This is a genomic window from Crocosphaera sp. XPORK-15E, from assembly GCF_034931425.1.
In the GTDB taxonomy this organism is placed as follows: domain Bacteria; phylum Cyanobacteriota; class Cyanobacteriia; order Cyanobacteriales; family Microcystaceae; genus UHCC-0190.
The window spans coordinates 113,899-171,569 of sequence record NZ_JAYGHQ010000003.1 but is presented as its reverse complement, the minus strand read 5'-3'; the positions used below and the strand labels follow the sequence as shown (position 1 = coordinate 171,569).

The following is a 57,671-nucleotide window of genomic DNA, read 5'->3' as shown; positions in this document are numbered from 1 at the left end:
CAAATGCGAATTAAAGATGACTGTGGTGCCTGGAAAATTTCTGACAAAGAACCCCGTTTAATGGTAAAGCGAGAACCACAGGAATTTGATGGTACTTATTATACAATTTTACCTGAAGGTTCTATCCTTAATTATGATGGTTATGAAGTTAAATTAGCACCTACCTTGGAAGGGATGGATTTTAATCGCAATTATCCCTATCTTTGGTCCCCAGAAGGAGAACAACAAGGGGCGGGAGATTTTCCCTTTTCTGAACCAGAAACCCGCGCAGAAGCAGAGTTTTGGCAGCAAAATCGTAACATTAATGGCTTTATTAGTTATCATACTTATTCTGCGGTAATATTACGCCCTTATAGTACCCATGGGGATGAACATTTTCCCGTTGCTGACTTAGATATTTATAAACTTTTAGGGGAAAAAGGAAAGGCGATCACTGGATATGAATGTGTCTCGGTTTATCATGACTTCCGTTATCATCCTAAAGATGTTACTTATGGGGTGATGGATGATTATGCTTATGATCATTTTGGTTGGTTTGGGTTTACTATTGAGTTGTGGGATGCCCCTAGAGAAGCAGGAGTAAAAAAAGAAAGTTATACAGACTGGTGGGGTAAACATCCGGTTGAAGATGACTTGAAATTGTTTAAATGGAATGATGAAGAATTAGAAGTAAAAGGGTTTATTGATTGGCAATCTTTTAATCATCCCCAGTTAGGAGAAGTAGAAATTGGGGGATGGAATTTCAAACAAATGTGGCAAAATGCCCCCATTCAATATTTACCAGAAATCTGTGAAAAACAATGTCAATTTGCTTTAATGAATGCCTTACTTTGCCCCTTATTAGCTATTTCCAAGACTAAAATAAATCATCAAGGGGCGGATATTTATCATCTGGTGGTTGAATTAGAAAACCAGGGATTTTTTCCCACTTATACCAGTAAAAAAGCCTTGGAACGTAAAGCGGTTCGTCCCATAGAAGTAATTTTATCCCTACCGGAAGGTGTGAGGTTAATTAGTGGACAATTAGAACAAGAAATTGACCATTTAGAAGGTCGTTCTAATAAAGCTTATAATACCTTTGCTAAAGGTACTGATTATCGTCGTCATGTTGAATGGGTAATTCAGGGGCCAGTGAATAGTATAATTGAGGTTAAAGCCTATTCAGAACGGGCAGGAACGGTTAAATGTTCTTTAAAATTAATCTCTTAAAGTGACTTTTAAAGCATAAGAGGAGAATCGTAAAAATGGTTACATTAGCAACTAAACTATATTCATTTGAAGAATATCTAAATTATGATGATGGAACAGATAACAAGTATGAATTAGTCAATGGAGAGTTAAAAGTTATGCCGACTGCTAGTGGTTTTCATGCTTTGATTTTGGTTTTAATCTATGATATTTTAAAAGCGGAAATTGAGCGAATTAAACAGCAATGGAAAGTGATGCCAGGCACAGTAGGGGTAAGAACAGCGAAGACTAAATCAAGGATTCCTGATTTAGTCATTTTATCGGAAAGTCAATGTCAAGAAATTAGGGAAATGACGACTGCTGTATTAGAATCTCCGCCGCTTCTAGCAGTAGAAATTGTTAGTCCTGGGAATGCTGATGATGACTACCGTTATAAGCGTTCTGAATATGCCGTTAGAGAAATTCCTGAATATTGGATTATTGATCCAGATACTAAAAAGGTGTCTATTTTATTGTTAGTTTCTGGGTTTTATGAAGCGACTGAATTCACAGAAGAACAGGAAATTAAGTCTGATCTTTTTCCAGATTTAAAGTTAACTGTTAAACAAATTTTTGAGGTTTAATTTTAATAATCATTGATCATACACCGTGTCACGGTATAAGGCTTCATCGGGTAAATTAGCACTTTCTTTAGAAAGTCTAGCTATCACTTTACGTAATTTTTCAGCTTTTTCTTTTGGAGTAAGATTAGAATGAGGAGAAGGGAGTGAATTAGTTTTTGTTAAATATTCACTACAGATTGTGACACGATCAAACAAAAAACTACCTACATTGGATACTCCAAGATCTGACATAAAGTAAGTATCAATGTTTCCTAAAACTCGCCCACAATAAGGTAAATGTCCCAGAGGTGTACTATCGAGTAATTTATAGGTTATATTTGTTTTATTTACAATTGTTTTCGTCCAACCGACGCGATCGCAAAATTGCTGCCATATTTCCTCGTTATGTTCTTTTGTTCCACCAAGATCATCAACATAGATTTTTTTCTGGACGCTAAAACCAAATTTACCCTGACTGTAATGTACCCAAAGCTGATCGACGGTGCTTAAGTCTTCACAAGGGAAGTTATCGATATCTTCTATTCTTAACCATCTCTCAGAGACACGGTTAGCTGCTTGAAGCATAACATTTGCTGTTTCTTGATTAGCTTCTCTCCATTTCCCTTCTGCGAGGAAATCACGAAGTTTAGTATAGTCAATTCCTTTTTCGCTTTTCAGTTCTATTTCTTCAATTTTAGGGTTTTTTTTGGGAATTTGCTGTTGTAGTTGAGTAATGATATTATCCTTTTCTTGAATCTGCTTTTGATACTCTAATTTGTTATTATTCAGTTCTTTTTTTAACGCTTCTATTTGATTAAGATAACCCTCTTCAACTTTATTTCCCCTAACCCATCCAATAATATTATCCCGTTTTTCAAATTCTTTTAACGTTAAAATAATCGATCTTTCTATGTCTGAATGATTTTCCCAAAACGTGACCATTTTAGACGTTACTAACTTTTTAAATTCATTGTATTTATCAGTATTGTTTCGTTCTAAATATGTCTGAATATCTCCTTTTTCCATTGCTCTTTTATCAGCATTTCTAATCACACAAGAAAAAACAGGGATTGACTTTTCTAGAGCATATTCATATTCAAGGTGAATGTAACTTTTACCTGTTGTGGGTTCAATACTGCCATATCTTCCCCCTAAAATCAGTAAATAAACATCAGATTGATCAATCCATTGTTTAATGACTTCCCATTGAGATCGATCCCCGGCCGTGAATAATTCCATCCCCGCAGGAATATGTCCAGCAGCCAAAATTCCTTGTACAGCGATTTGTCGTTCTTCAATCAAATCAAGATAGGTAGAAGAAACGAAAACTTGTAATCTTTTTCCGTTAACCATTCTTAATATTTGGTCATATTTTTTTATTATCTATATTAAAAAATTATATAACAGATTTTTACGAATTGCCAGTTAAATAAACATTGGTGATACAGACTGAAGTCTGATTCTAAATAAACGAAGCCTCCCTTCGGAGGCTAAATAAAAAACCCGCGTAGGCGGGTTTTGTTTGTCTAGCTAAACCCTTAAGAGTTTAACTTCACAAAATCTCTCTAAATCTCTTCAGGATCAACAGGAAAATAAAACTCAATTTTTTGATCAATTAAATGTTGATTATTAGCTAAGATTTCTTTTTTAAAGTTCCAGGCTAATACATAATAGATGTCAGGGAGTTCTATTAATTCTTTTTCGATCACAATAGGAATGTGCATTCCTGGGGAATAAAGTCCCCGTCTGAGTTCATTTTTCTCTACTAAATAATCAAGATATTGAGTTCCTACCCCAAAGTAGTTTAACATAGTATTTCCCTTCACTGGTGCGCCAAATCCCCAGATGATTTTTCCTTCTTGTTTAGCCTTATCTAAGTAGGCTAAATTATCAATTTTCATCTGTTCAATGCGTTTACCAAAGTCTAAATAAGTAGATAATTCGTTACTCTTTTCATCTACTTCCGCTTGACGCATTTTTACCAGGCGATCGCTTGGTTCTTTTTGGCCTTTATGGGTAACAAATCCAATAATTGAACCACCATGAATGGGAGATAAATAAGCATCAAACATGGATAAACCATGACGATTAAGTAACACTTCAATGGTGTTTAAATTATAATACAATAAGTGTTCATGATAAATCTGATCAAAAGCCAAATTATCAACAATTCGCTTCATATAAAGAAATTGTACGACAAAAACCCCATCATTTTCTAAAGCTTCCCGAATGCCTTCGGTGACAGAATGTAATTCTTCTAAATGGAAAAATACTCCGGCTGCATTAATGGCATGAAACTTACGATCAAGCTGTTTTACTACGTCTAAATTAAAGAAATCATTGACCGTAGGAACACCAGCATCAGTGGCAATTTTTGCCGTTGTTTTTGAAGATTCTACCCCTAAAACATCATAACCTAAAGCTTGAAAATGTTTGAGTTGTGTACCATCATTAGAACCAATATCTAAGACAGATTTATTAGGGGTATTTTTAAAGAAGCGATCATCGATTTCCTGGGCAACATTTTTAAAGTGTTCACTGAGGGATTTTGTCACTCCAGATAGATAGGTATGATCCCCAAACATGATTTCTTTTTTAACAGTATAATCTAACTGCACTGTGCCACAATTATGACAGTAAAGAACCCGCAAGGGATAAAAAGGTTCTTTCCCTACTTCTTCGGGTTTTAGGAAATGATTACACCAGGGTTGGTGTCCTAAATCAATAGCTAATTCTAAATTAGTGGAATCACAAACACGACAATTCATAGACGTTCAAAAATTCTAATTATGTTTACATTGGGAGCAGATCAATTATAACCTTTGTTAAGAGCATTAATTTTTAAGATTCTGCTTCTTGAAAGTCTTGATGAGTAAACCAAAATGAACCGCCTCCAAGCCAAACACTTTTATCTTCTGTCCAATCTTCTAAAATAGCAGAAAAAGCTGATTCTAATTCAGGACGAAAAGACATATACATTGCTGGCATTAATACTTCAATACGATGGGCTGCTGCTAATAGATAAACTCCTAACATATATTGTTCGTTCCAATACCAACTTTTGAATGTATCAGGATAATCATAGGGCAAGAAAATATCATGAATTCCAATAATGATACCTGGTTTTAGTATCGGTAAAACATCCATCATAAATACTGTTACATCAGAATTCATAAATGAGCGATGACTACCATCTAGAAACACAATATCTCCCGCTTCTAACTGAGAAAAAATACTCAAATCACAGGTTTCTAAGCCAGCACGAATAACTCGATTACACAATGCGTCAACTTCAGCGCGAGGCTCAGGATCAATCGATATAATTGATGTTTCTAAATTGTTATCTTTAATGGCTCTCGCTGCAAATAAGGTACTAGGCCCAGACCCTATTTCTAAGTATATTTTAGGCTTTTTATCAGCAACAAAGTAATAAATCAAGGCAGCATCAAAGGCATTTATTGCCGTTTTAAACCAACCAGGTTCGCCTAGATTTTCATGATCAAAATAGGTATTAATTTTCTCAAAAAATGGTTTGAAAGATGCTAATTTTTGGAGGGTTTCACAATGTTTATCAAAATTTTTCTGGCAAATTTCGCTTAATCCTGGATGAATAGGTTTTGTATAACCCCACCGAGCTTGATAATCTCTAGAAGGAGGATATTCTAGGGCAATATAATATTTCCCTGTGTAAGCATTGAGTTGAGGGATGAGTTTTTCAGGAGAGGATAAAACATTAACAGATTTTTCAATATCAATGATAGATTTTCTGTTCTGTTCAACGTAGTCTTGTAATTGTTGTACTGAAAATTTTAATTGACTATTTAACTCTTGAACAGTGCCAATTAAATCATTGGTATCAGCCAGAGATTGATTAATCATATTCTCAATTTCTAGAAACCCTAGGATTCGTCTTCTTAAACTTTTTAACCAATTTATGAATTTGTTCATAGCATCGCTGATAAAAAATAACTACTTTTGGGAAGATAAGTGAGTATTACCTAAATGTTTCTGAAGAAATTTCTCCCATAGCAACAGTTTGTTTAGGCCGATTTGGCCGCCGATTATAATACTGTTCTCCAAACCCTAATTTTTCACGAACTAAATATAGGGGACGGCGTTTATCTTCCCGATAAATACGACCAATATATTCACCAATTACCCCTAAAAAGACTAATTGAATACCTCCAATAAAAAGGATAGCAATGAAAGATAACGTCCATCCAGGAACCCAACTTAAGGTAAATAGTCGTACAAATAAGGCATAAATAATGCCAATGAGAGAGAGTGCAAATGCCAGCAAACCAGCCCAAATTGCTAGTCTTAAAGGAACCAAAGAAAAAGATAAAATACCATCAATGGCAAAGCGAATCATTTTGAACAGTGGGTATTTGCTAACACCTGCTAAACGGGGACTCCGTTGATAGGGAACAGCAATTTGACTAAAGCCTACCCAGCTTACCATTCCTCTCAAAAAGCGATCGCGTTCTGGCATAATTTTTAAGGCTTCAACAACGCGCCGATCCATTAAGCGAAAATCCCCTGTATCTAAGGGAATCGGCACATCAGAGAGACGATTCATCAGACGATAAAAAAGTTTAGCACTCCAAAGTTTAAAGGGCGTTTCTCCTTGTCTATCGGTACGAACACCATAGGCTACATCATAGCCTTGATACCATTTATCAATCATTTCTTCAATGACTTCTGGGGGGTCTTGTAAATCGGCATCAATTAACACCACAGCATCCCCACAGACATGATCCAGACCCGCAGTAACTGCCATCTGATGACCAAAATTTCGGGATAAGAGAACTGCTTTTACTCGTTGATCGTTGTGTTGTAATTGCCGTAGCAGTTCAGCCGTTTTATCTTGACTACCATCATCAATATAAATTAATTCAAATTGAGGGGTTAACTGTTCTAAAACAGCCACAAGACGGCGATGAGTTTCGTTAATGACTTCTTCTTCGTTGTAGCAGGGGATCACAATTGAAATAAACACAAGGTTATTTCCTCAATTAATGGGTGACTGGTGGACAAGGTATTGCCCTAAAATATAACACTATTAACTATTCTTAGGTTTGCAGAGTAAAGTATGTTCGGTCATCTCCATAAGATAGCCTAAAGATTTTAAGAAAGGTTCTACTTCTAATAAGGCTGATTTGCCTGTTTTAACATCAGCATGAATATCAATACAAAGATAGGGAGAATATTTTTCTAAGGTAGATTTTGCACCATATAGCGCATAAAGTTCAAATCCTTCGATATCAATTTTAATCGCTTTCGGTTGTAGGTTATTGGCTTCTACATAATCATCAATAGTGGTCACAGGAACTAAATAACTGATATGCTCACGACTACGATTTACATCCGGTGCGTTTAAGGTTGAAAAATCTGAGGCCCAAGATACATCTTGATCCGATGTATATTCAATAAATTCTGCTTCTCCAGGGCGATCGCTAATAGCAGCTTGTACAACTGTAATGTTTTCAATGTTGTTTAATACTAACATTTCTTGTAGTAATTTTTGGGTTTTTTTCGCGGGTTCAAAGGCATATATTCGCCCTTTTCTTCCCACTGCTTTAGCTAAAGGTAAGGTGATAACGCCATAGGCCGCCCCAATATCTAAAACCACATCTCCATAGTCAATTTTTGAACATAACCAGTTAACACAATGAGTCTCAATTAAGAAATAAAATTTTTCTTCTTTTCCCAATACAAGACAATGTTGATACATTTTTAGGGGTTCAATTGGGGCTAAAACATCGACTTCATTAAGACGACATTTAATCCATCCACCTGAATAAATTTGGTTAAGAAATTGTTGAGTTAAATCTCGTTTTTGGGCGTGCAAAACCCGATCAATGTCAGTTAATACGTCAATAATACCAATTACTCCCCGCAGTTTCGTAATGAGATAATCTTTAATGTCCATACTTAGCAAAATTTTCGATAAATGGCCTAGCAACACTCATTTTAAGTTAAATAGACTCCTGAGTGCCTTCATAAAGTTCCTGAGAGACAGATGTTAAATTAATGTGCTATCATAACCCAGGTTTGTTAAAATGTCCATCCTTTAACTATCTTTCTGTTTTTTAATCCTCTCTACTTAAAAAATTGATGACCTTGCCAACTCGAAAATTCAGCCAAAATTATAGCGTATATTTTTATCTATTGCTAATCATAATATATTTTGTATTTGGGATATATTTAATCACGCAAACCTCAATTACCTCTGATGAATCTGCTTATATTGGGGCAGCTTATTCTTATACTCAAGGAATTGGACTTAATCAAGAGCATCCTCTATTTATTAAGTTAGTAAATTCGGCAATTATTAACCTGTTTTTTGCTGATTATACTGTAGCTATTCCCACTCTTAATTTTGTTCCTGGAGAAGAAAATATTGAAGCACGTCTGGCGGCTTTTAATGTGGGCTATCAATTTTTAATGATGCGCCCTGAAAACTTTCATAAAATTCTTTTCTCTTTACGAATTTGTTACTTATTATTTAATAGTTTATTTTTGATATTTTTATATATCTATACATTTATTGTAAAATTAATAGAGCCTAAAGCATCTTTTTGTTTGGGGATTTTATTTGTTTTCTCGCCTAGTTTTTATGGTCACAATTTTTTGATTGCTTTTGATGTTTTAGTGAGTGTTTATGCTTTATTGACAATTATCTCGTTGATGGGAATTATTAAAACTTTATTTTTGCCCCAACCCAAACATTTATTAAGTCAATTTGTCTTATTTACTTTTATTTGTTTTGTTGCTATCAATGCTAAATTTAGTAATTTAATTTTGGTTCCTATTATTTTAATTACTGTATTATGTACATTGTTTTGTCTAATGAAAATAGGCAAAAAAACATTAGCTATTAACTTGATTGGTCTATTTATTTTAAGTAGTTTAGTTCAACTCATTTTGATAATTTTAATGTATTATTGGTCATTTAGAAATCTACCAAATCAATCAATTATTGAGAATTTTAATCGCTATATTCAAGGAATTCAGATGAATTTAAGTACAGCAGGAGGAATTCGTGAACCCTTTTGGAATGGGCAATTTATCCCGATGACTTCCCTTGAGTATTTAAGTAAAATATTTTGGTTTAAAGAAAATCCAGGCTTATTTATTTTAGGAAGTTTCCTCATTATTCTTATGCTGCATAAAATTGTTACTCAACGTCAACAATTACTAGAATTTTTCAGCAACTGGAAACAACCACAAAACCTAGGAAAATTAGGACTAATTCTCTTAGGAATTTCCTATCCTGCTCTTTATTTTATTTTAACCCATAAAAGTCGCTTTATTATCGGTTATCGTTATTTTTATCCCTTAATTATCTTCCTTTATTTCGGAATTGCCCTCTTAACAACTTTCATTAAACAGAAATGGCAACAATATGTAGTGATTAGTAGTCTTAGTTTATATGTCTGTTTAGGATGGCTTGGGGTTTCACAATCTCTTAGTTATGTTAATCCCTTATGGACACAAGAAAAATGGCAACTAACGGATGATTCAACCATTAATTGGGGACAAGAAACCCAACATGGGGTACAATATCTGCTAACTCATCGTCTTCTACCGGAAAAAAACACCGATGTTATTACCCATCAAACCTTTGGCGTTAATATCAATTTTATCCAATATTTAGACATTCTTAGCCGACAACAAAACTATCCTCTTGATATTCAATCCTATTATGCTCATGCTCCTTTTAATGCAACTCAATCAGACATTAATCAGTTACCCGAAAAATATCTCCTAATTGATAGTACAGTTAAACAACAAATTGCTGCAAATGCTCAAAAAAATCCCATTGCGTCTAAAAATTTAGACTTTCTCAAAACCCATCAACCCCTTTACTCCCATAACGATATTATTTTTATTTATCAACTTCATTAATCTGGAACATTGATATGGAATTTAAAAGCCTTTTAAAATCTGTAAAATTATGGATTATCAATCATAAAATAACCCTAGGAATTGTCATTCTCTACGGTTTTATTGCCCTTTCTTTAATGGCACCGATGGCTTCATCACAAGTCATTGCTCCCTATCCTGATACTTCCTCTCATGTAGGCTATATTGTCCAAGGACGTATGGCTTTAGAAGAAGGTCAATTTCCCCTACGGGTTGCCCCTGTAGAAGATAATGGTTGGCGTTATCCTGGCTTTCAATTTTATAGTCAATTTCCCTATTTTTTTGGGGCATTAATTTATAAATTTCTCTTGCCTTATAATCCTTATGATGCCTATAAGTTAGTAGTTTGGACAGCTTTGTTAGTAGGTGCATTTTATATTTATCGCTTGAGTTTCAAATTAACTGAATACCAAATTCCTGCAATTTTAGCCGGAATTTCTTATATGTCTGCTCCTTATTTTCTTAATAATATTCATGCCCGTGGAGCTTTTACAGAAGCCATTGCTCAAGGGATTTTACCCATTGCCCTTTACTATGTTATCCAATGCTACAACACAGGTAAAAAACGAGACATTATACTCAGTAGCTTAAGTTGGTTTTTATTAGCCACAACTCATATTATTACCTTTGTTTATGGAACTCTTTTTATTGGACTTTTAGGATTAATTGTTATCTTACAAACTCGAACCACTGATTTTAAATTGTCTCGACTAATTCCCGTCGGTAAAGCTTATGGTTTAGCTTGGTTATTAGGGATCTACTTTCTTGCTCCTGTGGCCTTAGTTTCTCGTAATCTTTCAATCAACAAACAAATCAAAGCGATTAATCCCTTTGATACCAGATGGTACACTCCCCTGAGTAATCTTCTTTCCCCAACTTCTTTACCTCCTGCTCCTACAGAAACAGGTTTGGCTCCTACCTATGGCTTACATCCAGCGATTGGTTGGATTTTTTTGGCCGCTTGGGGTGTGGTTATTTATTATTATTATTTCTCCCGTTCTATTCCTGCTAAACTAGAACCAACGCGCCCCTATTTAATCGGATTACTTTGGGTTTTTATAGTCGCTTTATTTGTCACTTGGAGTCCTATTAATTTTTGGATAATCTTACCTCGTCAATTTTGGGTTGCTCAATTTACTTTTAGGTTTTTAACTCATATAATGTGGGCGGGTGCGTTACTAACTGCTTATGCAAGCATCTTAATTTTTCGCCGACGTTTTGATCGTCGTCACCTCATTCTTGGCATTCTAATTATTGTTTTAGCAAGTCGTCCCTGGTTGCCAATTCCTCGGAGTACAGCAACGGTTGAAGACTTATTAAAAGAACCATTATTTCGCTATTCTGGTGCGTTAGATTATCTTTATCGTACCCCAGTTAAAAAGTTATATGGCAAGACAGATTTATTATTATCTCATCCTGACTGGATTCCTGGGTATAGTACCTGGGATACATTTGTTAATCATCCCTTAATTTTAGAAGCAGAATTATATTATCCTGTATGGCAGAAAAATGAGAAACCAGTGCTACATCTTCAAGGAGAAATACCGTTAGACAATATTGCGGATAAAGCATCTTTAGAAGTTCAAGTTAATGGTCAAAGAGTTGATATCATTGACCTTGTTGATCGTCAATTAGATTGGCAAGTTCCTTTTGATAAAGTTGCGGTTAATGATGAGAATTTTGGTCTAAAATTTCTAGTTAATGGTGCAACTAAAGATGGTCAATTTTTCAGAATTAGGGTTAACAAACTCTGGTTAGAAGGATTATCCCCTGAACATACCACAATTCCCGTCAGTGAAACCCAAGAAAAATGCTCACAACAAGGAGTTAAAACGGTTTGTGAGATAACAGTTAAGCAAGATGCTCAAATCGTTCAATTGCCTGTTTTATACTATAAAGGAATGCAAAAAATTTGGGTAGATGGGGAACGAGTAGACTATTTTCCTGTGTATTACCGAGATTATAATTTAGTGGGGTTAGATCTCAAACCAGGAACCTATAAAATTGAAGTAACCTTTCATGGTTTAGCTTGGGCAAATTGGATTAGTGGGTTAGCTTGGTTAGGATTAATTGGTGTAATTTTTAGCCCAATTATTCAACGAAAATTAAATAAATAGTTAAGTAGGGTGGGCATTGCTCACCCTAGGATTTAATCTTAACTAACTGATAAATTTCTTCTCCATTAATATCCTTAAAATGCTCAAGGGGTTGCGGTTTATATCCTTTACCGATGATGGTTTCTAATTGTTGGGTTGTAGTAATATAAACACACTGTTTATTTAAAGAACTGATTTCATTCAAATTCTCAACTTTCCAGCTTCCCATATCTAACCGATGAATTGCCACATCAACCCCTAACTTTTGATAATAACTAGGCTCTAATTTTGTATAAAAAGGAACCAGAATATAGATATGCTCCCCATAAATATTTGTATCAAGCACAATACACTGAGAAGATGTTTTATCAGCATAAGTAATAACTTCTCCCATAGTTGATAACCATGCAGTAGAAAGCCAGCGAGGATAGTCGATAAAATAGCGATGACTATAAAATACAAAAGAAATTGAAACAATTAATAACACAATAAAATTAATAATAGATTTTTTATAAGGTAGCCTTAAATCAAATAATTTAGTCAGGCCATAACCTGAAATTATTGCAAATAAAGGTGCGCCAATAATTGCCCTCAGAGAATGAATTTCTGAGGTTAAAGCGGCTGGCAAAGGATATAATATTAACCAAATCAAAAAAATAGTATTTTCTTTGCGCTTTTCTTTGATTAGATAAAATAGTCCCAAAGGAATTGTAATCATCTCAAAGTAGTAAAGTTCTCCTCTATGTTGAGGTAAATGACGAGGATTAGGATCACCTTTAAAAAATAAAAATTCAGGACTAAAATGAGAAAAATAAACTTTAATTATTGTTAACCAATTACTGGATAAAATAACATCATTTGCTCTGGTCATTCCTTGAGGAGAGACATAGAAAATAATTTGAGGAATAAAGAATAATAAGAAAACAAGGCTTGCTAACAATGTATAAAATTTATGTTGCCAGAGAAATTGATGAAAAATGAAAATTAATCCTATTAAAAAAAGGGGTACGAATACCCTAGCTGACTGATAAGTAAAAATACTAAAAGAAAATAATAAACCCGATAAGGGTAAAAATTTAGGATTTTTAAAACTCTTGAAAAAGAACAGTAAACTTAAACAAAATAAACAGGGAAATAAAATCGCCCTAAAAGTAATACGGCTAAATTGAATATGCCAAGGAGAAACCGCTAACAATAAGGCAGAGAATAGGGCAACGCGCTGATTAAAAACCTCTTTAGCTAGATAATATACAATTAAAACAGTTAGAGTTCCAATAACACCTGAAGTCATTCTAGCCGCAAACTCATTTAAGCCAAAAATTTTAATAAAAGGAATCATTAAATAAATATATAACCCTTCCCGATAATCATTGGCTGATTTAAACACTAATGGTAAAAAATCACCATATTGATCTCGCCCTGTATGGAGAATAGAATAAGCATCATAAGCATTAGACGCTTCATCAGGAAAAAAACCATTCGGAATTTTATCTAAAAAAACTATCCGTATTAAAGCAGCAATTATAATAATAATACTAAGCTTTAAAACTTGCATATTTTTGCCCTTATTTTTGATAAGTTTCACCCCAAAGTAAAGTTCAATTTAATTCTAGCTTTGTTTTTTAAGTTCAACTAATCTATATTGTTCAACACCATTAAGATCTTTAGGCGAATAAATTAATTTTTCTTGATATTTTTCATACAAAATACCACCATCTTTTCCCTTAAATATTGTATTATTTTCAGGATTAGGGCCATTATAGAGAAGGTAAAGACAATTTGTATTGAGGTCATCAATTTTCTTTTCTAAATTTTCGACCTTCCATCTTCCCATATCTAATTTATTCTCAACAATATCAATGCCAAGTTTATGATAATTGGCTGGAGGCATTTTAGTAAAAAAGGGAATCATTATATAAGCGTATTCACTATAGGCATTACTACTATAAATAATACACTTATAGGAAGTTTTATCTGCATAATTAATGGTTTCTCCTAAAGTCGATAACCAAACATCGGAATGCCACCGAGGATATTCAACAAAATACCGCTTAGAATAAATCGCTAAATTAGCAAAGATAACTGAGATCATAATAAAAGTTACAATCATTTTGATTTTACCTTTGCAGAAGTCGATTAATTGGATCGTTCCATAACCGGATAAAATAGCAAATAAAGGGGTTGCGGCTAAAGTTCTGACTGCACTATACGGAGAAATAAAAGCAGCAGGAATAGGATATAAAAACAGCCACAGAAATAATATCCATTTGCTAGAATTTTTATTTCTAATTAACTCAATAATTCCAATAATTAATAAAGGAATTTGAAAAGAATATAGTTCTCCCATCTTATTAATAGTGTGACGGGGAATGGGATCGCCTTTAAAAAATAGGAAATCAGGACTAAAATAGGATAAATAATCACTAATAATTTTATTGATATCTGTTTGAATCCCGACAGCATCTGCTCTGGCCATGCCTTCAGGAGAGAGTTGATAAATAAGTTGAGGGATAAATATAATGAGAAAAGCAATTAATCCTAAGATAGTATGGTTTCTATTTTTCCAGAGATGTTCCCAATAAATGGCACCTAATCCTAGCATAAATAGAGGAATAAAAACTCTAGCTGAATTATAGGTATAGATACTAATGCCAAACAGTAAACTAGAGAAAACTAGCCATTTAGGTTGTTTAAAACTTTTAACAAAAAATAGTAAGCTCAAACAAAATAAACAAGGCAGTAAAATCGCTCTAAAGGTGGTGCGACTAAAATGAATGTGCCAGGGTAATATTGCTAAAAATAAAGCAGATAATAAGCCAATTTTTTGATTGAAAATTTCTTTAGCAAGATGATAAACCACAAAAACAGTTAGAGTTCCAATCACTGCTGAGGTTATTCTCGCCCCAAAAGGATTTAGTCCAAATATTTTAATGAAAGGAACCATCAGGTACATATATAACCCTTCACGGTAATCATTTGCTGACTTAAAATACCTGGGCAAAAATTCCCCATATTGATCCCGTAAGGTATGAAGAATAGAATAGGCATCATAAGCATTTGATGCTTCATCGGTAAAAAAACCGTTAGGAATTGTGCCTAAAAACATTACCCTTAATAAAAAGGCAAGGATTAAGATAATAGGAAGATAGGGAATGTTGATTTTTTTAAACTTCAGCATTAGTTAAAGTCGCCTTGTAATAATTGATAAAAATAAACTATTGCAATATTTTTCTTCCTTGACATTTAGCTTCAATGTATTCTGGACTCATCTCAAATTCTGACTGAAGTGAATAGTTACGGTCAGGATGAAAATATGAGCTATAAAAAAAGCTATGGGGGGCTTTACCTACCAAACAAATTTTATCGCCATCTTTGATCTTGTTGAAAGTTTCTTCTTGAACATTAACCTCAATGTACTTAGATAGAGACTCATAGGCGGGATAAGTAAAGAAACCGTTAGTTTTGTGGACGAAAATTAGGATAAATGATGTCGCAACTAACGCGAAATTTTTCGGATTAATAAATTTTTGAGAAGATTGTTCAACCAGACGACATAGTAGATAACAATTTAAAGACACAAAAATCATCATCCAGTACATATAATATCTTAATTCATAGGCTTGAGGTAAAAGGGGAGTTATGCCAGTCATAAGAAGCATAATAATGATGGCAATTTTTGATTCCTTATTACGATGTTTCCAGCACAAATATATAAATAAAATCAAATTAAAGATAACATATCCTCCAAAATAGCCACCCAAACCAAACTTTTCTTCATCCCAAGAAATAAAGTCCATTGCTAATGTCCAAGGCCAAGGTCTTCTTTTGTCGAACACATCAATTTCTAGAACGGATCTCCCCCAACGGAAATGAGGGGGAAGTTCTCTAATATTTTTGTGCATGAAGTCAGGGGGTGCTTCATTATGGTTAAGAACAACTCCTGCAATTGTGACCTTAACGGGATAGAAAGGATTAGCATAAAGCACCGTATTTTTGATGGGAGTAATAAAAATAATAACACTTGCTAATAAACAAAGTAACAAGGTTCTTGAGGCCCGAATTAAGTTGTCTTTAGTATTACCCTTGAGTTGCCAATATTTACTAACAATTTTCGGTAAAAGCAATAATAGGGCTAAAAAAACAACGGGAATTAACTGAAATTTGGTATTCGCTGCACTAGCTGATGATAGAAAAATTACTAGGTAAGTTTTATTGTTAAATTCAAGTTTATTGATATATAAAAGATAGGTAGTTAAAATAAGAATAGAAACACCAACATTGCCAGGTAAATCAATGTAACTTCTAGCGGCGTGCATCTGAACCATTGGCACTGCTAAAAGAGTAAGAGAAGCAAGATAAAAAGGTATTTTGAGATAAAAACGCAAATAAGCAATAAATATTAACAAGCTAGAATAAGCAAGTAGGTTCGTGGCTTCTGGTCTTTTAACAATAACCCAGAATAAACCTTGTAACCAATTAGCTAAAAGAGGAAATCCAAGAAAACGATTTTCGATATTATATTCAAAAGTATACTGTTCTGGGGTAATAATTCCCCAAAGTCTGGCAGCAAAGGGAAGATGATACATATAAGCATCTCCTCCGTAATTACCATCAAAAAAGCTAATTAAGAAAATTGAAAAGAGAATTGATATTGAAAAGATAGTCAAAACAGTCTTGGCATTGATAAACTTGAGGACAGGCGCAAGTTTTTTCTCTAGTTTACTTAATTCCTTCGATTCTAAATCAATTTTTGTCAACCAATTAAAATTGATGAGAAGAATACCAGCCACACCCAAAACAAGTCTGACGCTTCTTAGTAATGAAGCATCAGCATAACCGATATAACCAATAATTCCTAAAGCTAAGGTCAAGGAAATTAAACTTGTTCCCAAAACAAAAAATCGATTACCTTTTAGCTTATAAATACTAGGAATACTTTTAAAAGAAGGATGGCCTATGTACGTCAAAAAGGACAACCCTAATAATACTATCCCCAGGCTCAAACTAATTAATGGAATTAACATGATTTTAATCGCAAATCTCCCTAAGTCGGTAAGTTAGATATAAAGATTCGTGGGCAAATCTTGAAAATCAGAAATTTGAGTAATTTTGGCCCCTTGAACCGATAATGTTTCATCACGAGTTCCATGAAGAAAATCAAAATATAAATCAACCTTTGAGGTTTCAGAAAGATGAATAACCCAGTCACGATAACTAGAGGCTAACAAGTTGCTATAGGCATGATAACGGAAGATCGGTTTATTGCCAACCTTAACACCACAAGTTAGGTCATTATCGGTTCCTTGAGCCTTAAAAGCAACATCAATTAAGTAGCGTCCCCTATCAAGAATTAAAGGGGTTTTTAACCCAATTGAGCCATCAGGTTTAGACTGAAAATCAGCAGCCTCTAAAGTAGCAAAATCTTTGAAATTAAAAGGAGGATTATAAGCTACTTCAGACAAGCGATCTTGATGAATATAAAGATTGTTACGAATGCCTACCCCTTCAGGATAATCTGCCGAACTTTCAACCACTTGATAGGTGTTTAAATCTATGGCAATATAACCTTCTGCTCTTAAAAAATCGAGGCAATTCGTATCATCAGGCTGAGTTTCTAAAATTAAATGAGGTTTGGCTGATTTAATCGTATTTGCCATTCCTTTGATGGCATCAAATTCCGCTCCTTCAATGTCCATTTTGGCCAAATTAGGCACTAAACCTGTATGTTTAACAAAATCATCTAAACAGATAGTTGAAACTTCATAAGCTGCCGTTTCATTCGGTTGATTATTGTAGATACTGTCATTAAGATGGCTCCCTAAATAGATAGGGACTTTGGCATAGGATTTATAATAAACAGCGGCATGAAATAATTGCACATTACTGCAACCACTTAACACTAAATTTCGTTGACATTTATCCACAATTCGAGGGCTTGCTTCAAAGGAACAAACAACACCTTTTGGGCCTACCATACGAGACATAATAGTAGTTAAACCGCCAAAATTTGCCCCCACATCAAAGACTACATCCCCAGGGCGACAAAGATCCCGTAATGCTAATTGAACAGGGGGTTCCCAGAAGTTTTCTTGATACCAGGGAGCGATACCATAGAGTCGAACATCTTCCAGTTTGCGCTCAACTCCTAAAAGTTGATCAATTTCAGGAGCTAAGGCTCTTGCTAAACGAATTTTTAGCCAATTTTTCAAGTTATTAATCATTAGCTTTTTCTACCTCAGTTAACCAAAGAAATGCGTGTTGTTCATGACGGTTATCGTTAAAAATACGATAATTAGGGGCGAGTTCCAAACTCATGTTAGGATTCCAAGAAGCCTGATGTTCTTGTTGAATTTGATTGGCAATTTTCCGAGTTTGTAAAACTTGGCTTAAGGGAGAAAAGCGCGACAATTTCGGAATCCAATCTAGGGAACGATAGGCTTTTAATAAAGTCTCAATTCCTTTAAAATATTGTAAGGCTTTTGATTCAGGATGCACCTCTTTTAAATATAAACTTAAGTTGTAAGCGTACTCTAAGTCTGTACTGGTGTGAGTGCAGTAAGATTTACGATAACCTAATGTTGAGTAAATTAATTTTTCGAGATCCTCGACATTTCTATTAGCAAAAGCATAGCGCACTCCGGCTAAAGTTCGATGTAAATACCAAGCCCGCATATCTTCAATTTCTGCGGCGGGACTTTGGGTGGTTCTTTCATCAGGATAGTTCCAAAAGACCCCTAAAGTTTGGTCAACAACTTTACTCTTAATAAAGGGTAACATCCGGCTCTTAAATTCTGTATCCCCTGCCCCTCGGAAACTGCCATCATAGTAACCGAAACGATCATGAATAGATCGGCGATATAATGCCCCCACCCAAGATAAATAACAGGTTTCTAAGTACACTAAATCCTGATGATAATTACTACGATTGTATGGCATAACATCATTAACCCAACTGCCATTTTTATCAACACTGGTGACTAAACTATGACCAATTACCCAATCAAGTTCGGGATCTTTATCTAATTCGGCGGCGAGGATTTCTAAACAACCAGGTAAAATAGTTTCATCTACTCCTAAAAAGGATAAAAAACTTCCTCTTGATAGGTCAATTCCTCGATTCCAAGCTGTCTGAATGGTTTCTCTTTGTTGAGATCTTGCGTAAACAATGGGCAGATTTAATTCGGGAGCCAATTGTTGGAAAATCTGGTATTCATCCCCTGGGGAACCACTATCCATTAATATAATTTCGGCTTCTCCCCGTTGCATTAGGGTTTGATGTTGTAAGGTTCTCAGAAATAGGGGAAGTTTGTCAGCCGCATTATATAAAGAGACAATTACACTAACACGATAAGCAGATTTATCACGGCGATCATCAATAAATTCATAGTCCCGTTGTGGGTTTAATAAATTATCTGAGACAGTCTGTTTAATTAATTCATAACACTTTGTCTCTCGTTCACCAGTTTTGCCATACATAGCATCAATAACTTGAGCTTCACGACGAAACCCTTGATTATTTAAAGCCCGCATGATATATGAAAGATCCCCAAATAAATCTTTATCTAATAGGCGTATTCCTCTGAGTTTATAGGTAGCTGAAACCAGTTCATTACCCCGTATTTCTTCAATTCTGGCAATTTCTCTCCATAAACGAACCCGATCTATGCGGTAGCCATTACCTAAGCGATCTTGTAAATTCTGATTTTCTCCCCCAAAGGCTGAGCCTAATTTCCAGCATTCTTTGACTTTATTCCCTAGGTCTTTTTGGGTTAATTCTGACGCATTGAAGGTAAATTTATAGCGTTTAACTAATTTGGGAGCTTTTAAAGTTTGAGCATTGCGAGGTTCTTCTAAAGGCTTTCTTAGTTGCTCTTTGGTTTCTCCAATAGTGGCTTTAATTTGTTTATAAAGAGGTTTAATCTGGGACTTGATTTGGGATTTAATCCCTTTAATTGCAGGTAATTTTGAGAGACTAAATCCGACTTGTCCCGATTCCCAATAATTAATTAATTGAGCATACCATTGGGCTAATTCTTCATTAATTTCTGTATCAGAAATTAAAGGCTGATTGTAAATTTCCTCTAAAATGGGGTCGGATGTTTCTAAATTAGAAGAAAGGAGTGTATCGACTAAATGTTCCCTATATTCTTGATAATTATCGAGAATATTTTGAATCTTAGGCAACGCAGTATAGATATCATTGATATCAATTTTGATAAAAGGAACAGCAGGGAAACTTTCTTCTAAAAAGCGACAAACCCCTGCACCATTGCCAATGGCTGTGGGACAACCTGAAAATAGAGATTCTAAGGCAACTAAATTTAAGGTATCGTATCGTGAAGGCAGAAAAGTAATAGATTTACTAGCAAATAATTCCACTAATTCTGAGCGAGTCATGGGGGGAAGCATCTTCAGATCTTTCTGTCGATGATTAATCATCTCCGCTAGATACTTTTGAGATGATTTAGTATTATTGTAATTGTAACTATGGGGGCCAATAATACTTGCTTGACTATAGCTTTCTCTAGGAATCCACCAGACTAAATCAATAAAAATATCTGGGCCTTTTCTCTTTTCTGTCCGTCCAATAAAATTGAGACTGGGAGGAGCTTCTGAGGGTAAACCTCTGGTGGGTTTAGGTAAGTCAATAAAATAGAGGGGATTATAATAATGGGAGTCGAAATCGGAAAATTCTCGCCATTCATCTAAATAGCTTTTACTAATGCCATAACGCAGATCTACCGTCTTATATTGCATTTTTTCTTGGAGATCTAGCGGAATATTATCCAAGCCAAAATCAAACCAATCTAAACTAAGGGTCTTAGAAATTTTTCCGTGCATTGACAAAGCAATGCGATTAAAGGTAACACCATAATGTTTGAGGGCAGGCCGCAAAAATATGCCCCATTGTTCATAGTCAGGGACATCAATGACATCAAACTGTTGATTTGTAGCAGAAGCGGCGATATTACTGGCCATAACAAAGGCCCGTTCTACCCATTTGGGCGGTGTCACCTCGAAGAAATTTTTAAAGTCAGTTAAGAGAAACTGTTCTTGATAGGGAAGGGCGTGAGCGTTACTAGGCCGAGGAGTCTCTCGTGGTTCTTTTTCAGCAATATAATAAAAGTCGATTTGGGGATTTTTTTTGATAATACTGCGATAAAAGGTTTGGCCACCGCCAACCTTACTAAATAAATCGAAATCAGCAATAAGGACTTTCATCTTGTTATATTTTGGACCTTGGTTCGCACGCTTAATCAATTTTTTTATCTAAATCTAGGAGTGGCATTCGTCAAATCTTATTCACAATAGTACAGTAAGTCAACTCATCAATGGTCAGTAATTTTAATGTTTTACCTCATTTTAGTTTACAATAACTAATCATGGTTTTTGCAACCTGACTTAGAAAAGAAGCCCATAATAACATATTGATGATGGTTCTGACGTTTATATTTGCAGATAAGTTCCCTAACTCACCCTATTTTTTTCCTTCAATCAGATCTTTATATTGACTGTATAAGTTACGATAATCATACTTTTGGCTAAATTGTTGAGCATTGTCTCCAATTTCTTGCCTTTGTTCAGGATTATTCAAAAGTTTAACAATGAGAGAGGGATATTCTTCTAATTTATCGCAAATAATTCCTTCTTTTCCTGACACCATAGGATAACCTCGAAAGGCGACAGTTGTTCCGAGAATGACTTTTCCATAGGCCATTGCTTCGACGGTTTTTAAGGATGTTCCTGTTCCTGAAAGAAGGGGTAAAATAATTAAGGCTGCTTGATTATATAACATTGAAAGTATTTGATCTTCTACTTTCCCTAATGCGATAAAGTTATCTTTTTCTTCGGGTTCCCAACAACTACCGACAATAACAAACTGACAATCAACTTCAGGATGAATTTGAGAAAAATCTTCAGCCATTTGACGAATAATTTTGACCGCTTCTATATTTGGTTGATGCTGACTTCCCACAAACAAACAAAAAGGTTGATTGAGTTGTTTTAAATGGCTTTCTGATAGCAATATTTCGGTTGATTTATAATATTGATCTTGCTCTAGATCAACTGGGTTAGGAATAACAATTGAAGATAGTTTATACTGCTGTAAAAAAGCCTGATCATTCGGAGAAACACAAATCAAATGATCTCCTTGTTTTAATGCCTTAATTTCTTCTGTTAGGGCAATTTTTCCTATTAACGTAGATGAGTCAAGTTGTTGCGCTAAAATATCATGAGCCGTTACAATTAATTGAGTATCAGATTGATGACAAATATCTGCTACTGTTAAACCCCAAAAAGGATATTCTAAAATGATAGTATCTGCCCATTCTGCTAAGGTTTTCACCCAGTTAATAAACCCTGAATCAAAGCGATATTGATAATATATCCAAGGCAACCAATGATTAAATTCTTGTGAAGTTTCTAGGAATTGATTCTGTTCATCTAAGTCAAAATTTAGGGCATCAAACCAAGATTTATAGGCATCAGCATAAATATCTTTTACTAAACAATAATCTTGATAGGACTGTTGATAATAGGTATAATGTACATCATCCTCTCGGAAATCTTTTGCTTCTCCTGTGGTGAATAACCAAACTTGATAGGATTGTGATTTTAAATAATCAATTAGTAGTCCCACCCTTTTACTTGCGCCACTTTTTCGCTCTAAAATATCTCCCCAAGGGTATAAAATGGCGACCTTTTTGCCTGTTTCTTTTAAGGATAAAGCCCGTTCATTAAGCGTTGAGGTAAAGACAGAATACATCATCTTAAAATACTCAATTTTAGATGAATCTTGAGCAACTGGAATAATATATTTTTCAGGATTTTTTACTGTTTCTTCTAGTTTTTCAAGTTCATTATCATAATGAAGAATTAACACATTACATTGATTCAATAACTGGCATTCTAATTGATACTCACTCAAATCAATCTCTCGATGATTATTGAGAGCATATTGATAGGATTTAATGGTAGAAACTTCACAAATAATTGAAGACTGAGTTACATTAAATTTATCAATAATACTGTAACTAACAATTGAATTCATAATAATAACATCAAATTGATTTGTTTGTAATAATTGAGTTAAATCCGAGGGTATAATTAAATTATATCTATCAACTAAATCTCTTTTTAAGCTCGTTTCTTGATTCAAAAACTCTTGAATATAGTCTTTGGGATTAATGTTATAAGGCATTAGATCAGGCGATTCATAATTAACTATCCATCGTTGTTTTAAGGGAAATTCCTGAAAAATTTCATCAAGCACTGGATATAATTGATGATAAAAAGGCTCATAATTATCACCTTTCCATTGCTCATTGTTGGCAAAAAATAGTCCATAAATATCATAACCACAAAGTCCTAAATATTCAATCTGATTAATAAAAGATGGCGCAATCAGATTTTTATCTAAGAATAAATCACTTTCTAAAATCAAAAGAACCTTCGGAACTAATAAAGGAACAGGTTGAGATACTGTCTCATTATTGACTTCAAATATTACTTGTTCTTCTACAGTATTAATATTAGTTAAATGATTAGTCTTAGAAAGTAAAACATCGACTAAACTATCTGGTGAATTTTGTTCACACCAACCCTTAGAGAATGCTTTCGCTGCTCCCGAAAATTGGGGTAAATTTTCGATAATTCTAATCACCTCTTGAGCAATTTTCTCTGGTTTTTCATAAATACTTGCTCTTGACAAATCGACTTGCTTTGCTAACCAACTATTACTAGGAACAACAACAGGTTTTCCTGCTGCTAATGCTTCTGTTAACACCCCTGAAGTTCTAACATGATAACTATGAGGATCATAAGGTAAAATTAAAAGATCAGCTTCCCCTAAAAGTTGATAATAATCATCAGCAGACATTGCTTCTTTAATTAGGGTTACTTTCTGCTGTGGATATCTTTCTAATTCTAGACGTGCTTGGGGAATTAAACCTTCCCCCCCTTCAATACTAAAATTCGATTGAATCGTCAATTTTATTTGGCCAGGTTGAATATAATCTTTCCATAAATATTGAACAATATCAGGTAAATAATGATAACCTTTTTCGGGCCTTGCATCTCCTAAATAAACAACATTAATAGGTCTATTTAGACTTAATTTTTCTGTTGATTCCTTTAACTTCTCCTGTCGAAATGGAATAGGAATTTGACTAAAAATAACTTTACTTAGGGTATTATGTCGTTGAACTAGATCAATAGTATCTGTATAAAACTGTATAATATTGGGCCATAATTGAGACTCATAGCATTGATCGAGAATTGTTTTTAACCCCATTCCTTTTGCATAAATAACCAAAGGATCTTCAATATCTCGACGCAAAAGAATATGAAAGCGAGGCAGTTGAGAGCGATCACTTGAGGCTAACAAATGATAAACTTCTTCAACTTGTTCAATACCAATAGTATGAATAAAAACTTCATCTTCTGTGGTAACTTTAATCTCTTTTAAAACCTGAGATAAACTATCTTTAAAACTTCTATATTTTGATGTTAATAATTTAATTAATGCTTGATTTATCTTTCTAGAAATAACAGTAATAACATATCTTAATACTCCCCAAATAATTTTAAATATTCCCCACAAAGTATTAGATAATGGAATAGAACGAAGCAACTCAATATCTTGTTTAATCCAATGACCTAATCTTGAGGTACTTCCTTGAACTTTTTCTAAAAAAAGCTTAAGTTTCGGTTGAGTTAATTCCCAATACATGAAGTAAAATGTTAGTTTAGCACTAATTTTATCGGATAATTTTTCTAAAGGATTATCACTTAAAACCTCAAGGATTTTTTTAAAGTTATCTTTCCAGTTGCCCAAACTTTTAGAAGAAACAGGGTTATTAAACCAATCGACTTCAAAAGCTGAAATGATCTGAATATTATCAGGATATAATGATTTTGGAAAGGTATGATTAGCAACGATTATAGGGTAATAACCTTGCCTAGCAGCAGCTTCAGCAACAGATATACTACACTCATAATGATGTCCTTGGAGATTACTGAGTGAGTGATCGATAATAACGAATTTTTTCATAAGTGATGAGTAAATTGAGATTTTTATAATTATTAGTTAAGTGTATTGGTATCGTTTAAGAATATCTCCAAACAAATTATTTAAAGTCTCAATTGTTGAGCTTTTTAGCTTGTCCTTGTGATCTCCAGGTGTCACTTTTCTGATATGATTATCTGGGTTTTCTTCCGTTGGACGGATATCATATTTACTCGCTATTTGTTTAATAGTTTCTTGAGGAATGTTGAAGTTAAGGAACTCAAGCATATCAATAATCCATTTTTCCTTATTAAAGATAACATCTTCATAACGAAAAATTTGCAAATCTTGATTAAAATCCAAGTAATTATGGTAATCATTCCAATTTTTTAGAAAGAATGATGCTTCCTTAACCACATATTCATCAATCGTCATTTCTAAAGCTTTTTGACGAGCAGATAACATCATACTTTGTCTTAATCCTTTTTCGGGAATAGTATGACTATAAGCGATTGAAAAAAAGCGACTCACAACAAGATCTCTGGGATCTCTAACCAATAGAATTTTCTTGCTACGTTTTAAAATTAAATTATCTTTCATAAAAGGAGGAATCACTCTGAAACCTGAATAACAATAACCATCTTGAATAATTTTAGATAGTTCATTGTCATTAACCCACTGCTCCAAGGTAATTCCTTCTGAAAAAGCACTACCAGCTATATCAACCCTTGGAATACCCAGATAATTAGTAATATCAATAATAATTTGATTCAATAATACACTTCCCGCTTTATGTAAAGAAAAAATAAAAAAGGCCGGGTAGGGACTAGGTGATAACAAGTCTAAGGTTAGAATTTGTTGGGATTCTAAAGAAATTTCTACTTTCATAAGTTAAATATTTTTAATGTGACCAATAAAAATGAAAGTAGTCGGCCAGACTTGATAAATGCTCAAGTATTTGGCCATCGTACTTATCAAACTAAAGTTTACCATTCAATCAATGTTAAAGCAAGAAGATGTCAAGAGCTCGGTGATAACGGTTTGTAAGAATGCCGAGAAATTCATAGATAAGGCAATACAGAGTTTTGTTAATCAAAGAAGATTACAGAGGGAATGGTCAATGATAATAAATTTTCTCAGGATTTTGTCTTAAAAATAAGTGACAGCGATCATTAATGCTTAGAGGTCTTTTGAATTAATCTTCTTAGACCGATTTTCTGGGAAAAAGTTGCATAAAGTTTACGAATTGCCGCTTTTGTGGTGGATAAATCTTCAATTTTCTGCTCTAATTCTTTAATAGTTGTAGATAAATTGTTGTTTTCTTGAGTTAGCTTGTCTAACTTTTCAATTGAAAGATCTTTCAGTTCTCTATAACTTTGTTCTTGCCTGAATGCTTGCCAAATCAATGTGGATTGAGTCGCTGGTTTATTTTGATATTCAAGGGCAGTTTTTGTCAATAGCCGCTCGACAATATCTGCCATTTTTTTCCAAGAAAACTGTTTTGCTTGTTCTAATCCTAGCTGTATTAGTTGCTGACGAATGTTGGTTTCTTGAACGATTTGTAATGCCTCAATTATTTCTTTTACATTCTGTTCACTCACATATAAAGCAGCTTTCCCTGCAACTTCAGGTATGGAAGAATTATAACAAGTAATGACAGGACAGCCACAGGCCATTGCTTCAGCAATAGGCAGTCCAAATCCTTCATATTTTGAAGTATAAACTAAAGCAATGGCACCACCATAAGCTAAGCTAAGTTCGTCATCCTCAAGCCTTAATAAATGAACATCTATATTGTGACTTAAAGTTTTTAATTCTGGCTCCAATGTTGCTTCTCCTCCTACACAAACTACAGCAATTTTTTGACAATTTTCTAATTGAGCAAGGGCTTTAAATAAAAGTATGGCATTTTTATATCCTTTCAGGCTAAGTCGTGAACCCACCAATAGAAAATAAGGTTTACTTATATTATATTTGCTTTTAAATTGTTTTAATTTATCTGGCGAGGTGGGTTTAAAGGAGGTGTCAACCCCACAATAGGCAACTGTCACCAACTCTGGAGAAATATGAGGAAAAAACTTGGTTAAATCCTTGGCTGTATTTTGAGAAATTGCCAAATATTGACTACAATAAAGAATTCCTCGGTGTTTTTCTAGCCAACACAGTTCATTTAAGTCAAATTGCATGGCTTCAGGAACCATATCATAGGCCATGAAGACGGTGGGAGTCGAAAGGGGTGTGGTATAGTAGGTGGAAATAAAAATATCGGCCTCTATTTCATCGCAAATTCCTTGCAGTTTAGCGCAATCTATGGCACTATAGCGATAATCATAAGGCTCAATCAGTTTGTAGTTGATTCCTGGAACTTTTGGAGCCGTATTGTTTCTATCTAATACGAGGAGGTGTTGCCCAAAGTCGGAGTTAGCCCATTCTTCTAATAAAGAACGCCAAACGCGAGCAATTCCTGTTTGATTGAATTGGAAAAATACACCGTCAATAACAGTGGTGAGAGAGTATTTTCGAGATTGTTCAGTTTCGGTGACCATTGTAGTTAGCAATTTATTCTAAGATTTAATTCATGCTAAGATTTATTTTAAAATTATTTTACACAAAAAACAATCATAGCGTAGTAGTTCGGACTGAAAAAATATTAATAGTTGGGAAAATCATCAAATCAATTATTTCCTCTGATTGCACAAATATACATTAATAGACATGATAATATCTAGAAAATATGGGATCATAGAGATGAAAGAAAATAAAATCAATTTTTATCATCTAATCTTATGGGTTGTAATATCAATTATTTTTACAATTATACAAATACAGCATTCACTACGCCAAGGACAGTTAGCCCTTCCTCCTTCTTTTGATGATGTAGCTTACTTTGATGACGCTTTAACAAGATTGCGTATTTTTTATGATGGTGGGGTTTTAAGTTTACTAACGAGTCATATAGAAAAACCTCCCCATTCACCTCTGAGTACCTTGATACCTTTCCTGGGATTTGCTTTTTTTGGAATTAGAGATTGGGCCCCTTCAGCCATTAATTTTATTCTAGTTTTTTTGTTGTTATTGTTTATAGACTATTTATCTGGTAATTTACCTATTGCCTGGAAAATCTTTATTGTAATAACAAGTCTCACTTGGTTAATTCCAGGCCATTTAATCATTGAATGTCGCCCTGATATTTTTTGTGGACTTTTGATGGCTAGTTTTGTTGTTCTGATTACCGAAAGACCCTGGCTTGCTGCTAGTAAAAATCGGCATTTTATGGTTGGAATATTAATAGGATTTGCTTTGCTCAGTAAACCAGCTATAAGTCCAGTAACAATTGTTTTAGCGATTTCTGCTATTGGTATTGTTACTCTCATTGAAATTTTTGCTGGTGGTTATAAAGTTCAATGGAAACAAATTATAATTCCAGTTATTCGTTGTTTTGGGGTAGCTATATTAATAGCATTGCCTCATTATTTATTTGCTTTTAAGAAAGTTGTTCAATATATCTATCAAACTCTTGTTGTTGATATTGATATCTGGCAACCAATAGAGCGTTCATTACTCGAAGATATCCTTTTTTATTTAACAGGGTTTGGTGGAAAAATGATGCTCAACAACTGGCTATATCTTTGGTTGTTCATAGCAATAATAACCGTAACTATTGTTATTTATAAAAAAGATTGGGGTTCAATGGTTCGAGTATCTGGACTGGCTGGAGGTATTTTGATCACTTATACCATTGTTACTGTCTCAGAGCATAAAACTCCCTTTACAGGGGTTGTTTTCCCTTGTTTTTTCTTATTCACTTATGTGATGATGATCACCTATATCATTCAATATTATTTAACCGTTAAAAAAGTTGCTCTGAGAAGAATAATTTTGTTGACTTTAGCCAGTATATTTTCTATAAGCCTACTTTTATTTCAATGGCCAGCTACTAATGATACTGCCGCACCCAGATCAGGTTCCTTAGCTGAAACTAGATATTATAATCAGCGATTAGAGCAAATTTACCAAACTATAAGCAATAACATACCTGAAGTTTCACAAGAAAATTATGATGTATATATAACATCGGTTTCCCATTGGTTGCATTATGCTAATTTACGTTACTATTCAGAAAAAGTTGGTGATCGCAGATTGATTTTTGCTCATTATCCTAAATCTGATGATACTAAGCTCATGATAGATAAAATTCAGCAATCAGATTTTATTATAACTTTTAAACCAGATAACAGCGAGGTTCCTAGCTGGTTGCCTAGCAGTAGAGTTCAATCGGAGATACTTGATTTTTTAGAGCAAAACTCCAACTTTAAATTATTAAAAACTTATACTAATCCTTATACCGATGGTACTATATTTTTATATTCTCGAACAAAATAAAAAGGTAAAATACTATTAGTTTTAAAAACTGATTTCTCTCGTCAATTCTCTACTATTTTAGTAATTTAATAAATTTTATTAAAACAAATGTATTGGGTGTAGAGTGATTTTTGAGTATTTGAAACATTTATAGTCTAATGTGAGTCTAATGAGTACAGACATTTGTTTTTTTATAAATTGTGGGAATTAGTAATTTTTTATCAATCATGAAAAGCTTTTTAAAAAAAATAGCAAAAAAACTACCCTTAACATCTAATATTTTCAAGAAAATCGAAACCCTCCAAGCTAATCTTGATTTGGTTACTCAAGAAAACAATAGTTTAACAAATGAATTGAGTCATCTTAGTCAAGAGATGGATAAACTAAAAACAGAACGTCAAGAATATATAAGGATTTTATATCAATATCTCTTGGAAACAGAAACAGAGACATCAGAACTAAATAACTACTTTAATAGTAATTATAATCCCAGAGAAATTATAAACCTTATCACTCAATCTTCGCCCTATCAAGACCAAATAAATAAACAGCACATAGAACGTAAGAATTATGTCATTGACCTTTATCGATATATTTTAGATAGAGAACCAACACCATCAGAAGTTAATATTCATTTGAACAGCAAATATAATCCCATAGAGCTTTTTAACCTCTTTACTGAATCTCAAGAATATAAAGACAAAATGATCAATGAGACAATTGATTTAGATTCAATTTTAGGAATAGCCAAAAGTATTTTAGGAGAACAAAAAAGAATTAGTGCTAATATGATTTTGTCTTGGTATAAGAATGCAGCAGCAGAATTAATCCATGAACATAATAACAATAAATATTTAGAAACTAGGCATTCTTGGGAACTAATAAACCCTTCAAAAGCCAAAGATTCAATCAATAATTTTATTCCCAAGGCAGCCATTATTACCAGTTTATATCGAGGAAAAAAATTCATAAAAGCCTTTCTTGAAAATATGATTAATCAAACATTTTTTGAGCATTGTGAACTAATCATAATTGATGCAAATTCTCCTGAAAATGAGCAAGAAATAATCAAAGATTACTTGACATATTATTCTAACATTAACTATATTAAACTCCAAGAAACAATTGGAATTTACGAAGCTTGGAATTTAGCCATTAAAGAGTCAAATTCGGAGTTTATAACTAATGCCAATGTGGATGACTTACATCGCTCTGATGGCTTAGAGTTGAAAATTAAAGCATTAACAGAAAATCCTTTAGTAGATGTTGTTTATTCAGATGTCTATTATTCTTTCCTAGAAAATCTTCCTTTTGAAATCGTGGAAAAATGTAATATACGAACTAATCTACCTGTGGCTAATAAAGATAATTTATTACAATTTAATTCCCCTCACAATTCTCCTATGTGGAGAAGATCACTTCACAACAAAATAGGTTATTTTGATACTTCATATCAGTCAGCAGCCGATTATGAATTTTGGTTAAGAGCAGCTTTTTCCGGTTCATCTTTCATTAAACTTGCGGAACCTGTTGTTCTCTACTACCATAATCCTCAAGGAATGTCAACTAATCAACAAACCCCTGGACGAATAGAAGGAGAAAACATCATTAAAGCTTATCAAAATATTTTAAATAATTCTACAGTCGAATAAAAATATAATTTTGTTAACTCATTTAATGGGTGTTCAATGTTGTATAATTAGGTTAAATAAATTGAGCTATCCTCCTAAATTTATGAATACTCAATATTCCTTGCCAAAAATTACATTGGCTCATTTAGAAAAAAAGATAGATAATGCAATGGCATCACAGTTGAGTCAACTTCCTCAACAACAGCCGTTAATTGTGGAACCTGAAGTAGATATTTCTGGTATAACTGATTTAGTTAAACATATTGAAGGATTGATCGAAAATGCACAATTGCGAGGTTCAGAAAGAACAACATGGCCTGATAGTTTAAATAAATTTCCCTTTGTCCTATTAAAGCCGTTCAAAAAGTTAATTCTTAAATTCATCAATATTCTCTTTAAAGATCAAATAGAAGTCAATCAAAATTTAGCCGAAGGATTACAGCAATCTCTCCTCATTAATCAAGAACTTATTAGACAGATTGTCAGTTTACGTTATCAGTCTTATAGAGATGTAGAAAATCTCAATCATTATCAGCAACTTCTAGGACAGCAAATCACGGCAACCATCTTGCCTAACTCTCTCGGAAAAATTACCGATCATTTATATGAATTGAATGAAAAAATTGGAGGTGACAAATCATGAAAATAATTATTACTACAGTACAAGTGCCTTTTGTTCGAGGGGGAGCAGAAATTTTAGCTGAAGAATTACTTGGTGTTCTTCAAGAAGCTGGCCACGAAGTCGAAATTGTCGCTGTTCCTTTGAAGGGATATCCCCCTCAAAACATATTAGATACGATGTTAGCTTGTCGTTTATTAGATATCATCGAATCCCACGGTCAATCTATTGATAAAGTCATAGGACTGAAATTTCCCGCCTATTTAATTCCTCATCCTCGGAAGGTTTTGTGGTTACTACATCAACATCGAGATGCCTATGATCTTTGGGGTCATGAATACTGTAATTTATGTCGTTATCCTGATGGCTTTGCTATTCGTGACAGTATCATTAATTCCGATCATAAAACCTTTGCTGAATGTTCAGGTATCTTTACCATTGCGGCTAATGTTTCCAAAAGGCTTAAATACTTTAGTAACTTTGACTCTATTCCCCTCTATCATCCTCCTAAAAATTCTGAGTTATTTCATTGTCAACCGGAAAAAGGCTATTTATTTTTTCCCAGTCGTTTAAACCCCATTAAACGTCAAGAACTTGTCCTGCAATCTCTGGCAAAAACTACTAATCCAGTGAAAGTAGTATTCGCCGGAAAGTCAGGGGATAATTTCTACCACAAAAAGTTAATCTCCCTAGCCGCAGAATTAGGAGTGGCAGATCGAGTCACGTTTTTAGGAAGTATTACGGAGGAGGAGAAAATTCAACACTATGCCAATGCTTTGGGGATAATTTATCCGCCCCTTGATGAAGATTATGGTTATGTCACTCTAGAAGGAATGCTATCCAGTAAACCAATTATTACTTGTACAGATTCAGGAGGCCCCTTAGAATTTGTTCATCACGAAGATACGGGACTTATTAAAGAGTCGCCAAAGAGATGAGATTCTTGAGTAATAATCAATCTCTAAATAATAGTTTGCAAACAGTTACTAATGCCCTTGATTTTCTAATTAGTTAAACTTAAACAATTAAACAAATTGATAACTTATGCTTTCTATAAATAATGGTTTTTTATTTATTCATGTTCCGAAAACAGCAGGCAATAGTATTCAGAATATTTTGCGAAACTATTCTGAGGATAAAATTGTAATTGAGGGAAAACATCAAGACGGTATTGAACGTTTTGAGGTCAGAAATGATAAATATGAAGTCACAAAACATTCCACTTTACAACATTATCAAAACATTTTAGAACCCCATATATATCAAAAACTGTTTAAGTTTTCTACTATCAGAAACCCTTATGATCGTATGATTTCTTGGTACTTTTCTCCTCATCGAGGGGTAACAGATTGGGTGCGACAAGATTTTATTAACTTAGTGGCAGAAGTACCAACTTTGAGAGATTATATCAGTCTTTCCTCTACTTCTTCTCAGGAAATAATTATTAAGCCATTAGGGTTATCAATCAAGTTGAAATCTCCAAAACTAGATCGAGATATCAATTTTTTAATGAGATTTGAATCCCTTGCTCAAGATTTCAAAAAAGTTTGCAAAATGATTAATATCCCCTATGAACCCTTACCCCTTCGTAATCAATCTCAACGGCGGCATTATACAAATTATTTTGATGAGGAACTAAAAGAAATTGTTGACCACAAATTTCGAGAAGAAATAAAATTCGGAGGCTATGAATTTTAATTTTATCCTTTGAAGCCTAGGAATTTTTTAAACTTGACCAAACCTTGCCTTAACTGCCAAAATTTACTGCTTTCCATCCCTTCAATAGTGGCTTGACTCTCATTAAGTTTTTCTTGCAATTGATCAATTTTATCTAACAAAAAAAGTCTATTTTCTTCGCTACGATGTAGTTGACCTTTGATATCTTCTATGGTCACATTTCGTTGCTCAATAACCTGCTGTAATGATTCTTTTTTTGCTTGACTCAGTTGCAGTTGTACGGTAAGTTTTTGTACTTCTTCAAAATGAAGCCTCATTGTATTTTCCAGATGGCGAGTTTGTCTTTGTATATCTTCTCTCTGCTCCTTGATCTGTCCCTGCAGACGATCATATTCTTGCTGGGCTTTTATAACAACGCGATCGCGTGATTCTAAGACTTGCCATAGGGTCTCTAACTGTTGTGTCTCATTCATAACCTAATAACTGATTTGCCCTCCGACAGTTTTCATCATTACTCGCTATGATATATGATTTGGACTCTGTATGACTGGGAAGTAAATTAATTTCGGTTAGTTGCCTCCCTCTTGATGATTGTTCAATGGTATTATCTCCAGTACACTTATCAAACTGATAAAATTTATTGAGAAAGTCGGGATCATAATTGATTTCTAAAGTTTGACAAATTAAGCGAATTTGAGTCTGAGGATCTTGACAGATTTGTTCATAGTGAAAAATGGGATAATGACAAACTGCTTGAGCATAGGCTAAGTAAGCTTCTCCAAAAGATTGAATCTCCAAATTTAAGTGAGGAAATATGCGCGTCATCGACTCATAAACATCTGCCACACGACGGACGATCACCACAGGTAAAGAAGTTAATCCATAATGGGATAAATATAAATCTTGTTCCAATAAGAAACTGGGTGTCAATATATTATTACTAATAGGGTTATCGATAAAGTTGGCCGCTGTCCAGTCACGAATAATTAGATGCTTATTTGATGCTTTGGCTTGAGTGGCCAAAAAATGTATCTGTTGACCATAGGACTTATGGACAAACTCATCTAGCTGATCATCTTTGAGAAGATCAAGCCAATCTTGTGCCTGCTCAGCAATGGGATGTACTGAAGCTAGGGGATTAACTTCAGATAGAATAAGATTGCCCGCTATACTCCCTAAACATCGATTAACTAACGTCCCTCCCGAACGAGGATAAGCATAGATAATAGGAATTTTCATCAATAGGTATCAGAAACTATAACTCAACAGTATTCAGTGATTATCATACCTTATTTAAGAAATTTTGTGACAGGTTATCAGCCCAAAAAGTAGGTGAATATTACAAAAAAATGAGGGGGAAAATCCCTCATTTTTGATTTTTACATTCCCATAATTTCGTAACCCGCATCCACATAAATGATTTGTCCGGTGATCCCACTGGCCAAGTCACTACACAAAAAAGCCGCCGTATTACCCACCTCTAATTGAGTTACTGTCCGTTTCAAAGGGGCCACATTTTCCACATGACGCATCATATCTAAAATGCCCCCTACCGCAGAAGAAGCTAAAGTACGAATAGGCCCCGCAGAAATACCATTCACCCGAATATTATTAGGGCCTAATTCCGCCGCTAAATAGCGCACACTCATCTCTAACCCAGCTTTAGCCACTCCCATCAAATTATAATTAGGAATGACTTTGACACCCCCTACATAAGTCAAAGTGACAATACTGCCGCCTTCAGTCATCAAAGGTTTAGCATATTTAGCCATATTAGCCAAAGAAAAGGTACTAATTTCCAGGGACTGACTAAACGCTTCACGGGAAACCCCACTAAAGTCGCCCCCTAACCCTTCCTTATCTGCAAAAGCCAAACAATGGATTAAAATATCTAACTTTCCCCAAGTATCAGCCACCGCTTGAAAAGTTTCCGCCACCTGGGCCTCATCTTGAACATTACAAGGTACAAAAATGGACGGGTTGAGGGGTTCAACCACATCTCTGACTTTCTTCTCAAAACGTCCTTTTTCATCGGGTAAATAGGTAACACCGAGGTTGGCCCCCGCTTTATGGAGTTGTTGAGCAATTCCCCAAGCGATCGAGCGATTATTAGCAATTCCTGTAACGAGCGCGTTCTTTCCGGTTAAATCTAACATAGTCTTCTGGACAATTGGACAAGTTTTCTAAGCATTATGCCCCCATTATGGAAGATGGGTAGCTATAATCATTGACAGAACGAGGGATGTATCATCCCAATAGGAACATTGTGAAGCAAAACGTAGCAAAAACCCTTGAAGATACGTTAAAGTGTTGTTTCTATCATTAACTTATAGCAGTGTGCAGTTGAATGAGGTATAGTATACGGGTTTCAAAACCATTAACTATAAGGGTTTTACTTCTGACTTCAAACTTCAAACTTCTGACTTCTGCTCTATCACCCCTTGGTGTTTTCAGACCCCTTATTTTTCCGGTGTTATATTAAAGTGTGATGGAAATATCTGTACCACAGGATAAACCCTTAGCAGCCGTTTTTCGCCGCATTGGTGGCGGCCCCTATCCCCCTGTCGTGGAACCCTTTGAACGGGGCAAAACGATCTTTTTCCCTGGTGATCCCGCCGAGAGGGTTTACTTTTTGCTCAAAGGTGCGGTCAAACTCTCCCGTGTCTATGAAGCAGGGGAGGAAATTACCGTGGCCTTATTGAGAGAAAATAGTGTGTTTGGGGTACTTTCCCTAATTACCGGCCAACGCTCAGATCGCTTTTATCATGCGGTGGCCTTTACTCCGGTGGAATTATTATCTGCCCCCATTGAACAAGTAGAGCAGGCCTTAAAAAGTAATCCAGATTTGTCGATTTTAATGCTTCAGGGGTTATCTTCACGGATTTTACAAACAGAAATGATGATTGAAACCCTCGCTCATCGTGATATGGGTTCCCGTTTGGTCAGTTTTCTGTTAATTTTATGTCGGGACTTTGGTGTACCGACTCCTGAAGGGATTCGCGTTGACTTAAAATTGTCTCATCAAGCGATCGCCGAGGCCATTGGTTCTACCCGTGTGACTGTCACTCGTTTGTTGGGAGATTTACGTCAGGAAGAAATGATTTCTATTCATAAGAAAAAAATCACTGTTCATAATCCTGTAGTCCTTAGTCAGCAATTTACCTAACGTTCTTATCAATGTTAAAAGCGAATGACCAGTGCTTATATCCTAATTGCAGCCGTTTTAATCTTAGGAGGCTTGATCGCGGCATTGGGCGATCGCTTAGGCACCAAAGTTGGCAAAGCTCGACTAACCATTGGTAATCTTCGTCCGAAACAAACGGCGATTGTTGTTACTGTCTTGACGGGAGCTTTGATCGCCGCTTCTACCTTTGGAGTTTTATTAACCTTTAGTAAATCTCTCAGAGAAGGACTATTTGAACTTGATGAAATTCAAAAACAATTACGGGTTGCTAAAGCTGATTTAGAAAGGTTTGCCATTGATAAAAAGGATATTCAACAAAAATTACAAGAAGCAAAAACAGAACAAAATACTGCACAAAAAAAATTAAACTCAACCAATCAAAATTTTTCCAAAGCGAGAAAACAACTCAAATCTGTTTCCGATCAAGCTCGAAAATTACGGACAGATATTACAACTTTACTCAAAGAAAAACAAGCCCTACAAAAAAATAAAACTGAACTCGATCAAGAAATTAAAAGCTTACAAATAGAAGTCCGCAAACGAGATGAAGCACTCAAACAGGGAAAGTCCCAAATTGCTTCCCAAACCCGCATTTTAAATGAACGACAAACCCGCCTCAAAAATTTAGAAACCCGTCTCCAAAGTTTAGAGAAGCAACAAAGTACCCTCCAAACAGAAATTGATAACCGAGATAGTCAAATTGTGGAACTCGATCAAGCTATTAATCAGAAAGATATTGTTCTTAAAAATCGAGAATCTCAGTTAGAACAATTAGAAAGAGAATCCGCTTATTTACAAAAACAAGTAGAAATCTTAGAACAATATTATCAAAATTATCAAGATTTAAGAGAAAGACAAATTGCCATTGTTCGTGGTCAAGTTTTAGCCATTGGTTCAGTGCGTATTGTGGTACCAAAAGCAGGTAATCAAGTGGTTGATGAACTGCTCAGACAAGCCAATAGAACGGCGATCCAATTAGTAGGAAAAGAGGACATTAAACCCGATGAAAGAGTGGTTCAAATTACCCAAGCACAAGTAGAACAATTGATTAAACAATTACAAGATGGCAAAGAATATGTTGTTAGAATTATTTCGGCTGGTAATTATGTACAAGGGGAAAAAGAAGTTCGTGTTTTTGCTGATGTTGTTCTCAATCAAAAGATTTTTAGTGAAGGAGAAACCATTGCCACTGTTTCCATAGATTCTTTAGCATTAACGGAAGAAAATGTGCAAAAAAGACTTGATTTATTGTTAGCAGCTACTCAATTTCGCGCTCGTCGTGCGGGGGTTATTGGTAATATTCAAGTAGGAGATGGTCGCTTAAAAACTGTCATTGATTTTATTGAAAGAATAAAACAATCTGAGGAAGGATTAGATGAACTAAAAGCAGTTACTATTGAGGATACAAAGACCCTCGGCCCTCTAAAAATAAGATTAATTGCCATTAAGAATGATGAAATTATGTTTGAAACTGAAAGTGAACAATGAACAAGGAAAAATCATCAATAATCTTAGGATTTGATCCCGGACGCGATAAATGTGGGATAGCAGTAACCGATAATCAAGGTAAACTTTATTATCATGAAGTTATTGAGTCTAACCAAGCAATGAAAACCCTAAATTCCCTATCTCAACAGTTTCCAATTGAATTATTAGTTATGGGTAATCAAACCACATCTAAACAGTGGAAAAAACAATTAGAACAGGAATTTTTACCCTCTATTCCGATTATTATGGTAGATGAACGCAACAGTACCCTAGAAGCCCGCGATCGCTATTGGGAAATGTATCCCCCCAAAGGGTTAACAAGCTTAATTCCTAAAGGAATGCGGGTTCCCCCTCGTCCCGTTGATGATATTGTCGCTATTTTATTAATTGAACGATATTTAACCAACCATTAAACCTAGTAACTCCCTCAATTTTCAAGGTTACAAAACTGACTTTAAAAAATTCGTAATTTCTCCCCAAGCTAAATCAGTTGCTACCGGATCAAATCTATAGCCATCATCTCTCATAAAGGTATGATTCGCTTTATAAGTTATCACTTGATGAGAGACATTAGCTTGTGTGAGAGACTCTATAATTAATTGTCTTCCTTCTTCGGGAATATGGGGATCTTCTGTGCCAAAAATCAATAAAATTTGCCCTATAATCTCACTCATTTTTGCTAAAGAATCCGCTTTTTCTCGGCCCAATTTACCATTATGAATTCCGGTGGGATAAACACAGACGGCGGCTTTTATTTCAGGGTTAAATGCAGCCCGAAACGCCAAATGTCCCCCAATACAAAAGCCCATAGTTCCAATTTTATCAGAGATCACATTTTCCTGTTGACTGAGAAAATTAATCAGAGCATTAGCATCTTGATCAAACTCTGATAATGCAGTTTTTCTAGCTGCTTCATTCCCTTGAATTCTACCTAAATCATTAGGTTCAATAATAGTTCCTATCGGTAATAAACGATGGTAAATTTCAGGGACAGCTACTACATATCCATATCCCGCTAAATGATCAGCTAATCTAGTAATTGGAATACCTAATTGATAGATATCTGAATAGAACAAAATCCCTGGATATTGACCTTCTTTTGCGGGACTAGCAAGGTAAATTCTCATCGCATTATCATCAACAATAATGCTAGTATTTTGCTTTTTTATCTGCATACAATTTTATTTGTCACTGTTAAAACATGGTTGATCAAGTATAGCTAAAACATCATTTAATAATTGTAATTGATGAGACAGTTGAGTCATTTCTACAGATTCTTTATTTTCAGTCAAGATCATAATTTTTTCTGCTTGCTGTTCATATTGACGTAAGCTTAAAAATGCTTGTTCACTAAAACGAGTTAAATACTCTTTTGCTATTTCATTATAACTTATTTTATCATGAGAATTCTGTTGAGATTCTTTTTGTTCTGTTTTAGTTGTTGTTTTATTCAATAAATAACTTGCACCCCCTAAAACTGCTGCCCCCACTGGCCCACCTAATACCCAACCAATTCCTGTGGGGACACCAACGGCAGCAATATCATCAATATCTATAGATTTTTTTTGTACCTTTTCTATTGCTGGTGGTGACATTTTTGGCATTTCAGGAAAACTAATTATTAAAGGGTTTAAGGGTTGGTGTTCAAAAAATTCACAGGCTTTATCAACCCATTCCATAATCATAGTTTTATAAGCTAAAATCTTGCTTTCAAACTCATTCTGGTGCCACTGTTTAAAGTTTCTTTTTTCTAAAGCGAGGGACATTTCTGTTTGATAATTAGTTAATAATTTTGGTAAATATAGCCAACTTTCAAACTCAGATAGACTACGTTGAAATCCTTGTTTAATAATTTTGACAGCTTTTTTTTGAATCTCTATTTTTTGCTGCTCTTTCTCTAATTTTTGAGTAATTATTTGCTGTTTGTTTTCCGTAATAATCTTTAGTTGATTACGTATTTCTACAAGACGAGAAATGCGGAAAGATAAACTTTCTTTTTGAGTTGTGACAATACTTTGTAAAGCTGATTCAAAAATTGATAATCCCGTAGTTTGTGCAGCACAATTATCTCCTTTTAATCTTGCTCTTAAAGCAGGTAAAGCATCAACACGATATAAATTACTAATTCCGGGGGGCAAATTTACACGAAAACTTTCAGCTACAAAACGAAGACGATGATAAACTTCTTTTTGCTCTTCAGACTCTAATAAATTGAGAAAATTAATAACTAAAACTACACTATTAATTCCTCTATTTAGTAACCAATCTCTAAAATTTTCCCTTTCTCCTAATGTCATTAATTTACGCCCATCAACCACTTGAATGATTAAATCTGCTGTTAATAGTTTATCTTTAACTAAATTATCTTGTTTTTCTCGATCATTTGTTCCAGGTAAATCTAGAAATTCTACCCCCATTTTTAATAGGGGATGCTCACAATAAACCTCAACAGACTTTACATCATCTCTCATATATCTTTGATCATTAAGAATGGCATATTTTTTGAGAATGTCTGTGCCTTCTTCACAAATTATTGTGTCATCTATTAAGGTAATTTTTGTTGATAATTTTTCCCCATATTTAACATAAATTGCTGCTCCCGTAGTAGGAATTAAATCAATGGGTAAGGTTTTATTACCTAATAAGGCATTGAGTAAGGTGGATTTTCCATAATTAAATGGGCCAAAAACAGCGATGCGAAATGTGGGATTTTCTAGATAATTACACAAAGATATTATATCTTTTTTTAGGTCAGAAGTTTCTTCAATCTCTAAAATATCCAGGGCTTTTTTAAAGGCATTACTAACTTGTAGAAAATTTTTAGATTGTTCCATTTTTATTACTCATAATCCTGTAGGTGGGCAATGCCCACCTTACTTAATTTATCATCAGGAAGCTGTTGTTAAGAAGTTTTGATAAAGCATCTCAATACTTTGAGATTCACTCTTAACTTCTTGTTCTAATTGTGTCAATCTTTCGATTTCTTTCCCTTGATTAATTTCATGGGATTCCTTTTGTTTGACTAAATTATCTAATTCAGCTTTGCGCGAATTAATATCATCATTTATCCTTTCAGTAATCTGTTTTTCATAGCCATCAAAACACTCTTTAATCGCATCATAAACCTTTGGAGACTGTTCTTGAGCAATTTTAGGTAAATGTTTAATTAACTCTTTTTTAGCCACTTTTACTAATTCTTTACGCCCTTGATCTGCCTGTAACATTCCCACACCAAACCCCAACAAAGCTAACCCAATTGGCCCCAAAACTATTCCTGTTAAAGAAGTAATAATTGCGCCTACACCGAATACAGTAATAAAGTTAAGAATTATGTTTTTCCAATCAAAACCTGCACCGGCCATGGCCACTCCTGCAATATTTCCTCTCGCTAAAGAAAAGATTCCCGCCGCCCATTTTGCCCAACTAGGTGAGTGATCATCTTGAGAAGAACCAGATATATTTTGTAAGGTAGTTCCTGTTAATTTTTCTGTAATTCTATCGGTAATTTTTGTATAAGAGTCACCGTAACTTGTGGCAATTTTAGAGAGCTTTAAAAAAGCAGAATCCATTTCTTTTTCAGCCGTTTTACTCCAGTCAGCTATCCGATCGCTAATATATTTTTCAAAGGCTTGTCTTAATTCTTGTTCAAAGGCTTCCCGTTTTCCACTGGATAAGAAATCAAGGAAATTTAGGTTAGGTTGATAATGGATAAAATCAGACTCAAAAGTATTTCCTAGATTTAATACATAGTCACGAAAAGAATCAGCAATAATTCTGGCTTTCTCATCTCTAATTTCTCTAATTTCTCCTTTAAATTGCTCCTGAATTTGATTCAAAATTTTAAATTCAGGTTCGACTGAATTAATTTGTATTTTTAATTCTTCCACATCTTTTTGTAATAGGGGAATACGACGTTCAACCGCTTCCCTGACATGACTAGATGCTTGTCTTGCTAAGGTTAATGCTTGTCGAAATTCAGCGATCGCTCTTTCTTTTGTTAAAAAAGTATTAAGAGCCATTAAAAAAGCAGAAAATCCCGTATCTTTAAGGGGAGCATCAGGATTTTTTAAACGTTGTCTTAAGGCAGTTAAAGCGGAAATTTCAAATACTCGCTCATCATAGAGATTATAACCATCAATTTGACAATATTCTGCGAGGTTAGCGTGAAAAACTTTTCTTAATTTTCCCTCAGCTTCTGCTAACTCGTCGGGGTCATCTGGATCAATTAAACTTTCCTTAACTTGATCCCAAGCATTAATTAAAAAGAAAATACTTAACCCGCGATCTTTAATATAATTTTCGAGATAACGACGCTCTCCTAAGGTACAAGGTTGAGAAGCTCTCATCACAAACAAAATGGCATGACAATTATTAATATATCCTAAAGATAATTCATTGCGGGCTTCTGTATCATTAAGTCCAGGACTATCGACAATTTCAATCCCTTTTTCTAATAATGGTAAAGGATATTCAACCACCGCATAATCTACTGTCGGGAAGGCTTGTTTTTTTTCCCTTTCTAACTGTTTTGCTTCTGAGGGATCGATGGTATAACGCTCTTTAAAGGTCTTATAATCAATCTTTTGGGGGGATGTTCCATCATTAAAGTAAACTGTTACCTGTTTCTCTTTTCCATAGCGGACAATGGTTAATAAAGCGGTACAAGGATTAACATCACTTGGTAATAAATTTTCCCCAATTAACGCATTCAAAAAGGTACTTTTTCCCCGCTTCATATCTCCCAAAACTAACAGACGAAACACACATTCTCGCAAATTCTTACTGACTTTACTGAGATCTTCAATATCTCGATCAAGTTCTAATTTTCCTGATAGATTTTTTCCCAGAGATTCCCCTTTTTCTAAGGTATCGGCAATTTGAATTAAATGAGAAGAAATCTTAGAACGAACCTGACTAACCCGTTCAAGATCTTGGAGTAAGATAGTTGTTTCAGTGTGAGTCGTCATAAAAAAAGCCTAACTAATGAATAAGAACAAAAATAATCTTTATTTGGCGGGTTTATCGCCTTCTATAAAGAGCTTATAAGAAGCCAAAGAAATAGCACCAATCATGATTCCCAATGCTAACCAAGAAGCAATTCTAATGGCGACAAAAACCGTTACCATTAGTACAAAAAACTTGGCAATTAGCATAATTTTTTTCGGCCAAGCTTTTACTTTTTTGTCCGTTGGCTCATTTTTTTTAGTTTGATAAAGGGGTGGTTCTTGCGCTTGACTTTCTCGGAAAATTTCCATTTCTAACTCTCGTAAGCGCAATTCTTGTTCCTTTTCAATCAGCATTTTTTCTCGCTGATCTAGTGCTGGATTATTTTCGTTATCTATCATTAGAGATGAAGAACCCTATAATTTTTAACGTTGACAAACTTAGGGTTCCCAAAAATTACGGATCAATAACACCAACCCGAAAAAAACTTAATGATTGATTATTCTTAACCCTTAACTGCTTCAGGTTTCGTAACAATTTCCAGAATTTGGTTATGCGCCTCAGAATTAAATAGAGAATCTACGCAAACCTGAGCCACTTTTTGTCGAGGAATACTGCCCTCAAACAGCGTATCCTCGGATGACATCAAAATCGACTCTGAGTTATCTTGATTCTTAAGGCCACCAGGTCGGACAATTGTGTAATTTAAGCCACTGTTTTGAAGGTAAGTTTCTGCCTGTTTTTTCCAAAATAAAACTAACCAAAAAAGATTTAAAGGATGAAAAAATTGAGAAACACAGAGAGAAGAAACTAACACAAACTGCTCAATTCCTTGCGTTTTAGCGATGTTGACCAAGTTTTTTGTACCTTCATAGTCCACCTGATAGGGGCCGCTAGGATTAAGGCTAGGCCTGGCACCAGTAGCACAGAGTAAAACAGTGCAGTCTGCGATCGCCTTTGTGAGACTGTCGGGGTTAAGAACATCACCCACCACTAACTCCGCTTCCGGGGGCAAAATTTGCTTCCCTAAGTCTAAATCACGGACTAAGGCTTTGACAGGAATCTGACGCTTAACTAATTCCTGCACAATGCGCCTTCCCGTTTCTCCTGTTGCTCCTGCGACCAATGCCTTCATTGTCCCACTCCTGATAGTTGATTTAGAATCGATAATGTAACATTTCTTTATTGTATAAAGTTATATTACTTCCATCAGCGTTCAGGAGTTTGATCCACCTACTATCACACCCACAGTCAACCGTAAACTAACTTTCAGGGAATCGTTATGCAGTGTCAATGGCTCAATAATTATCCAAATGACCTTTCTGATGCGTCTTTAGAGCAAATTCAAGGTGAGAGCAGTCTCAAGCAGTCTGAACAACTCGAAGGGACTCCGGTTCACTTTCAGACCCGGTTTATGGGATATATGGAAATGTACAGCGATGCTTCAACGGTGGCCGACTATCTCAATGCTCATCAGGGTTGGTTTTGTCGTTGTGCTGCCCCGATGAAAACTCAAGCCATTGGCAATAACGGTTATATTTTAACAGTGGGACGCTTTGGCTCCTTTGGTTATGAGCTAGAACCCAAAATGGCTGTTGTCTTGGAACCGCCAGAAAATGGGCTTTATTTGATGCACAGTATTCCTATTCCTGATGAACCGAATTTAGGCTATGAAGTGGATTATCAAGCATCCATGACAATCAGAGAAATTCCCTCGGACTTCAGACAGTTTGAATTAGAAAAGGCCTTCAAAAAACACAATATTGCTCAACTACCGGAAAAAATTACCAAAGTTGAATGGCAGTTAGAAATGGATGTGGCGGTTCAATTTCCCAAATTTATTCAGAAGTTACCTTTATCGATGATTCAAAAAACGGGCGATCGCTTATTAACTCAAATTGTCCGTCAAATTTCTCCCCGTCTGACTCATAAGGTACAGCAAGATTTTCATGTAGGACAAAATCTTCCTATCCCCCCAAAAAACAGCCGTCATCTGGAAAAAATTGAAGCAGTTGAGGAAGAAATGGCAGCATAATGTAGTAAAACATATTTTAATTAGGTAGGGGTCAACGGCCGTTGACCCCTACCTTTTCTTGGTGCTTCGCAATAAAGGCACACCCTGCCAGTTTTGTTCGCTACACTAAAAGAACTTATATTTACACTAAAATAACGATTACCTTGAACGATAAAATAACAACTGAAGAAGATTATCAACTGAAGAAACTGCGGGATAATTTACGCCCTGGACAACAACAGTTAGCTGACTGGGAAGGGGGTAAAATGGCGGTTTCTGCGGTACCTGGGGCGGGAAAATCCCATAGTCTTTCTGTGGCCGCTGCAATGACGATCGCCCGTTATCAACTTCATCCGAGAAAACAGTTAATTATTGTTACTTATACCCGTTCCGCAGCAGCAGGAATTAAAGCCAAAATCAAGGAACGTCTCAAAGAATTAAAACGCCCTCAAACGGGTTTTATGGTGCAAACTTTACACGGTTTAGCCCTTAATATTGCCAGTCGTCATCCTGAATTATCTCAACTCAATTTAGATACTTCAACGGTTATTATTCCTACCCCAAGTCATCGAGTAATTAGAACTTGTGTCGAGAAATGGATTAATCTTAATCCTCGTCGCTATCAAATCTTATTAGAAGGGTTTGAATTTGATGGAGAAGAAACGGAAAGATTACGCCGTCAATCTGTTTTAAGAACGGAAGTTTTACCTCAGCTTGCTTATACCATTATTCGAGAGGCGAAAAGTTCAGGACTGACGGCGGAACAAGTGTGGGAATTAAGTCATTTTACCCCAGATAATTATGACATTTTAGCTATTGCTGCGGGGTTATATGAACAATATCAAATTGTCATGCGATCGCTGGATTTTATTGATTATGATGACATGATTTTGGGGGCATTAAATGTCTTAAATAATGCCCAAATTCGTCAAATGTGGCAACAACAAGTCTTTGCTGTTTTTGAAGATGAAGCGCAGGATTCTAGTCCCTTACAAGAAAAATTAATATCTGTTTTAGCTGCTCAGGAAAACAACTTAAATGATGAGCCTAATTTAATTCGGGTAGGTGATCCTAATCAAGCGATTAATTCAACCTTTACTCCTGCTGATCCTGTCTATTTTAATTGGTTCTGTGAAACCTGCAAAAACCAAGATAAATTGGCGGTTATGAACCAAGCGGGCCGTAGTAGTCTGATTATTATTGAGGCGGCTAATTTTGTGTTACAGTGGGTTAATAAACAATGGAAACTTGATGAATTAAAACGAAAAGAAAACCATTTAATAGAAACATCTCAAGAAACAAAAAAAGAGGTAATTCCCTTTCGGTTACAAAATATAAAACCTGTAGATAAAAGTGATCCTCAACCTAATGCAAATCCTGATCCAGTAGGGGAAGGATTAGAACTTTATCAACCGGATGATATTTATCACACTGTTGACTTAATTCGTCAAAGAGTCATCGAATTATTAACCAAAAATCCTGAGCATAATGCAGCTATTTTAGTCAGAGAAAATCGTCAAGGTCGTTTCATTGCAGAAAGTTTAAAAGAACTGTATAAAGACCATAAAATTAGGGTTTATGAGGTAGGAGAATCAGAAAGATTTTCGCAAATTCCCCAAGAAATTTTAAAGCTACTGCAATTTATGGAACGACCCCATTCTCCTGATTATTTAAAAAGTGCCTTAGAAATTTTACAAAAACGGGGTTTAATTGACACCCAAGATTTGAATGCTTTGTCTACTTATCCCGAAAATTTTCTTTATCCTACGCCTCTAATTCCTGAACAAAAAAAACAAGTTTTAGAAGCTCGTAAATACTGTTGTAATTTGCTGCAAGCAAAATTAGAATTACCAGATTATCAACTCATTCCCTTTTTAGGAATGACCTTAAAATATACAGGTGCAGAATTAGCCACAGTCCAAAAACTTTCCGAGAGAATTGCTCAAGAATTAATCGGCAAAAATTCCCTAAAAACAATTATTAATACTCTTAAAAATATTGTTAATTCAGAACAGTTTGAAGGAGTGGAAGAAGATAATGATGATCGCTATACAAGGGCCAATCAAGTTACAATTATTACGATGCACAAATCCAAAGGATTAGATTGGGATTATGTCTTTCTTCCCTTCCTTCATGAAGATGTCTTACCTGGTAAACCTTGGGTTCCCGTTTCCTCTCAATTTTTGGGTAACTTTACCTTAGGAGAAGTGTCTCGCGCTCAAATTCGTGCTGCTGTTCATAGTCAATATATTAACCCAGAAGAAACCCCGAATATTCCCCAACCTTTAGACGCATGGGAAGAAGCACAACAGCTAAAAAAAGCAGAAGAATTTCGTCTTCTTTATGTCGCAATGACCAGAGCAAAACGTCTTTTGTGGATGTCTGCGGCCAAACAAGGGCCTTTTCGTTGGAGTGTTTTTAAAGGTGATGGAACAGTAAATTTACAAGCTAAAATTCCTTGTCCTATTTTACCAATATTAATGGAACGATTTACGCAATCAGTTATAGAATATTTATTCTAAGTTACATTGTGGGCGCAGGTTGCTTGCGCCCCTACAGTGGTGTAAGGTGGGCAATGCCCACCCTAGGTTTAAGCTTGCCAATTAGCCCAATCTTGCGGTTTTAAGAACACCTCATATAATTCAGCTTCGGGGGTATTTGCTTCCGGTTGGTAACAGTATTCCCAACGAACTAAGGGGGGTAAAGACATTAAAATTGACTCAGTGCGTCCATTAGTTTGTAAGCCAAAAATAGTACCGCGATCGTATACTAAATTAAACTCAACATAACGGCCCCGTCGATACAATTGGAATTGTCTTTCTCTGTCTCCATATTCAAGATTACGGCGTTTTTCAACAATAGGAAGATAGGCCGGTAAAAATGATCGTCCACAGTCATTAACAAAGGCAAATAAATCTTCCCAAGTACGGGGTTCTGAAGCCGTAAGTTGGTTACTATAGATAGCAGCTTCTTTATCAGGATGAGGGCCACGATATAAGGGGTCATTACCATCTTGATAATCAAAGAAAATACCGCCAACCCCGCGCATTTCTTGACGATGTTTCAGATAGAAATATTCATCACACCAAGGCTTAAAAACAGGATAATACTCAGGATGATGGCGATCGCAAGCTTGTTTAAGGGTTTGATGAAAATGGGCGGCATCTTCAGCAAAGGGGTAATAAGGGGTTAAATCAATACCTCCCCCAAACCACCAAACAGGCCCCGCTTCAAAATAGCGATAATTGAGGTGAACGGTTGGAATATAGGGGTTACGGGGATGGAGTACCATAGAAGTTCCCGTCGCATAGAAACCGTGTCCCGCAGCTTCAGGACGTTGTTTTAAAATCGAAGGAGGTAATTCTTGTCCCCAAACCTCAGAGAAATTTACCCCACCTTGTTCTAACAAATTACCGTCTCTGAGAACGCGAGAACGGCCGCCTCCCCCTTCTTCTCGTTCCCAACTATCTTCTTGAAATTTATTACCTCCATCTGCTGCTTCTAACCCGTTGCAGATTTCATCCTGGAGGGTTTTCATAAACTGACTCACCCGTGTTTTTGCATCAGCAGGGGGAACAGAAGCGGTCTGAGGGGTAGTAAGATTGGTTGTTAAGGGGGTCATAATCTCGATTTAAGTCTTGTAAAAAGATAGAACCATACAGTGACCAGTCACAAAGTTCTCTTTAATCAATCTACGGCTTGCTTGAGTCTTTAAGCTAGACTTCAAAATGTATCTTAATATTCCAAGACTCTCACGCGGTTCTACCCGTTGGAGTGTCAAAATGATAAACTTGCCGGAGCATTCTTGCGGGAGGCAGATTATGATTCTCAATTTTTCGTTAAAGTTAATTTTTGCTAAAGGTAAATTGTTATGCAGTTTTTCCCTTTATAAGCGATACCGCGCCATGAGTACAGCCCCTGCGGATGTACTTTGGCACAAATTGATCGATTTAGCGGATGTTTCTTGGCATCCTCTATTCTCCAAAACCAATCTTCCCTTGGGACTCATTGCTAAACCGGGCCTGATTTATCAAGTTGTGACCCGTTTAACCCCTATTCCCATTCGTTTGTTTGTGGAAAATGTCCGTCCTGGAGAGTTATTAAGTCTTCGGGTGTTGACTATTCCTGGGATTGAACAAAAGATTACTTATCACGTAGAATCGACCCTATGCGGCACTTATATCTCTTATTCTGTTACCCTCAGAGGCTGGTTATCTCCGTTGATCTGGTGGCTGATTAAACCCTATTCTGCCCGTGTTGCCACAGAATTAGCTAATGCAGCCGAACGGTTACTGGCTTAGTTTTCGTCTTCTTTGTCTTTTAGGCGTTCTCGTAAGCGATGTAAATGGTTGATAGTATCCACAGGAAATCTAGGAGATGGTAGTTCGTTATTGGGCCAACCTGATAAGTCAAAACAGGTACAAACAGAGTTAGTCACACCAGCAACGGCCATAGGAATGGGTAACTCACATCTGGGACAGTCGATAATATCCCAAGCGGGACTTAAGAGTTGTTGAATGGTTTGTTCTGTCCCTTCTAAATAGCAGTCAGCATCAGTAAAAAGGATTTTTTGCCAACATTGTTCAAATTCTGGGGAATAATTATTGCCTTCAAAAATTGTCGTCGGACGCAGGGTTTCTTGTCGTTTCGGAAAAATTACCCCTTTACCCAATTGAAACCAATGGGCCAGATATTTTTTAACCTGTTCTTGGGATGCCATATTCATAAAATTCTCCTAGATCACTCACCTGATCCCATGCTAACGTTTACTTTCACCTTGTCACGGGTGGATCATTGATCTTGAAGAATTTAGAATATTTTAACATTGATGAGTTATAAGGAAAATCCCAAAATGATATCTAAAGCGATCTTAATTGACTCCCAATAATTGCTTTCTAAAACGCCTAATTTACCTAATACTCGTTTACCGTCTACTGCACGAATTTGAGCCACGTCAATAAAACGATCTTGATCTAACCCATTGACGTTTGAAGGGACAACATTTACCGTATAGGGAGCCTTTTTATTGCCTGGGCGGAACGGCATCACAATCGTTAATTGTCCATACTGATTCATAATATCATTCTGTACAATTAAACAGGGACGAGTTTTTTGCACTTCTGCTCCAACGGTAGGATCTAATCTAATCCAACGAATCTCCCCTCGTTGATAGGTCAAATTACCCTTCCCCATCGATTCCATCCCCTACCACCCTATCCCAATGAGCAATTTCTTGTTGATAATTTGAGTCTTCTATATCCTCTCTCAACGCCTTGATTAATTCCTCTTTCAAAGTCTGTTTTTCCTGCTTTCGTAAAAGATTATTGACATATTCACTACGATTTTTGGGGGCTATCCGATTGAGAAAGGCTACTACGCCCTCATCCAGTGTTATGGCTATTTTTTGCTTTCCCATGTTTGGCAGGTTTTAAGTATGATAGCTCTATCATACTATGTTTTAAAGGTTCCCCTAAAACACTCAAATTTAAGGCGTGTCCCCCAACTACTAAATAAACCGTATCTGCTAAAGTTCCTATTTGACGGGTTAAATGACCCAAGCGATCGCGGAATTGTCGCCCCAAGGGATAAGCAGGAACTACTCCCCACCCCGTTTCTTCCGCCACAAAAATCAGATCGACAGAGGCTTGTTGTACACTGTTAAGTAAATTGGTGGTCGTCTCTTGCCAAGCGGCCTCATCCGCTTCTAACCCATTGGCAACCCAGGTTCCCAACGAATCAATTAATAAACATTGAGGGGGAATGGCTTGGTCAATGGTAGTAGCAAGGGCATAAGGCACAGAAAGAGTCTGCCATTCAGGGGGCCGACGACGGCGATGCTTTTCTAGACGAGTTTGCCATTCCAGATCATCAGGATTTTCTAAGGCCGTTGCCACATACACAATAGGTTTGTCCAAGTTTCGGGCCTGGGTTTCGGCCCATTCACTTTTACCTGAACGGGCAGCCCCAGTGACTAAAATAAGGTGTTGAGAAGGAACTCTTTCCTGAATCATTACAATTTATCGAAAACTTGGGTTTAAAACCCCGTCACTTCGGCAAGCTCAGTGCAAGCCTTCTAGGACGGCTTTTGATATAATAGCTTTTGTGGGAGGGTAATCAACCACTTTAAAAACCCAATTGCTACCTAATAAGTAGACAAGGCCGTGCGGTCTTGGGGTCTCCCCAAGTTGAGCAACTGCCGCGCTGCACCTTGACAATCGAGGATATGAGGTTCTATTCCTTAGTTTTAGTTCTTACCCTTGGAATAGGTAAAATCTTCGCGGGAACTAAACAAACAGCATTGAAACTCAACACCTCGACTCCGCTCGGTGTTGACGCTGAGCGGAGTCGAAGCGTCAAACAAAATTTGCAGCAATGTCTCGACAGTGATGCTCGACAGAACTGCAACTAGGGTAGGGCATACCCAAAGTTAACGCTTGGGGAGAGAACCGCCTCTGGGCTAGATACCGCAAGGGGTCTAGTTTAAGTGGACTCGTTGAACCAAGAATCCCCGCCGTTCTACTGCGAGGGAGTGTCAACAATATTAACCCTTAACTCCCTCTGTGCGAATGTCTAAAATGACTGCTAAAGTCCCTATTTCAGTCCTAATTCCCGCTAAAAATGAACAGCTTAATTTACCCGCTTGTTTAGACAGTGTGGCCAGGGCTGATGAAATTTTTGTGGTAGATTCTCAAAGCAGCGATCGCTCGGTTGAAATTTGTCAGCAATACGGCGCAAATGTTGTTCAATTCTACTTTAACGGAGGCTGGCCTAAAAAGAAAAATTGGTCATTAGAAAATCTTCCTTTTCGCAATGATTGGGTGTTAATTGTTGACTGTGATGAACGCATTACCCCTGAATTATGGGACGAGATTGCGGAAGCAATTCAAAACCCCAATTATAACGGCTATTATCTCAATCGTAAGGTCTTTTTCTTGGGCAAATGGATTCGTTATGGGGGTAAATATCCTGATTGGAATTTACGTCTTTTTCGTCATCAATCTGGACGCTACGAGAATCTTCATACAGAAGATATTCCCAACACAGGAGATAATGAAGTTCACGAACACGTTATTTTAAAAGGTAATGTGGGCTATCTTAAATACGATATGCTCCATATTGATTTTCGTGATATTTTTCATTGGTTAGAAAGACATAATCGTTATTCTAATTGGGAAGCACGGGTCTATTATAATATTTTAACTGGACAAGATGACAGCGGAACTATTGGTTCTAATTTGTTTGGTACTGCTGTTCAAAGAAAACGGTTTCTTAAGAAAATTTGGGTCAAATTACCCCTTAAACCTTTACTGCGGTTTATTCTATTCTACTTCATTCGTTTAGGCTTTTTAGATGGTCAGGCTGGTTATATTTATGGCCGGTTACTCAGTCAATATGAATATCAAATTGGGGTAAAACTCTATGAGTTACGCAATTTTGGCGGTCAATTAAATGTTGCGACTGATCCTGAACCAACGACCCCAAAATCTTTACCTGAACCTGTTAATTTGAACTCTTAATTCTTCCCTTTAAATCAATGGAATCAGATCCAAAGTTTCCTCCGATTTTTGATGCTAACCCTTGGGTAGATTTGCGTCAATATGATCAGTCTTGGTTTGATCGGGGTCGTCCTGGGTGGTATATTCTCCTTTGGTGGTTTATACAATCTATTGCTTTCCCCTTGAGTTTACATAATGCCCATGGGTTTCGTTGTTGGTTATTGCGTCGTTTTGGGGCGGCGATCGGTAAGGGGGTAATAATTCGACCGACTGCCCGTTTTACTTATCCTTGGAAGGTGACTATTGGGGATTATAGTTGGATAGGAGATGATGTTGTTTTTTATAGTTTAGACTCGATAGAAATTGGCTCACAATGCGTAATTTCTCAGGAATGTTATTTGTGTACGGGAAGTCATGATTTTCAAAATATATCCTTTAATTTAATCGTTAATCCGATTAAAATTGGTAATGGTGTTTGGGTGGCCACAGACTGTTTTATTGCCCCTGGGGTACAAATTGGGGCTAATGCAGTGATTGGGGCCCGTAGCAGTGTTTTTAGTGATATTCCCGCCGCACAAGTTGCCTGGGGAACTCCCTGTCGTCCTCATTATCCGAGAACGATGAATTAGTTGTCTAGTTCCTAATTATAAAGAATTGTTGAGAAAATTATTAATAAAGATGAAATATAACTTAAAGATTATGGCTTTCCTTCTTTGGGTGTGTCATAATAGAAGGTAAGAAAGTTAGTGCAAAACTAAATTGTTTGCCAATTATATCACTGTTTAAACTAGAATTAACAGGCTGACAAATGATTAATTATTCTCAGGGAAATACCAATATTAACGATCTGCTCCACCAGATTAAATTAGAGCAAATGAATAAAAAAATGTCTCAATCTCAAGGCTCTGAATTTAAAAATAACTCATCGGATAATTTACTCAATCAACTTAAATCTGAGTTACAAAGCAAAAAAGAACAAAAAACACCAAACCTTAAACCTTCTCAGGAAAGTGAGCAAGCTTTTGTCAATTTAAAACAACAATTTCAACAACAAACTAAAGTTAAGCCTTCTCAGGAAAGTGAACTAAGCTTAGTCAACTTAAAACAACAATTTCAACAACAAACTAAAGTTAAGCCTTCTCAGGAAAGTGAACTAAGCTTAGTCAACTTAAAACAACAATTTCAACAACAAACTAAAGTTAAGCCTTCTCAGGAAAATGAACTAAGCTTAGTTGATTTAAAACAAAAATTTCAACAAACAAAAGAACAACAAAACCAACAATTAACGAAACACAATCAAGAAGAAATACGCTATGCTGAACAGAGGAAACAACAACAAGAAAAATTATTGACTCGTCAAGCACAAAAATGGTTAGATAGCCTTGACAAATATTCAGATGAAGGCCTTTGGTTTGAAGAATTTGCTCGTGCTTATGCCTCTCGTTTAGAGGCTGCGCTTGAATATTTGACCATCTTAAACACCCCTTGTTAATCACCTTGAAACGAGACAATCTTAGTAACTAATTTTCAGGAAATAAATTATGTCAATTTCGCTCAATAAAGGTCAACGAATTTCATTAAATAAAGCACATCCTGGGTTAAAAGCTGCCTTCGTTGGTTTAGGATGGGATGTCAAACAAGTTGATACAGGAAAAGATTTTGATTTAGATGTTTCTGTGTTTATGTTAGGAGCAAATGAGAAATTAATTGGTGATGAATACTTAATATTTTATAATAACTTAAAAAGTCCTGATCCTGGCCATTCAGTGGAACACATGGGAGACAATTTAACTGGGGAAGGAGAAGGGGATGATGAAGTTGTCTTAGTCAATTTTACCAAGATTCCCAAGGACGTTCAAAAATTAGTTTTTGTTGTAACAATTCATGAAGCTGACGCAAGAGGACAGAACTTTGGACAAGTTGAAAATGCCTTTGTGCGCTTAGTGGATGTCCAAACCAAAGAAGAAGTGCTACGCTATGATTTAACCGAAACTTATTCAATTGAAACGGCACTTATTATCACAGAAATTTATCGAAAAGATGAGGAATGGCGCATGAGTGCTGTGGGTTCCGGTTATCAAGGAGGTTTACAAGCCATTCTCAATCGTTACTATAACTAGGATAAAATCATGGCAATTAATCTTAAAAAAGGACAGCGAATTTCCCTCAAGAAAGAAGCCCCAGGTTTAACGAATGTAATGTGTGGTTTAGGTTGGGATGTAGCCCAAGGAGGCGGACTATTTGGAATGTTTAAAACAGCCGATTTCGATCTCGATGCCTCTGTATTGTGTCTCAATTCTCATGATAAACTAGAGAGTAAATCTGATGTTATTTACTTTGGAAATCTCCGCCATTCATCAGGGGCAATTACCCATTTAGGGGATAATTTAACGGGTGCAGGTGCGGGAGATGACGAGCAAATATTAGTTGATTTACCGAAGATTCCTGAACGCATTATTAAGCTTGTTTTTGTAGTAAATATTTATGAATGTATACAACGACAACAAGACTTTGGAAAAGTTAGGAATGCCTTTGTGCGGTTGGTCGATTTAAGTAACAATAAAGAAATTGCTCGATATAGTTTATCAGGAGAAGAATATCAAGGACAAACGGGGATGATTTTAGCAGAAGTCTACCGAGAGGATGATGAATGGAAGATGGCAGCAGTAGGAGAAGGAATTGCTGTTAACGGTTTACAAGCTCTGACGAACAGTTACTATTAATAACATTAAAGAGGTAAATGATCATGCCAATTAATCTACAAAAAGGACAAAAAATATCTTTAGACAAAGCTTCCCCAGGTTTAGAAGCTGCCTTTATTGGGTTAGGATGGGACGTTAAAAAAGTCGATACAGGCAAAGACTTTGATATTGATGTTTCTGTGTTCTTATTAGGAGAAAATGAAAGATTACTCTCTGATAAGCATCTAATCTTTTACAACAACAAAAAAAGTCCTGATTCCGATCATTCAGTAGAACACATGGGGGATAATTTAACAGGTGCAGGGGAAGGAGATGATGAGGTTGTTTTAGTTAATTTGACTAAGATACCTTCTGAGGTTCACAAATTAGTTTTTGTCGTGACAATTCATGAAGCTGATGCAAGAGGACAGAACTTTGGACAAGTTGAAAATGCCTTCGTGCGTCTCATGGATGTCAAAACCAAAAATGAAGTATTACGCTATGATTTAAGCGAAGATTACTCTATTGAAACCGCTTTAATTATGGCGGAAATTTACAAAAAAGATGGAGAATGGCGCATGAGTGCCGTGGGTTCTGGTTATGAAGGTGGTTTAGAAGCGATTGTCAATCGTTATTATGGTTAGGTCAAGAAAATAAAAATTCATTGAGAAAAATTTCATGACTGAACAAATTTTTGACCAAAAAGCCTCTTTTTTTGACCGTTGGGCCCCCAATTATGATGTCTTATTCACTACCATCTTTTATCAATCAATTCACAAAAGACTCCTATCTTATGTTAGTTTACCCCATCCCTCTCAAGTCTTAGATTTAGGCTGTGGAACTGGTCGCCTTTTAAACCGTTTAGCTGCCCAATTTCCAGACTTACAAGGAACGGGAGTAGACTTATCACCTCAAATGCTAAAAGAGGCCCGTCACAATAATCAACATCATCCTCGTTTAATTTACACAAAAGGAAATGCTGAGTCCCTTCCTTTTGCGAATAATCAATTTGATGCTGTTTTTAATACCATTAGTTTTCTTCACTATCCAAACCCAGAACAAGTATTCTCTGAAGTCAGTCGAATATTACGTCCCCAAGGACAATTTTACTTAGCTGATTCTACCATGGGAAATATCCGTTCTATTCCTTTTTCTCCTGGGGGTATTCGTTTTTATTCTCCCCAACAACGGGAAAATTATGCTAAAAATGTTGGGTTGGAATGTATAGGACACTATTATTTATTAGAGAGAATTATTCTCAGTCTTTTTAGAAAACCTGATCGCCCTTAAAAAAGAGTAGCCATCTTTTGCCCTTATATGTAACAATAGATTAAATTCAAGTATAAAACTTGACATCCCTGTACTTTTCTGCATTCCTGGAGTCTAGGAATGCACACTTTGTAGTAAAGTAAAACGAGTTAAGCTCGTACTTATGTGTTGTTTATGGCTATCGTGACACAATTTACCCTTACTTCTCCTTACCTGGGGGCATTTTTGCCCATTGATAGTATCTTTTCCACTCAAGGTATCATGGTGATGCTTTTGGCAGCCTACGGGTTAGCGATGTGGATGTTTTTGACCAGTGCGCCGAAAGTTTATACCATCATGGTATCAGATTTAGAGGTTGCACGACAATTTTATGAAGGTTTATTGGAATTAAATGTGGCTGATGTTCCCCTACATTACTATTATAATTATGAGCAAACTTTAGGCACAGCAGGCATCGATCCCTTGTATATGTCTGCCACCCCAACAATGACTGCAACCAGTAATTTAGGGGGCAGAGATGGGCTTTGGTATCAGCTAAAGAAAAATACTCAACTACATATTATTACTGGGGCAAGTCATGGTTATAAAAATCGTCAACGCCATGTTTGTTTTGATAGTGAATGTTTAGAAGATCTGTTATTAAGAGTCGAATCAAGACGGCTAAAATATAAAGTACGCCGTAAAAAACCACTTAATTTTTTAGTCAAAGATCTTGATGAAAGAGTTATTGAAATGGTGGAAGTTAAGAATTAGATAATCTAGTAAGGTGGGCATTGCTCACCTTACCTAAGCTACAATTTTAATGGAGTTTAATTACTTTAATGCGTCTAACCATTCAACCTTTTACTGTTCATAAACGTTTTCCCTTAACTATCAGTCGGGGAACCACGGCCCAAACCACAAATCTATGGTTAAAAATAGAATCAGATGGCATCGAAGGATGGGGAGAAGCTTCGCCCTTTTCTGTCATTAAAGAAACTAGCACAAATTCCGAAATATTACAACAAGAATTAACAGAAATTATTCCTATTTTAGAAAGATTTAGCCCCTTAGATCGGCAAGAAATAGAGAATGTTTTAATTGAAAGTAACCTTAATTCTTCTCTCCGCGCTGCTATTGATACTGCTTTATATGACTGGTTAGGAAAAAAGGTTAATTTACCTTTATGGAAATTATGGGGGTTAAATAGAGATAAAATTGTTCCAACTTCCGTTACCATTGGTATTAGTTCCCCCGAAAAAGCAGTAGAAAGAGTGAGAAACTGGCTTAATTTTATGGATGCTAAAGTATTAAAAATTAAGTTGGGTTCGACTGATGGAATAGAAGCAGATAAGGCAATGATTTTAGCTATTCGTGAAGCGACTCCTCATATTCCTTTAACAGTTGATGCTAATGGAGGATGGAATTTAAAAGATGCTATCTATATGATTGATTGGTTAGTAACTCAAAATGTCAGATATATTGAACAACCTTTAAATGTCG

50 protein-coding genes (2 of these 50 only partly in view) are annotated in these 57,671 nt (G+C 35.6%); 24 read left to right on the top strand and 26 right to left on the bottom strand.

Annotation, left to right across the window (positions count from 1 at the left end):
• Together VB691_RS03690 and VB691_RS03685 are read left to right on the top strand one after the other, a co-directional pair.
• Positions 1 to 1,209 carry the 3' portion of a M14 family metallopeptidase gene (locus VB691_RS03690; RefSeq protein WP_323290108.1) on the top strand. Its footprint begins 471 nt before the window's first position, so 1,209 of the gene's 1,680 nt are visible here — the last part of the coding sequence; the start codon falls outside the window, past its left edge; the stop codon is at positions 1,207 to 1,209.
• 35 nt (positions 1,210 to 1,244) lie between these two features.
• On the top strand, positions 1,245 to 1,811 hold the full coding sequence (locus VB691_RS03685; protein WP_323290107.1) for a Uma2 family endonuclease: 567 nt from the start codon (positions 1,245 to 1,247) through the stop codon (positions 1,809 to 1,811).
• A 9-nt stretch (positions 1,812 to 1,820) separates the two neighbouring features.
• Here VB691_RS03685 and VB691_RS03680 read toward each other — a convergent pair whose 3' ends face one another.
• The 5 genes from VB691_RS03680 to VB691_RS03660 all read right to left on the bottom strand — a co-directional run bounded on the left by VB691_RS03680 (position 1,821) and on the right by VB691_RS03660 (position 7,722).
• Positions 1,821 to 3,143, bottom strand: coding sequence for a GUN4 domain-containing protein (locus VB691_RS03680; RefSeq protein ID WP_323290106.1), 1,323 nt, complete (start codon positions 3,141 to 3,143; stop codon positions 1,821 to 1,823).
• A 212-nt stretch (positions 3,144 to 3,355) separates the two neighbouring features.
• Positions 3,356 to 4,558 (bottom strand): class I SAM-dependent methyltransferase, encoded by a 1,203-nt coding sequence (locus tag VB691_RS03675; protein ID WP_323290105.1) that lies wholly within the window; start codon positions 4,556 to 4,558, stop codon positions 3,356 to 3,358.
• A 73-nt stretch (positions 4,559 to 4,631) separates the two neighbouring features.
• Positions 4,632 to 5,738 carry a class I SAM-dependent methyltransferase gene (locus VB691_RS03670; RefSeq protein WP_323290104.1) on the bottom strand — a complete coding sequence of 369 codons (1,107 nt, stop codon included), beginning with the start codon at positions 5,736 to 5,738 and terminating at the stop codon, positions 4,632 to 4,634.
• A gap of 46 nt (positions 5,739 to 5,784) precedes the next feature.
• Positions 5,785 to 6,789 (bottom strand): glycosyltransferase family 2 protein, encoded by a 1,005-nt coding sequence (locus VB691_RS03665; protein ID WP_323290103.1) that lies wholly within the window; start codon positions 6,787 to 6,789, stop codon positions 5,785 to 5,787.
• Between the two features lie 63 nt (positions 6,790 to 6,852).
• On the bottom strand, positions 6,853 to 7,722 hold the full coding sequence (locus VB691_RS03660) for an FkbM family methyltransferase (RefSeq protein WP_323290102.1): 870 nt from the start codon (positions 7,720 to 7,722) through the stop codon (positions 6,853 to 6,855).
• 185 nt (positions 7,723 to 7,907) lie between these two features.
• Here VB691_RS03660 and VB691_RS03655 point away from each other — a divergent pair, with 185 nt between their 5' ends.
• Both VB691_RS03655 and VB691_RS03650 read left to right on the top strand, forming a co-directional pair.
• Positions 7,908 to 9,701: a hypothetical protein gene (locus VB691_RS03655; RefSeq protein ID WP_323290101.1), complete on the top strand. Its 1,794-nt coding sequence runs from the start codon at positions 7,908 to 7,910 to the stop codon at positions 9,699 to 9,701.
• Positions 9,702 to 9,715: 14 nt separating this feature from the next.
• Positions 9,716 to 11,836, top strand: a complete 2,121-nt coding sequence (locus VB691_RS03650; protein WP_323290100.1) for a 6-pyruvoyl-tetrahydropterin synthase-related protein — start codon at positions 9,716 to 9,718, stop codon at positions 11,834 to 11,836.
• 25 nt (positions 11,837 to 11,861) lie between these two features.
• On the opposite strand, the gene VB691_RS03645 is transcribed toward VB691_RS03650, so the two are convergent.
• From VB691_RS03645 to VB691_RS03610, 8 genes are all read right to left on the bottom strand, one after another.
• Positions 11,862 to 13,370 carry an ArnT family glycosyltransferase gene (locus VB691_RS03645; protein WP_323290099.1) on the bottom strand — a complete coding sequence of 503 codons (1,509 nt, stop codon included), beginning with the start codon at positions 13,368 to 13,370 and terminating at the stop codon, positions 11,862 to 11,864.
• A 54-nt stretch (positions 13,371 to 13,424) separates the two neighbouring features.
• Entirely contained in the window at positions 13,425 to 14,993 is a 1,569-nt protein-coding gene (locus VB691_RS03640; protein WP_323290098.1) for an ArnT family glycosyltransferase, read from the bottom strand.
• A 37-nt stretch (positions 14,994 to 15,030) separates the two neighbouring features.
• Entirely contained in the window at positions 15,031 to 16,839 is a 1,809-nt protein-coding gene (locus VB691_RS03635; protein WP_323290097.1) for a hypothetical protein, read from the bottom strand.
• A 33-nt stretch (positions 16,840 to 16,872) separates the two neighbouring features.
• Complete coding sequence (locus tag VB691_RS03630; protein ID WP_323290096.1) at positions 16,873 to 18,036, bottom strand: FkbM family methyltransferase; 1,164 nt, start codon at positions 18,034 to 18,036, stop codon at positions 16,873 to 16,875.
• Entirely contained in the window at positions 18,029 to 21,037 is a 3,009-nt protein-coding gene (locus tag VB691_RS03625) for a glycosyltransferase (protein WP_323290095.1), read from the bottom strand. The genes VB691_RS03630 and VB691_RS03625 overlap by 8 nt, the downstream gene beginning before the upstream one ends.
• Before the next feature lie 256 nt (positions 21,038 to 21,293).
• Positions 21,294 to 24,869, bottom strand: coding sequence for a glycosyltransferase (locus VB691_RS03620; RefSeq protein ID WP_323290094.1), 3,576 nt, complete (start codon positions 24,867 to 24,869; stop codon positions 21,294 to 21,296).
• 36 nt (positions 24,870 to 24,905) lie between these two features.
• Positions 24,906 to 25,712: a sulfotransferase domain-containing protein gene (locus VB691_RS03615; protein WP_323290093.1), complete on the bottom strand. Its 807-nt coding sequence runs from the start codon at positions 25,710 to 25,712 to the stop codon at positions 24,906 to 24,908.
• A gap of 284 nt (positions 25,713 to 25,996) precedes the next feature.
• The gene (locus VB691_RS03610; RefSeq protein WP_323290092.1) at positions 25,997 to 27,370 is read right to left on the bottom strand and encodes a glycosyltransferase; all 1,374 of its coding nucleotides are present in this window, start codon (positions 27,368 to 27,370) and stop codon (positions 25,997 to 25,999) included.
• A 202-nt stretch (positions 27,371 to 27,572) separates the two neighbouring features.
• Between VB691_RS03610 and VB691_RS03605 the strand changes: the two genes are divergently transcribed.
• The 5 genes from VB691_RS03605 (at position 27,573) to VB691_RS03585 (ending at position 33,134) form a co-directional block, all read left to right on the top strand.
• Positions 27,573 to 29,207: a hypothetical protein gene (locus tag VB691_RS03605; RefSeq protein ID WP_323290091.1), complete on the top strand. Its 1,635-nt coding sequence runs from the start codon at positions 27,573 to 27,575 to the stop codon at positions 29,205 to 29,207.
• Positions 29,208 to 29,413: 206 nt separating this feature from the next.
• Positions 29,414 to 30,838: a glycosyltransferase gene (locus tag VB691_RS03600; protein ID WP_323290090.1), complete on the top strand. Its 1,425-nt coding sequence runs from the start codon at positions 29,414 to 29,416 to the stop codon at positions 30,836 to 30,838.
• An 82-nt stretch (positions 30,839 to 30,920) separates the two neighbouring features.
• Entirely contained in the window at positions 30,921 to 31,460 is a 540-nt protein-coding gene (locus VB691_RS03595) for a hypothetical protein (protein WP_323290089.1), read from the top strand.
• Positions 31,457 to 32,374 carry a glycosyltransferase family 4 protein gene (locus VB691_RS03590; RefSeq protein ID WP_323290088.1) on the top strand — a complete coding sequence of 306 codons (918 nt, stop codon included), beginning with the start codon at positions 31,457 to 31,459 and terminating at the stop codon, positions 32,372 to 32,374. Before VB691_RS03595 ends, VB691_RS03590 begins: the two co-directional genes overlap by 4 nt.
• 106 nt (positions 32,375 to 32,480) lie before the next feature.
• Positions 32,481 to 33,134, top strand: a complete 654-nt coding sequence (locus VB691_RS03585) for a sulfotransferase family 2 domain-containing protein (RefSeq protein WP_323290087.1) — start codon at positions 32,481 to 32,483, stop codon at positions 33,132 to 33,134.
• Between the two features lie 2 nt (positions 33,135 to 33,136).
• On the opposite strand, the gene VB691_RS03580 is transcribed toward VB691_RS03585, so the two are convergent.
• From VB691_RS03580 to fabI, 3 genes are all read right to left on the bottom strand, one after another.
• Complete coding sequence (locus VB691_RS03580) at positions 33,137 to 33,586, bottom strand: hypothetical protein (RefSeq protein ID WP_323290086.1); 450 nt, start codon at positions 33,584 to 33,586, stop codon at positions 33,137 to 33,139.
• Positions 33,579 to 34,352, bottom strand: coding sequence for a sulfotransferase family protein (locus VB691_RS03575; protein WP_323290085.1), 774 nt, complete (start codon positions 34,350 to 34,352; stop codon positions 33,579 to 33,581). The genes VB691_RS03580 and VB691_RS03575 overlap by 8 nt, the downstream gene beginning before the upstream one ends.
• 140 nt (positions 34,353 to 34,492) lie before the next feature.
• Complete coding sequence (gene fabI, locus VB691_RS03570) at positions 34,493 to 35,269, bottom strand: enoyl-ACP reductase FabI (RefSeq protein ID WP_323290084.1); 777 nt, start codon at positions 35,267 to 35,269, stop codon at positions 34,493 to 34,495.
• A gap of 332 nt (positions 35,270 to 35,601) precedes the next feature.
• On the opposite strand from fabI, the gene ntcA reads away from it, so the two are divergent.
• From ntcA to VB691_RS03555, 3 genes are read left to right on the top strand one after another with little or no spacing between them, the layout of a single operon-like run.
• On the top strand, positions 35,602 to 36,279 hold the full coding sequence (ntcA, locus tag VB691_RS03565) for a global nitrogen regulator NtcA (RefSeq protein WP_323290083.1): 678 nt from the start codon (positions 35,602 to 35,604) through the stop codon (positions 36,277 to 36,279).
• A gap of 24 nt (positions 36,280 to 36,303) precedes the next feature.
• A complete protein-coding gene (locus tag VB691_RS03560; protein WP_323290082.1) occupies positions 36,304 to 37,785 on the top strand; it encodes a DUF3084 domain-containing protein in 1,482 nt (493 codons plus the stop codon).
• Positions 37,782 to 38,198: a pre-16S rRNA-processing nuclease YqgF gene (locus tag VB691_RS03555; protein WP_323290081.1), complete on the top strand. Its 417-nt coding sequence runs from the start codon at positions 37,782 to 37,784 to the stop codon at positions 38,196 to 38,198. Before VB691_RS03560 ends, VB691_RS03555 begins: the two co-directional genes overlap by 4 nt.
• A 27-nt stretch (positions 38,199 to 38,225) precedes the next feature.
• On the opposite strand, the gene VB691_RS03550 is transcribed toward VB691_RS03555, so the two are convergent.
• The 5 genes from VB691_RS03550 to VB691_RS03530 form a co-directional block, all read right to left on the bottom strand.
• The gene (locus VB691_RS03550; protein WP_323290080.1) at positions 38,226 to 38,960 is read right to left on the bottom strand and encodes a dienelactone hydrolase family protein; all 735 of its coding nucleotides are present in this window, start codon (positions 38,958 to 38,960) and stop codon (positions 38,226 to 38,228) included.
• A gap of 6 nt (positions 38,961 to 38,966) precedes the next feature.
• On the bottom strand, positions 38,967 to 40,619 hold the full coding sequence (locus VB691_RS03545; RefSeq protein ID WP_323290079.1) for a dynamin family protein: 1,653 nt from the start codon (positions 40,617 to 40,619) through the stop codon (positions 38,967 to 38,969).
• 54 nt (positions 40,620 to 40,673) lie between these two features.
• The gene (locus tag VB691_RS03540; RefSeq protein WP_323290078.1) at positions 40,674 to 42,752 is read right to left on the bottom strand and encodes a dynamin family protein; all 2,079 of its coding nucleotides are present in this window, start codon (positions 42,750 to 42,752) and stop codon (positions 40,674 to 40,676) included.
• 39 nt (positions 42,753 to 42,791) lie between these two features.
• A complete protein-coding gene (locus tag VB691_RS03535; protein WP_323290077.1) occupies positions 42,792 to 43,130 on the bottom strand; it encodes a hypothetical protein in 339 nt (112 codons plus the stop codon).
• A 104-nt stretch (positions 43,131 to 43,234) separates the two neighbouring features.
• Positions 43,235 to 43,864, bottom strand: a complete 630-nt coding sequence (locus VB691_RS03530; protein ID WP_323290076.1) for an SDR family oxidoreductase — start codon at positions 43,862 to 43,864, stop codon at positions 43,235 to 43,237.
• A 147-nt stretch (positions 43,865 to 44,011) separates the two neighbouring features.
• Between VB691_RS03530 and VB691_RS03525 the strand changes: the two genes are divergently transcribed.
• Positions 44,012 to 44,764 carry a DUF1997 domain-containing protein gene (locus VB691_RS03525; RefSeq protein WP_323290075.1) on the top strand — a complete coding sequence of 251 codons (753 nt, stop codon included), beginning with the start codon at positions 44,012 to 44,014 and terminating at the stop codon, positions 44,762 to 44,764.
• Positions 44,765 to 44,907: 143 nt separating this feature from the next.
• Complete coding sequence (locus VB691_RS03520) at positions 44,908 to 47,265, top strand: ATP-dependent helicase (RefSeq protein ID WP_323290074.1); 2,358 nt, start codon at positions 44,908 to 44,910, stop codon at positions 47,263 to 47,265.
• A 68-nt stretch (positions 47,266 to 47,333) separates the two neighbouring features.
• Here the strand turns inward: VB691_RS03520 and hemF are convergent, their stop codons facing one another.
• Entirely contained in the window at positions 47,334 to 48,365 is a 1,032-nt protein-coding gene (hemF, locus tag VB691_RS03515) for an oxygen-dependent coproporphyrinogen oxidase (protein WP_323290073.1), read from the bottom strand.
• 199 nt (positions 48,366 to 48,564) lie between these two features.
• On the opposite strand from hemF, the gene VB691_RS03510 reads away from it, so the two are divergent.
• Positions 48,565 to 49,044: an SRPBCC family protein gene (locus VB691_RS03510; RefSeq protein WP_323290072.1), complete on the top strand. Its 480-nt coding sequence runs from the start codon at positions 48,565 to 48,567 to the stop codon at positions 49,042 to 49,044.
• On the opposite strand, the gene VB691_RS03505 is transcribed toward VB691_RS03510, so the two are convergent.
• From VB691_RS03505 to cobU, 4 genes are all read right to left on the bottom strand, one after another.
• On the bottom strand, positions 49,041 to 49,469 hold the full coding sequence (locus VB691_RS03505) for a hypothetical protein (protein ID WP_323290071.1): 429 nt from the start codon (positions 49,467 to 49,469) through the stop codon (positions 49,041 to 49,043). The genes VB691_RS03510 and VB691_RS03505 overlap by 4 nt on opposite strands.
• A gap of 107 nt (positions 49,470 to 49,576) precedes the next feature.
• Entirely contained in the window at positions 49,577 to 49,921 is a 345-nt protein-coding gene (locus VB691_RS03500; protein WP_323290070.1) for a type II toxin-antitoxin system PemK/MazF family toxin, read from the bottom strand.
• A 1-nt stretch (position 49,922) separates the two neighbouring features.
• Complete coding sequence (locus tag VB691_RS03495; RefSeq protein ID WP_323290069.1) at positions 49,923 to 50,159, bottom strand: CopG family transcriptional regulator; 237 nt, start codon at positions 50,157 to 50,159, stop codon at positions 49,923 to 49,925.
• Positions 50,125 to 50,754 (bottom strand): bifunctional adenosylcobinamide kinase/adenosylcobinamide-phosphate guanylyltransferase, encoded by a 630-nt coding sequence (gene cobU, locus VB691_RS03490; protein ID WP_323290068.1) that lies wholly within the window; start codon positions 50,752 to 50,754, stop codon positions 50,125 to 50,127. The genes VB691_RS03495 and cobU overlap by 35 nt, the downstream gene beginning before the upstream one ends.
• Positions 50,755 to 51,309: 555 nt before the next feature.
• Between cobU and VB691_RS03485 the strand changes: the two genes are divergently transcribed.
• The 9 genes from VB691_RS03485 to VB691_RS03445 all read left to right on the top strand — a co-directional run.
• Positions 51,310 to 52,260, top strand: a complete 951-nt coding sequence (locus VB691_RS03485) for a glycosyltransferase family 2 protein (RefSeq protein ID WP_323290067.1) — start codon at positions 51,310 to 51,312, stop codon at positions 52,258 to 52,260.
• 17 nt (positions 52,261 to 52,277) lie between these two features.
• Positions 52,278 to 52,868: a hormogonium polysaccharide biosynthesis acetyltransferase HpsU gene (gene hpsU / locus VB691_RS03480; RefSeq protein WP_323290066.1), complete on the top strand. Its 591-nt coding sequence runs from the start codon at positions 52,278 to 52,280 to the stop codon at positions 52,866 to 52,868.
• A gap of 179 nt (positions 52,869 to 53,047) precedes the next feature.
• Positions 53,048 to 53,731 carry a salt stress protein, Slr1339 family gene (locus VB691_RS03475; RefSeq protein ID WP_323290065.1) on the top strand — a complete coding sequence of 228 codons (684 nt, stop codon included), beginning with the start codon at positions 53,048 to 53,050 and terminating at the stop codon, positions 53,729 to 53,731.
• Between the two features lie 49 nt (positions 53,732 to 53,780).
• Positions 53,781 to 54,359, top strand: a complete 579-nt coding sequence (locus VB691_RS03470) for a TerD family protein (protein ID WP_323290064.1) — start codon at positions 53,781 to 53,783, stop codon at positions 54,357 to 54,359.
• A gap of 9 nt (positions 54,360 to 54,368) precedes the next feature.
• Entirely contained in the window at positions 54,369 to 54,962 is a 594-nt protein-coding gene (locus tag VB691_RS03465) for a TerD family protein (RefSeq protein ID WP_323290063.1), read from the top strand.
• A gap of 23 nt (positions 54,963 to 54,985) precedes the next feature.
• Positions 54,986 to 55,564: a TerD family protein gene (locus tag VB691_RS03460; protein ID WP_323290062.1), complete on the top strand. Its 579-nt coding sequence runs from the start codon at positions 54,986 to 54,988 to the stop codon at positions 55,562 to 55,564.
• A gap of 34 nt (positions 55,565 to 55,598) precedes the next feature.
• Positions 55,599 to 56,210: a class I SAM-dependent methyltransferase gene (locus VB691_RS03455; protein WP_323290061.1), complete on the top strand. Its 612-nt coding sequence runs from the start codon at positions 55,599 to 55,601 to the stop codon at positions 56,208 to 56,210.
• 153 nt (positions 56,211 to 56,363) lie between these two features.
• Positions 56,364 to 56,942 (top strand): glyoxalase-like domain protein, encoded by a 579-nt coding sequence (locus VB691_RS03450; RefSeq protein WP_323290060.1) that lies wholly within the window; start codon positions 56,364 to 56,366, stop codon positions 56,940 to 56,942.
• A 68-nt stretch (positions 56,943 to 57,010) separates the two neighbouring features.
• Positions 57,011 to 57,671, top strand: partial view of a dipeptide epimerase gene (locus VB691_RS03445; RefSeq protein ID WP_323290059.1) — the 5' portion only. The gene runs 389 nt beyond the window's last position; 661 of the gene's 1,050 nt are visible here — the first part of the coding sequence; its start codon is at positions 57,011 to 57,013; the stop codon falls past the right edge of the window.

Excerpts from the sequence above, each read along its gene's own strand:
- VB691_RS03620 (WP_323290094.1), bottom strand. The coding sequence starts at position 24,869 with ATGAAAAAATTCGTTATTATCGATCACTCACTCAGTAATCTCCAAGGA.
- VB691_RS03645 (WP_323290099.1), bottom strand. The coding sequence starts at position 13,370 with ATGCAAGTTTTAAAGCTTAGTATTATTATTATAATTGCTGCTTTAATA.
- hemF (WP_323290073.1), bottom strand. The coding sequence starts at position 48,365 with ATGACCCCCTTAACAACCAATCTTACTACCCCTCAGACCGCTTCTGTT.
- VB691_RS03655 (WP_323290101.1), top strand. The coding sequence starts at position 7,908 with ATGACCTTGCCAACTCGAAAATTCAGCCAAAATTATAGCGTATATTTT.
- VB691_RS03495 (WP_323290069.1), bottom strand. The coding sequence starts at position 50,159 with ATGGGAAAGCAAAAAATAGCCATAACACTGGATGAGGGCGTAGTAGCC.
- fabI (WP_323290084.1), bottom strand. The coding sequence starts at position 35,269 with ATGTTAGATTTAACCGGAAAGAACGCGCTCGTTACAGGAATTGCTAAT.
- VB691_RS03605 (WP_323290091.1), top strand. The coding sequence starts at position 27,573 with ATGAAAGAAAATAAAATCAATTTTTATCATCTAATCTTATGGGTTGTA.
- VB691_RS03450 (WP_323290060.1), top strand. The coding sequence starts at position 56,364 with ATGGCTATCGTGACACAATTTACCCTTACTTCTCCTTACCTGGGGGCA.
- VB691_RS03525 (WP_323290075.1), top strand. The coding sequence starts at position 44,012 with ATGCAGTGTCAATGGCTCAATAATTATCCAAATGACCTTTCTGATGCG.
- VB691_RS03630 (WP_323290096.1), bottom strand. The coding sequence starts at position 18,036 with ATGATTAATAACTTGAAAAATTGGCTAAAAATTCGTTTAGCAAGAGCC.
- VB691_RS03670 (WP_323290104.1), bottom strand. The coding sequence starts at position 5,738 with ATGAACAAATTCATAAATTGGTTAAAAAGTTTAAGAAGACGAATCCTA.
- VB691_RS03640 (WP_323290098.1), bottom strand. The coding sequence starts at position 14,993 with ATGCTGAAGTTTAAAAAAATCAACATTCCCTATCTTCCTATTATCTTA.
- VB691_RS03675 (WP_323290105.1), bottom strand. The coding sequence starts at position 4,558 with ATGAATTGTCGTGTTTGTGATTCCACTAATTTAGAATTAGCTATTGAT.
- VB691_RS03585 (WP_323290087.1), top strand. The coding sequence starts at position 32,481 with ATGCTTTCTATAAATAATGGTTTTTTATTTATTCATGTTCCGAAAACA.
- VB691_RS03625 (WP_323290095.1), bottom strand. The coding sequence starts at position 21,037 with ATGAAAGTCCTTATTGCTGATTTCGATTTATTTAGTAAGGTTGGCGGT.
- VB691_RS03510 (WP_323290072.1), top strand. The coding sequence starts at position 48,565 with ATGATTCTCAATTTTTCGTTAAAGTTAATTTTTGCTAAAGGTAAATTG.
- VB691_RS03545 (WP_323290079.1), bottom strand. The coding sequence starts at position 40,619 with ATGGAACAATCTAAAAATTTTCTACAAGTTAGTAATGCCTTTAAAAAA.
- VB691_RS03535 (WP_323290077.1), bottom strand. The coding sequence starts at position 43,130 with ATGATAGATAACGAAAATAATCCAGCACTAGATCAGCGAGAAAAAATG.
- VB691_RS03505 (WP_323290071.1), bottom strand. The coding sequence starts at position 49,469 with ATGAATATGGCATCCCAAGAACAGGTTAAAAAATATCTGGCCCATTGG.
- cobU (WP_323290068.1), bottom strand. The coding sequence starts at position 50,754 with ATGATTCAGGAAAGAGTTCCTTCTCAACACCTTATTTTAGTCACTGGG.
- VB691_RS03685 (WP_323290107.1), top strand. The coding sequence starts at position 1,245 with ATGGTTACATTAGCAACTAAACTATATTCATTTGAAGAATATCTAAAT.
- VB691_RS03560 (WP_323290082.1), top strand. The coding sequence starts at position 36,304 with ATGACCAGTGCTTATATCCTAATTGCAGCCGTTTTAATCTTAGGAGGC.
- VB691_RS03650 (WP_323290100.1), top strand. The coding sequence starts at position 9,716 with ATGGAATTTAAAAGCCTTTTAAAATCTGTAAAATTATGGATTATCAAT.
- VB691_RS03530 (WP_323290076.1), bottom strand. The coding sequence starts at position 43,864 with ATGAAGGCATTGGTCGCAGGAGCAACAGGAGAAACGGGAAGGCGCATT.
- VB691_RS03600 (WP_323290090.1), top strand. The coding sequence starts at position 29,414 with ATGAAAAGCTTTTTAAAAAAAATAGCAAAAAAACTACCCTTAACATCT.
- VB691_RS03460 (WP_323290062.1), top strand. The coding sequence starts at position 54,986 with ATGCCAATTAATCTACAAAAAGGACAAAAAATATCTTTAGACAAAGCT.
- VB691_RS03550 (WP_323290080.1), bottom strand. The coding sequence starts at position 38,960 with ATGCAGATAAAAAAGCAAAATACTAGCATTATTGTTGATGATAATGCG.
- hpsU (WP_323290066.1), top strand. The coding sequence starts at position 52,278 with ATGGAATCAGATCCAAAGTTTCCTCCGATTTTTGATGCTAACCCTTGG.
- VB691_RS03475 (WP_323290065.1), top strand. The coding sequence starts at position 53,048 with ATGATTAATTATTCTCAGGGAAATACCAATATTAACGATCTGCTCCAC.
- VB691_RS03555 (WP_323290081.1), top strand. The coding sequence starts at position 37,782 with ATGAACAAGGAAAAATCATCAATAATCTTAGGATTTGATCCCGGACGC.
- VB691_RS03540 (WP_323290078.1), bottom strand. The coding sequence starts at position 42,752 with ATGACGACTCACACTGAAACAACTATCTTACTCCAAGATCTTGAACGG.
- VB691_RS03470 (WP_323290064.1), top strand. The coding sequence starts at position 53,781 with ATGTCAATTTCGCTCAATAAAGGTCAACGAATTTCATTAAATAAAGCA.
- VB691_RS03615 (WP_323290093.1), bottom strand. The coding sequence starts at position 25,712 with ATGAAAGTAGAAATTTCTTTAGAATCCCAACAAATTCTAACCTTAGAC.
- VB691_RS03590 (WP_323290088.1), top strand. The coding sequence starts at position 31,457 with ATGAAAATAATTATTACTACAGTACAAGTGCCTTTTGTTCGAGGGGGA.
- VB691_RS03660 (WP_323290102.1), bottom strand. The coding sequence starts at position 7,722 with ATGGACATTAAAGATTATCTCATTACGAAACTGCGGGGAGTAATTGGT.
- VB691_RS03580 (WP_323290086.1), bottom strand. The coding sequence starts at position 33,586 with ATGAATGAGACACAACAGTTAGAGACCCTATGGCAAGTCTTAGAATCA.
- VB691_RS03485 (WP_323290067.1), top strand. The coding sequence starts at position 51,310 with ATGTCTAAAATGACTGCTAAAGTCCCTATTTCAGTCCTAATTCCCGCT.
- VB691_RS03610 (WP_323290092.1), bottom strand. The coding sequence starts at position 27,370 with ATGGTCACCGAAACTGAACAATCTCGAAAATACTCTCTCACCACTGTT.
- VB691_RS03595 (WP_323290089.1), top strand. The coding sequence starts at position 30,921 with ATGAATACTCAATATTCCTTGCCAAAAATTACATTGGCTCATTTAGAA.
- VB691_RS03465 (WP_323290063.1), top strand. The coding sequence starts at position 54,369 with ATGGCAATTAATCTTAAAAAAGGACAGCGAATTTCCCTCAAGAAAGAA.
- ntcA (WP_323290083.1), top strand. The coding sequence starts at position 35,602 with ATGGAAATATCTGTACCACAGGATAAACCCTTAGCAGCCGTTTTTCGC.
- VB691_RS03635 (WP_323290097.1), bottom strand. The coding sequence starts at position 16,839 with ATGTTAATTCCATTAATTAGTTTGAGCCTGGGGATAGTATTATTAGGG.
- VB691_RS03455 (WP_323290061.1), top strand. The coding sequence starts at position 55,599 with ATGACTGAACAAATTTTTGACCAAAAAGCCTCTTTTTTTGACCGTTGG.
- VB691_RS03575 (WP_323290085.1), bottom strand. The coding sequence starts at position 34,352 with ATGAAAATTCCTATTATCTATGCTTATCCTCGTTCGGGAGGGACGTTA.
- VB691_RS03680 (WP_323290106.1), bottom strand. The coding sequence starts at position 3,143 with ATGGTTAACGGAAAAAGATTACAAGTTTTCGTTTCTTCTACCTATCTT.